Below are 57,671 nucleotides of genomic sequence, written 5' to 3'. Positions count from 1 at the left end.
TACCGTATTTTTTTTAGCTTTTCTCTTTCTCTGCCTGTGTAAAAACCAAAGTTCCTTACCAATTGAAGCTGTCCCTTGTTCAGCAAATGAACGGCAAATGCTCTGCTATTGATTATAAACTCATGAGTAAAATTTCCCTTCCATATTCCGACAATAAGTCTAGGAACATCGTGAACGATCGATGCCGTGATCACAGTCACGGCAATCTGCGCGTTCACTTTGCCCTGCCAAGAACTTGTGATAGCGACTACAGGAGCGAGAGACCAAAATATTCCGGCAACTGATGCCCCTTCTTGTTTGCTCATAATTATTCCCTTCAGATACTAGCACATATACTAACAGCCAGAAGAATAATTTTAAAGTGGCACTCTTTTGGGTAGAATTTTATTCTAAAAAACATATTTAACTTTAGCTTCCCACCTAGCAGGGTTTTAAATGTCTTCAAAAAACAGTCAAGGCTCATTCTGTTCGGAACTTTCCTTGGACATAAAAGAGCAAATGTTTGGCACTGTCCCCAGGGTAGATGTATGGTTTTTAATAGAATATAACCAAACCTGGGCTAAAAAGGCATTTTTAGCAAGTGCTATTCCAGAGATGGTGAAGAAGCGTATCTCCGAACATCTAAATTCTATACCCAATTCTCGTCTGCAACTGATCAAGCGTCAGAAAGGTAATGAACAAGGATTAAAATTTTATATCGGGGTGTCTGACGAGCTCGAACCTAGGCTATTTGAATTAAACCTCAAAAGCTATGAAGACATACTTGATTTAAGTATCCCGGAAATCATTTCAGGCAGTTCCTTTTCGAGGGGCCAGCCCATTTTCCTGGTTTGCACCCATGGCACGCATGACCAGTGTTGCGGAAGATTTGGTGTCCCCGTCTACATAGAAGCGACAAGACTGGAGAACGGTTACTTGACATGGCAATGCACACACTTAGGGGGTCATAGGTTTGCAGCAAACTTATTATGCCTTCCTCACGGCATATACTACGGTCGGGTCCGGGCAAGTAATGTGTCTACAATAATTAAGGACTATCAGAACCAGTGTATCTCTCTTGATATGTACAGAGGACGTTCCTGTTATAACTCCGATGTCCAGGCCGCAGAATATTTTTTGAGAATTAACACCGGCATTAGAATAATCCGCTATTTTCGGTTTATACGAATGCAAAATATAGACAGAGAAAACTCCATATTTGAATTTATATCCCTAGCCGATGAGAAAAAGCATATACTTACCATTCACAGAAGTCAGTTTGCCTTGGAAAACTATACTAGTTGCCAGGATGACGCTAAAAGTACCATAGCGCAGTATAAGCTAATCGAGCACAAAATGTTATAGGATCTCTACTTACCGCCACCAAACAGGTATCCCTCTTTCATCAAGCTCGCCGGTAAATAACGGATCGGTATTTTGAGCAATCTAAGAAGGGTAAAACCACAGCCGGTAAAGGCTCTAATAATCCTCTCTTGGCTATAGGGTTTGAACACAAAAGCAGTACCCAGAAGCTTACCCCATATGTTATCCTTCACCGGAGAATTAAAAAAATAACCGTTAGGTTTAAGATAACTAGCCAAATTCTTTATGGTGTCTTCAGGATAGACGTACTCCAAAACCCCACAGGTGACGACCAGGTCAAATTGGTTATTAGCAATTTCCGGAATAGGTTTACTGGCATTGGCAATGAACGTTTTTACTGAGTTAGTCAATCCTTTATTCTTTAGAGTAATTTTTAACTCTTCAATCATATTTTGATTTAAGTCGAAAGCCACAATTTCAGCTTTTGGAAATCGTCTCAATATGGCTAGTGTAAATTGGCCTGTCCCTGCTCCAGCGTCCAAGACTTTTATTTCCTTGTCCTCCGGAAAAGGCAGTTGTTTCACAAAAAAATCGTAAGCCCTCTTAGTGCCATTTAGGTAAAGACCCATGTCATAGATCTTTGCCAGTCTGGAGTACAACTCATTATGGTTCATGTTGTATGGAGAATCTGTTTAAATTTAGCTTAACCCGAAAAAAATTGCTTTATTATAACACAAACTTCTCATCTCGCTACCACTGTTTAATAATAGTTGTTAGTAAATACAGATTTACATACGATGAAGTCACTCGGCGTAAAAATTCATTTGAAAAAGCGACCCGCCATTTAGCAGTTCAGCAGAAATTTAGGTCCGTATATAGACATAAGCTATAGTACTAAAGTTATAAGATCTTCCCGTAATCAGTAGTTTTTTCACCCAAAAATCCTACCAAGGTCTAATTTATATAAATCCAGATTGAATTTATGGTATTGCTAAAAGAGAATCAATATGAAAGAAAGGATTATCCGTACGAACAACCGATGTCAAAAATGCGACGGATTCCTTATATTCGAGGTTAAAGAATCAGACCAGGATAAGAATGGGAATAAGATAATCTGGGGAACCTGGCTATGCACGGTTTGTGAGGGGAAGGAATCCGGGCTACTGGTCAGTTATGAGGAGATAACTAAGAAAAAAGAAGTAACGATCTTGTAAATAGGACTAATCTCGACCACCATCCTCCAAAGGGCAAGTTCATGAAAAATATTCAGGGCTTGCCCTTAATTTTTTATATCAAAATCTTTCAAGTTTTCAGTAGTAGCGATTTGCTTTCGGCGCCTCTAGGAGACACACATGGTTTCCATACAGTCCTTTCTTCCGCTCGTTTTGAATAGCTTTATCACCTGGTGACGGTAAATGGGCTCATCCAAGAATAAATCAAGGCTTTTTCACAACCCTGAATACAGAATCAGCGCTTGAAAAATATAGATTGCCGTCCGGGCATGTAATGACATCCAGTAATCCGCCCAACTCATCCTCCACCAGGAAGCTACTTATGCTTCCTACCTGGTCCAGGTTTTCTCCGGTTAGTTCAATCCTCTTTATTTTCCCTTCAGTTCCTCCATCAAAATAAACGAAGAAGAGATCGTTAAGGAACTCCGGATATTGGTCCCCCGTATAAAAAGTAATACCGGTGGGAACTATAGGAGGGGAAAAGCGTATGATCGGACCGATGAACTCAGTATCGGTATCTCCACAGGATAATTTGGGCGCCAACCGTAGTTTCCCCCGGCGATTATTCTATTTATCTCATCGTCGCAATTCGGCCCGTTCTCGGTAGCATAAATGACCCCCGTAGCCGGATGAAAGGTAAAATCAAAACTATTTCTCAGCCCAAGAGCAAAGATTGGAGAGTCAAGAAAGGGATTATCTGCAGGTATCGTACCATCCGGATTATACCTTAGGATTTTACCCGCCAGGGAGTCAAGGCTTTGGGAATTAGCAGGATTGGAGACATCCCCTATAGTCACGTAAAGCTTTCCATCTGGTCCAAACCCTACGTTCCCCCCAATATGTATATCAGCCGCAGGAAGGTCATCAATGATCACAGTCTCCTGAGTACCCAGGTTATTTAAGTCTGTAAAACGCAGTACCCGGTTTCGGCGAGGTTGGGGATGGGTATGGAAAACGTACACGAGACCATTCCTGTCAAACTGGGGGTGAAAGGCTAGCCCTATTAAACCATTCTCGCCGTTAATAGATACGGGAACAGCAGCAAATGGTGTGGGGAGTAAGACACCGTCTCGTATAATGCGTATATTTCCAGTTCGAAGCTCATTAAAAAAGATTCTCCCATCCGAAGCACAGGCCAAAGTAACCGGAAAATCTAAGCCACCCAAAACCAGTTCTACCTCAAGAGCTCCATTTGAGGGCGGTGTTCCTCCCCCACTCCGGCCACAGTTCAATATCAGAATAAGTGTGGTAATACTAGCGATAGAGGCTAGAATTTTGAACCTTTTCCCGTTTACCACTACCCAAAGATAGGAAAAAGACCCCTTGCACCACATTGGATAGCTCATGCCTTCAGCCTCATCATTAACTCAATTGTAACACAAGTATAACAATGAAAATCTAGATTATGACAACGTAATAAATTCTTGATAAGCCGCAAAATGTACCTTATAATCTCAAAAAATTATGAGAGAGGTGACTACTCGATGAAACTAAAAGATAAAGTGGCTCTTATTACCGGCGGAAGTCTAGGACTGGGAAAAGCAACCGCTATTCTTTTTGCCAAGGAAGGGGCAAAGGTAGTAATTACAGGACGAACCGAGAAAACCTTGAAGGACACCTTAGAAGAAGCGAGAAAAGAGGGTTTAACTATAGATTATATCGTCAGCGATGTCTCAAAAGAGGAGGACTGCAAAGCGGCTGTAGATTATACTATAAACAAATACGGCCGTATCGATATTCTTTTTAATAACGCTGGGATCCTCCATGTGGCCACGACGCATGAGACGCCGACGGAAATATGGGACAAGACATTCGCTATAAACGTGAGAGGAACATATTTAATGTCCAAATACACCATTCCTCACATGCTGAAACAGGGAAAGGGATGCATCGTGAATAATTCTTCAGTACTGGGTCTTAAAGCTGTGCCCGCTGTCGCCGCATATAATGCCACGAAAGGAGCTATAACCCAGCTTACCAGAAGCATGGCGCTGGAGTATTCGGACAAGGGAATCCGCGTAAATGCAATCTGTCCTGGAACAATTGTGACCCCGCTAGTCGAAGGTCTGTTTGACCAGACTGAAGATAGAAAGGCCACCGAGGAGCTTTTTAAATCCTTCCACCCAATCGGACGATTAGGAAGACCGGAAGAGATTGCTCATGCCGTGCTTTTCCTGTGTGATGATAACGTGGGATTCATGACCGGTTCTATGCTTTCTGTGGATGGAGGCTGGATTGCCAGGTAATTTTGATAACTAGATAAGCAATTTCTCAAATTCACTTCCAGTCGCCTTTGTGAATAAAATATGTTCTATAGACAAGAAATTCTTCTATTAGAATAAGGAGGTAAGAACAATGAGACTCGAAGGAAAAACCGCTTTAATTACCGGAGGAGGAGAAGGCATAGGCAAAGCCACTGCCCTTCTTTTCTGCAAAGAAGGAGCCAAGGTTGGAATCACCGGAAGGACAAAAGAGAAGCTCGATGAGGTAGTAAAGGAAGCCGAAGGAAAGGGTGAGATTATCGCTCTTCCCGGCGATGTTTCTAAAGAAGATGACGTAAAAAGGATAGTAGATGAATTCGTCAAAAGATTCAAGAAAATTGACATACTCTTCAATAATGCCGGAGTTCTTGAGGCCGGAAACGTGATTACAACTTCTGTAGAATCTTGGGATAAAATAATAAACATCAACGTAAAAGGAACTTTCTTGATGAGTAAGTGCGTGGTTCCTCACATGATAACAAATGGAGGCGGTGCTATCATAAATAACTCCTCAGTTGCCGGGTTCATCGGTTGCCCAAACGTTGTCGCCTACAATACATCGAAAGGGGCAATAATGCAGTTCACTAGGAGCCTGGCCATGGACCACGCAAAACAAGGGATTCGCGTAAACACAATCTGTCCCGGATTCATAAAAACCAAGATGAACGAGGATTTCATCGATGATCATTCACCCGATGCACAGAAGAAGCTCGATGAAATAGCCGCTCAAATCGTTCCCATGGGAGGTAGAGGAGAGCCGATTGACATAGCCTATGGAGTCCTTTATTTAGCGAGCGATGAAGCCAGATACGTCACCGGCACCCAGCTTGTAATAGACGGTGGCTGGACAACGTACTAAGTTATAATCACTAGGCAAGAATAGCTTCAGCTACAGGGTTCACAGAGAAATTTATTTTTAATTAGCTCTCTTCTCTGTGTCCTCTGTGGCCAAAAGGTCTCTTCCATCTCCTAGTCTACATCCCGGGGCTAAGCCTAACACAAATCTTTTTGGGTGCACCGACAGTATTTATGGAATCTAAATTAGAAGAGGATGCAGGAGTTTCTCTAATTGATACCATCTAAAATGGCCTGATGCTCTATGGCAATCTTATCTAATGCCTCTTTCGAAGACATGGAACCGGTGACGGCCAAATGAATGTACTTCTGATAGATATCAAGTAGTTGTGGATATTCGACCAGGTGCCAGTAATCTTTCACCCGGCTCATGGAAATCGGGAATATAGAATTATAAGGGGTGGCTTTAGCATATTCCGGAGAGTTCAGGATATCAACCCGTCCGGTCTGACCGCCGCCACGAACCCATTTCCATTGATTCTCATCACTCATAAACCATTCGAGGAATTTCCAGGCTTCATCCACATTTCTTGAATACTTAGAGATGCTGATCCCCTGTCCTCCTACCGAGTTGTATTGCCGGAATTTACCGTCAGAACCCTTTTCACCGGGCAAGGGTGCAAACCCTATCTTCTCCGCAAACTTGTTAATCTTCGGGTCACTGTAAGCGCTGAAGAAGTAATACCAGTTAATAGCCATAGCCACCATCCCTTTGCTAACGGCTTCATTAACTTCATCATAATACCACTCGGACGCACCCGGAGGGCTATAATTAAAGAGACCCTTATAATACTCCAAGGCGGCGACAGAAGCTGGCGAATTGATGACTCCCACCGCTCTCCTTGTTTCCGGATTCCACAACTCGCCGCCAAAGGACCATAAAACGTTGTTGAAAGCACTGGTAACCGCATCGTAGTCACTGCTACCGTACATAGCAATGCCATACAAGTTTTGGTTGGGTCGGGTGAAGAATACGGCAATGTCTTTCAACTGGTCATAAGTCTCCGGGACAGACAACTCGTAGCCATACCTGGCCTTGAAGGCAGCCATTTCCTTTGGATCTTCAAATAAATCTTTCCGGTAGGCCAAGCCCATGGCGTCTTGATTGATCGGAAGTGCATAGATGTTCGTAGACCCCTCCGGATATTCAGCATACATTTGCAAAGCGCGTGAACTGTAATCGGTAGCCTTTATCTTGGTGCTCTTCTCCAGGTACGGATTCAACAACACGACTTGCCCCTGGGAAGCAAACTCGCTCATAGACTGACTGTCAAACACAACCAGGTCATAGCTACCCTTCTCTTGAGCGAAATCGGATGCTATGGCGTCATGCCATTTCGCCCATGGGAGTAACTCGCCATGGATAACCACACCAGTTTGTTCAGTGTAATCCTGGCTCATTTGTATCAAATAATCACCCAAGACGCCGGTATGCCAGACTACTCGTAGTTCAACAGGTCCACCGGTATCTTTTTGTGCGGTAGCCACGACACTTAGAACCGTCGTAACCATTAGGAATACCATAGTTAGATATGTTGTGCGCATATTGAACTCCCCTTATATAGACGGAATTGGACTAAGACGGTAACTATTAATCTTAAAAACCAACATCAAATTGTCCTACGCCGTTCCCGTGGTCTATTCCTCTTCTCCCTATCTATCCGTGATTATCTCACAGAGAAATAGTTCGTGTCAACAAATAATTTATCAGGGTTTGTAGGTGTTAGGATATATACACAGATAAACCAAAATCGCACACATGTTGCATATTCACAAAAATAATGGTATTGGTTAATCGTAGGTTTAAATCCCCGGTCTAAGCCGTCTCTTCGAGAAAGCAGCATGAAAGTAAGGATTAAAGCACGAGGGATATCAGGGTTAGCGGTTTCCGGCTTAGCCATACTATTCGTGCTTTCTCTAAGCTTCCATAACCATGCCCTTAATATTGGCATGGTTGATAAAAAGATATCTCAATCCCAGCCCGCTAACCCGCATATATCCAACGAGTTCTGTTCGGGATGCCGTCTTAATGGAAAATTTAAACCTCAAGACCGGGTTGCCGGTCTTGCTCATAAGCTTTCAGAAATAGTAATAAGCTTCTCGGACCTTAATGTTTTACTCCCGTATTTATCTTTAGCATCAAAGAAATCCACCCGTTCACCCCCAGTTATCTAAACTCCCAACACAATACCAGAACTAAAAACCATCTATTTCAACCGGCTATTTCGCTAGCCAGAAATCACTTTTTTGGAGGTGAATTATGAGGATTAATAGGTTTATTGCCCTATTTTTCTTTGGCATGTTTCTTTTTCCCCTAATTATTCAAAAAGAGGCATGGGGTGAGGAAAGGGATGATATAAAAAAGCAAATGCAAGAACTCCGGCAGCAGATGGAGGCCATGCAGAAAAAATTGGAGGAGCTTGAAGAGAAAAACAGAATGCTGGAGGAAGAAGCGAAGAAACAAAAAGAGGAAAGAGAGGTCGAAAAAGCGATTACTGAGGCAGTACCCGCACCACCCCGAGAAGGGTATCTTCAACGGGTCATCCAGAGCCTTAACCCGGATATAAGCGTTATTGGGATATTCACCGCAGCTTATTTCTCTGAGAATGACCCTATTATCCATGCAGAAAATGACCCGGAGAATACCGGTATTAATCTCCAAGAAATCGAGATTGGTTTTCAGGGGGTTATAGACCCTTATTTTAGGTTTGACAGTTTCTTTTCCATAGGACGTGACAGTTTTGAAACTGAGGAAGCCTACGCCACTACCCTACTTTCCCTTCCTCTAAACTCTCAGGTTAGAATTGGTTTGATGCGGGCTAAATTTGGCCGGATTAACTTGCAGCACAGACACAGTCAGGACTTCGTGACACTTGCCCTTCCCGCTGCTGATTTCCTTGGAGAACATCTAAACCCGGTGGGGATAGAATTTAATTTTCTTGCTCCACTTCCTTGGTTTATGGAATTAACCGCTTCCGTAAACAGTGCAAATGGTTTGGAGACACCTACTTTTGCTCCTGATGAGGATGCAAACAACCTAGGCAGGCTCCTTTACATATTCCACCTGGCAAACTTCTTTGAAATCACAGAGGCTCTATCCCTGAGCCTGGGCGGTTCTTTCGCCACTGGTTCCAACGGTACAGAACCGGGCAACCGCTCGAATCTTTATGGTGTCGACTTGTTTGCCAAATACCGTCCCCTGAAAAACAATCCTTATCAAGAGGTGTGGCTGCAGTCTGAGTTCATGTATCTGCAAGCGGAATCAGAAGAGGGAGACTTAGATAATTGGGGAGCTTATGCACAGCTTGTTTATCGCTTTGCCAAGAGGTGGAATGCAGGGTTTAGGTTTGATTTTGTAGATACGGATACTCCGGTTACACCGATGGAAGAGGAAGAACTGGAAGGGTCGAGTTTGCTGCGTGTCATGAGGAGTGAAGAGGGAGAAGAAGAGGAGAGTATGCTCGGACTTTTAGGAAAGGAGCTTAGATACGCCGTCATGCTTACTTTTAACCCCACTGAGTTTTCAAGGATTAGGCTCCAGTACGAATTTGACGACCCCGATTTTGCCGATAGCTTCCACGCTGTTTTCCTTCAATTTCAATACTCGCTCGGTGCCCACGGAGCCCATCCGTTTTAAAAACTTTAGGAAAGGAGGTAGGCTTCATGAAAACACAAAAATTTCTTCAATCTCTTGCTTTACATTTTTGTTTAGCTTTGCTTGTAATAGCATTCTCATTATTCGCTTCCGCCATAGATGCATTAGCGAAAGTAAAAGTAGTTGCGTCTCTTCCCACCTTTGCAGCTATTACTAAGGAAATAGGAGGAGATAAAGTTGAGGTAGAAAGCCTTGCAAAAGGTTACCAGGATCCTCACTTTGTAGATGCAAAACCGAGCTATGTCCTGAAGCTTAACAGAGCTGACCTGCTTATATATAACGGTTTGGACTTGGAAATAGGCTGGCTTCCCCCGCTTATTACCGGGTCAAGGAATTCGAAAATCACTTCTACAAATTCACCCGGTAATCTTAACGCCTCAACCCTAATTTCAAACATCCTCGAAGTACCGACTATGCGGGTTGATAGAAGTATGGGAGATATACATCCTGGTGGAAACCCTCACTATATCCTTGACCCAAAAAATGGAATTGCTGTTGCAAACGGGATTGCTGAGAGATTAAAGGAGATAGATCCTAAAAACTCTTCCTACTATGACCAACGTCTTAAAGACTTTGTAAAACGCCTTAACGCAAAGGCCAAAGAATGGGAAGAAAAACTCGCTCCTTACAAGGGTACTAAAATTGTTCCCTATCATAAGAGCTGGAATTATTTCTCTGATTGGGCCGGATTTCAGGAAGTAGGCTATGTAGAGCCAAAGCCGGGGATTCCACCTTCACCTTCATATGTAGCCGATCTAATCAGAAAAATACAGGGAATGAATGTTAAGCTTGTTATAGCAGAATCTTACTATCCCCAAAAAGTGCCAGCCCTTATCGCGCAAAAGGCGGGGGCTTCTTTTCTTGTTCTGCCAGCACAAGTAGGTGGAGGTGATGGAATAAATACGTATTTCGACCTTCTTGATGCGATTGTAAACGATGTTACATCCAAATTAGAAAATATGAAGCAAGCAGTTAATTCTTCTAATCTTGCAGGAGGCTAAGAAAGTCAGGATTCTTGGTGGAAACTTGCTAAATCTCTAGGGAGCTCCCTTGATATCCTTTCCTTCCAAAAGAGGCAATCAATAGAACTCCCGAATCTCTTTGACTCATGGACTAAAGGAGACTTAAAAAATGAATTTACCTTATCTTGTAAAGTTAGAAGATGTGGCAATCGGCTATGATAAAACTGGATTTTTAGATTCCATAAATCTTTCAATTCAACACGGCCAGTTCTGGGGAATAATTGGTCCAAATGGTGGTGGGAAAACGACTTTACTGAAGACCATCGTGAGACTTATACCGCCTGTAGCAGGAAAAGTGCACTATAGGGAAGGCAAGCCTTTGATATTTGGATATGTTCCACAACGGGAGAAATTTGATCATATATTTCCAATCTCCGTTGCCGAGTTTGTGGCTATGGGAAGGTACATACGAATCCCCGTTGGCAGAAGTATTAAAAAAGAAGACCGAAAGATTGTGAGTTATTGCCTTGAGCAGGTTGAAATTCCTCATTTGAAGGATCGTCCATTTAGGTCGCTCTCAGGAGGTGAAAAACAGCGTTCACTTATTGCGCATGCCCTCGCCGGGGAACCCGATGTACTGATTCTTGATGAACCTACGGCTTCAATGGATATTAAAGGCGAAACTGCCATAATGGAATTGATAGAAAAAATAAAAGAGAAAGATAATCTCACTGTTCTTATGGTCAGTCATTTTTTAAACAAAGTTGCCGAATTTGCCGATCATGTTGTTGTGGTTGACAAAGATAGCGGCGTTTTTAGTGCAGGAACCACGGCGGAAGTTCTAAGAGATGAGACTTTAAGTAGGATTTTTGGACTGGATTTAACCATAGAGCAGGTTGCTGGCAAGATACGTATATACACAGCGGTTGGAGGCAGGGACAGATAAAGTCTAGATAGTCATAGGAGATAATATGGATACTTCATCGTTTGGGGAGTTCATAAAAAGTTACTTTCTCTGGCGCGACCCAATGATTGTTGGAGCTGTGTCAGGGGCAATATGCGGATTCTTGGGGGTTTATGTGGTTCTACGCCGGATTGTTTTTGTAGGTGCAATGCTCTCTCAGGTTTCAAGCTTTGGTGTGGTTCTTGCCTTTTATATAGGCGGATTCTCCGCTTTTAGTTCCCTCGGTTCTATGATTGATCCCTTTGCTTTATCTTTGATTATGACTGCGTTGGCCGCTCTCTTTTTTGCTCTAAAGAAGGATTTTCTTCGTATAAGCCAAGAAGGAGCAATAGGGTTTGGGTATCTACTCACTTCTGGAGCTGTAGTAATTATAGGCAACCTCATTACACATGAAGCCCATGACATCGCCGACATCCTTTTTGGAAGCGCTGTCGTTGTGGACCCAAAAGAGGTTTACATTGTGCCTGGTGTAGCCCTTTTTTGCATCCTCATTCACTTGCTATTCTTTAAGGATTTTATATTTGTCTCTTTCGATCCTGAAACAGCACAGCTATTTAAATACCCGGTAAGGGTTCTAAACACAGTTTTATTACTTACCGTTGGGATTGTAATAGCAATTACAACACGAGCACTTGGAGCACTGCCAGTCTTTGGGTTAACTGTTCTTCCTTCTCTTACCGCACTTTTTTTAACTGAGAGGCTGAAGTTGGTTTTTATATTCTCGGCTTTAATTGGAGTCGTATCAGCAGTGCTTGGTTATTATTTTTCTTTCGTTATATCCATTCCAACAGGCGCTTCAATAACTACCTGTGCGTCTTTATTTTTTATTCTCGGAATAGGTTGGCGAGAAGTAAGACATTTAATATAGACCCGCTTAGATTAGAGAGAACTATATGTTAATTCTGCGAATCTTGTTTAAAAATACTCTGCTGCCACCGGTTTTATTATTCGCCTCCGTTCTTTCAACGACATGCGGTAAGTACGAGGAAGTAAAAGAAAATCTCAAATTTGCCTTCCCCGATTACGTCAAATGCGGTGTAGTAAAAGTTGTTGATGGCGATACATTTCACTGTCAACTTTCTGATAGACGGATAGAAAAGATTAGATTGACTGGCATTGAAATACCGGAATCCATCGATAATGAGGCCACAAACTTTACTAAGTCTTATCTAAGAAGAGGAACACCTGTTAAGCTTGAGTTCGATTCGGAAACCAGAGATAACTATGGGCTCATTTTAGCGTATGTTTATTTACCCGGCGAAAAAATGCTAAACGCACTCCTTATTCAAGAAGGATATGCCAAAATTAACACCAATACACCCAACATAAAATTTAAGGACCCCTTTCTAACATTAGAGACCGAGGCAAGGACACCAGGTAAGGGATTATGGAAAAAAGAGTGAAAGCTTGTACTATGAATATAACTAACTTAAGTTTTATTTTTCCCACAAGATTAAAGTAATAAAAGAATAAAGTAGAAAATATGTATAATATGGTAAAAGATCAAACAATAGCTAATCGGAGTCCGAACCTAAAATGGATGGAAGCACGGAGGATACAAAGCCAATAAGCGGGCACGTAGGCTAAGGGCAGAGATTTCAAAAGGTCTTTAAACTCCCATTTGGATTGGTTATCCAAACCTATCTAACTAAAGTTTGATATCCATTAAAACTAAAGTAATACAATCTCAAAGAAATTGAGCCATAAGCCCCATTGACTTGAAGCTTCTAGGAATGAAAATTATCATGTTTAAAACTATGCGAAGTTTATATGGATTGACATAGTCTGGAAAGAAATATTAGAAAAATAGAGAGATAGGTGAGAAGATGAAACAATTATTGCAAAAGATATTCGGCAACAGCTCTGCTCCGGAAACCAGTAATCGGGTGATAACGGTCGTGTCCGGCCTGCCCCGTTCCGGCACTTCAATGATGATGAAGATGCTGGAAGCAGGGGGGTTACCCATTTTGACCGACAATATACGCGAGGCTGACTCTGACAATCCCAAAGGATATTATGAGTTTGAACGGGTGAAAAAGCTCAGCAAAGGCGACTTAGAATGGCTCGAAGAAGCCCAGGGAAAAGTGGTCAAGATAATTTCTGAGCTATTAAAATATCTGCCATCCAAATACGAATATAGGGTCATCTTTATTCACCGAAAGATGGAAGAGATCCTGGCCTCTCACAAGAAAATGCTCGAAAACCGAGGTATATCAGATGATGGAATATCTGATGAAGAAATGGCACGTTTATTTAATATGCACCTCCAGAAAGTGGAGGACTGGCTCCGTACACAGCCCAATATCTCCGTTCTAAACGTTGATTACAACCGCCTCCTGGTCAACCCCCAGCCGTATATAGAAGAGATCAATCGTTTTTTGGGCTATAATAAGCTCAATATCGACAGGATGGCCGAGGTAGTTGACCCAAACCTTTATCGCAATCGTAAGTAGGGAAATCGTAATCAGCCGGGTGAATATTAGGTTAAATATCAAATTAATATAGTTCTTTCTCACGTGGAATTTACCCGGATGAGGGTTAACAATGCCCCTCAGGACCTGGCATCAAGAAAGCTCTCCGGCTTAAGGTGCTTCGATAAAAAACCCATAAATCGTGTATGCATGTCACACAGGTCATTTGCCACTTAGAGCAGGTTTAGCGAATAAAGAGGCCTATATATCAAATAACTCTCCTCATCTAGCTAGCCAGGTCATTCTTGCCCCTACTCCCTCTCTTATCTCTTATCCGATGCCCACTTATCGAGAAAGCAGTAAAAGTCTTACTTACTTGACTAGGGGCAAACATTCATGATATAAATTGACTACCCTGATTAGATGGAAGGGATAGCGACGTCTTAATAATTAGCTTTAAATTTTGATGAAATCAATCAAAGTCGATTGATTTTAATGAAAAATAATAGTAAAGTGTAGAAAACATAAAACTTAAAGTAATTAATGAAATCAAGAATCGAATTGCCGATAATCCGTAAGGAATTAGTTTTAATTCACGATTTAAACCTCACCCACCAACTCTTCAATCTCGTCGAGGATAGTTATGGTGTTATTATACGGAAATTAATCAGGCTTAGCAGATTCTTAGAAGAATAAATGCGTGAACTTAGATATGACCCCATCAGAAACAGGTGGGTAATAATATCAACCGAACGCTCGAGAAGACCGAGTGACTACACCCTTGACCGGAATCAACCCAATAACACCGAGAGAACAGTCGTTTCATGCCCTTTCTGTGAAGGCTCAGAGGGTAAAACCCCACCGGAAATTTTTGCCATAAGACAAGGGAGTCCCAATTCGCCAGGGTGGAAAGTAAGGGTCGTACCCAATAAATTCCCCGCACTCCAGATTGAGGACAACGCTTTTAGATACGGAATGGGAATATTCGACGTCGTAAGCGGGGCTGGGGCTCACGAAGTGATCATCGAAACCCCCCATCATGACCAGGGACTTGCCGACCTGGACTTAAACTGGATAAAAGACGTATTAATTGCCTTCAGAGAAAGGATAACCGACCTATTTCGGGACCCTAGGCTTAGGTATGTATTAATATTCAAAAACCACCGGGCGGAAGCCGGTGCATCACTCTTTCACACCCACTCTCAACTTATAGCCACGCCAATGGTTCCCCCTGTGGTGAAACAAGAACTGATCGTCTGCCGGGAGAATTACAGGAGTAAAGAAAGATGCTTCATTTGTGACCTCATAAAACAGGAAATCGAATTTGAAAAAAGAATCGTTTATGACACCAACGGCTACGTAATCTGGACGCCGTTTGCCTCCAGTTTTCCCTTTGAGACCTGGATAATCCCCAAAAGCCATCTCCATGACTACTCTAAGCTGAGCGATAGGGAACTCCTGGACCTGGCGCTCGTGCTCAAGCTTAACCTCATCTCGCTCAAGAGGCTTTTAAATGACCCTCCTTATAACTTCGTAATCCACACCGCACCACCGAAATTCAGCCGTCCAGGCCATCCCGAACACTGGGATTCAATTGAGTTTGATTTTCATTGGCACATCGAGATAATACCTCGCCTCACCACCATAGCCGGGTTTGAATGGGGGGCTGGCTTTTTCATAAACCCTACCCCTCCGGAGGCGGCGTCCGATTATCTAAGAGAAGAAATAAGAAGGAATTTTGAACAGGGGGAGAGAATAAATTAAGATTGCTCTTGACATATAAAGCAAACAACTTTATTTTTTTAGCGAAAATTAATTAATTTACTTAAATGCTTATATCAGTCCTGAAAAAATATATATGGGTTGTTAACCTCATACTAATAGTTGGGATCTCTTATACACTAGCCCAAATAGTGAATGACAGAATAAAAGGAGGTCTATCGAACACAAAGCCCGGGACTACTACATCTTCAGAAAGCAAAGGCCAAAAACTCAAACAATTAAACTCACGAAGCTCCTACGAAATAATTTTAAAGAGGAATATATTCGGACTACAGAGCACCACATCGGGCAACTCTTTAATACAGGATGCACCTCAAACCACGCTCAACCTCGAATTGCTTGGCACCGCCATCGAGCCGGGGGAGAGGTCCATAGCCATTATAAAAAACTTGGATACGAATAAAGTTAGGGGCTACCTGGAGGGAGAGCTAATTGATATAATCCAATCGGAAAGGGTAAAACTGGCAAAGATCGAAAACTGCAGGGCGCTGGTAGAGCGCAGCGACGGCGCAGAAACCATAAGATGCAAAAAAGATTTGGACGAAAATGCATCTTCAGACAACAAATCTAGATTAGGCCAAGTATCCGCACTGGATAGGAGTTCGATCGTGAGCAGCCGCAGTGCAGTCTTACCCAAGAGCGAAGCTGAAGGCATAAAGGAGGTCAACGAGGGTGAATATGAAATCGACCGCAAAATGCTGGATGAACTCCTAAGCGACCCAAATCAGCTTCTAACCCAAGCCCGGGTTATTCCCCAGGAAGACGGCCTTCGGTTCTTCGCTATAAGGCCAAATAGCATTTTCTTCATGATCGGACTCAGAAATGGCGATATATTGCACAAGATAAATGATGTAGAGCTGAGCAACGTTGAAAATGCCCTTAGTCTCTTCGAGGAGCTTAGGGGAGAAAGCCAATTTAATATTAATCTAACCAGGCGGGGACAAAAGTTTACCTACGAATACTCGGTTAAATGAGCGCGAGAGTAAAGAGAGAGGAGCATCGAATCACTGGCACAAAAAGGGGTAATTTGGAAGTTGGCGGCCAGTACATGGGACAGAGGTTATTTTTTAACTATTCTTAGCTAGCCTCGGAGGAGACTGCTTCATGAGATGGTCTATTCAAGCTGTTTTGACATTGACTATTGTTTTTGGCTTAGGCGCTAGTATAAAATTCGTTTTTTCCAAGACGCACAAGGATACAGAACCAAAAGGGTATTTTTCCTGGGAATCCGGCCACGGAGGGCTAGTAACAGGCTATGTAAAAGACCGCAAAATAAATTCGGTGGCAAAAAATGAAGAGCTTCTTACCGCCAATGAAACCCCATCTACACAAAGGGGACTCCCGGAAAGCGATTCTGTCGAGACAACGATTTACTATAAGGTAGTAGAAGGAGACACCCTCTACAATATAGCTATGAAGAAGTTTGGGGTTTCGGTCAAAGAACTCAAAGAAATCAACAACCTAAAAGATGACCGGATAAAGGTAGGACAAATTTTGGAGATCCCATCTAATGCTAAACTCCCTAAAGGTGAAAAAATAAAACAAACGACAACGAAAGAAGTAGTAGCTAAGCAGGTGGAGCGGTCCAATGTGAGTAGCCGGCTTAAACCTACTCAAACATTTCCAAGAAGCACCGATAACGAAGAAGTAGATGACACCACAAAAGATGCAGCTATTAAAACCAAAAATGAGATTGAGCCAAGTACCGACACAACGAAAGAACTCCGGCAATTAAAAAGGGTAGAAGAAAAGAAAGTTAATGCTCCTGGTGAACCCGAAGGTGTGAAGAAATCCCACCCGTTGGACAACCTGACATTCGCGGCCGAGGCCAACGGGCCAAGACAGATTACAACGGTTCAACAGCCGGCCCAGGCGCAAGAGGAGGTTGAAGTAGAAGTAGAAGAGGAAGAAGAACCCCTACCCCCAGAGCAAATCGAGGCCGAATTCCAAGAGGAACCCCCTCAACCAGAACCGACTCCGAGGGGTGAAGAAATAGTAAATCTGCAGAGCGAAATGGACATAAGAGACTTAATCCAGACGATAAGTGAAATTACCGGAGAGACATTTCTACTGGATGAATCGGTAAAAGCAAAGAAAGTCACGGTTATATCACCCCGGGGAGGATTCAACAAGAAAAACGCCTTAAGACTATTCGAGGCGATTTTGGATTTAAATGGTTTCGCCATAGTGAAAAAGGACGGTATAAGCAAGATAGTACCGAAGAGAGACATTAAAACCGAGACTCTACCTACGGAATTCGGGACTAAATACGCCGAACCCTCGGATAGATTCGTCACCAGGCTGGTTCCCCTCAAAAACATAAACGCCAACGAAGTGGCAAACATTCTCAAACCGCTTATCTCTCGGGAAGGAGATATATTGGTATATCCTGCTTTGAATACCCTGATTATCATAGATACTGTATCCAACCTAAATAAAGTACTTAAGATCATAGAGAATATAGACCTGGAAACCGAGATCGAATTCATAAAACTAGAGCATACTGATGCTGTAGATGTTGCGGCTAAGGTAATTGAGATCTTCGGTGGAAGAGCGCCGGCAGCTCCGGCCCAAACCACCCAAACCCCCACTCGACGCACAACAACCACTAGAACCCCTCAAAGAACACCAACTACGTCCGGACAAGCAACAGGACAGGCCGAATTCAAGGTTATACCCGATGAGAGAACAAACTCGCTTATAGTGATTGCCTACCCCGAGGATATGAAAAAAATTAAAGCAGTAATAAAAGAGCTGGATGTAGAGGTTGACCAACCAGAGCAAGGCATCTACGTGATTCGCCTTCAAAACGCCGATGCCGAACAAATGGTTGGAGTTATCTCCGGATTAATCGGAGGGGGAGGAGCAGGAGTAACTACAACCACCCGCGGCATACGCGGCAGAACAACGGGGGGTGTCGGAGAAACTTTCGGTACCGGAACTTTCGGTACCGGAACCTTTGGCACTCAATACGGCAGTCAATATCGAAGAGGACAAACTGGCACCCTTGGCTTTGGACAAACAACTGGACGGATTGAGAGGGAAGATATCGGAGAGCTTGGGGGCGCAGCAGTAGTAGCGGAGGCAGAAGGGATAAGAATCACGGCAGACCCGGCTACGAATTCGGTCATAATCGTGAGTTCTCGCAAAGATTATGAAACGATAAAGAGGGTGATAGATGAGCTGGACGTTAGGAGAAAACAGGTATTTGTCGAGGCGGCTATTCTTGAAGTGGGTCTCGAACAACTGAGAGCCATAGGAACAAATTTGAGCTTTGGTTTCACCTTTGATGACGGCGACGACCTTGGATTTGGCGGAACTCAGCTTCCGGGAATTCCAAGCCTACTTGGGGTTGCTACTAGTACCGGTTCGGCAATCGCCGCACTCTCGAGCATATCAGGAGGTTTCTTAGGGGTAATAGGTGAATCAGTTGAGATTGGAGGTGTTGAAATCCCTTCTTTTACTCTACTCTTTGAAGCCTTAGCCTCGCTAACGGATGTGAACGTTCTTTCAACCCCTAGCATCGTCACCACCGATAACGAAGAGGCACAAATAGTAGTGGCCGATGTCATCCCGTTCCCCACCGGAAGCACCGTCTCCGAAACCGGGGTCACCGTGCAGACCATAGACCGTCAGCCAGTCGGAATTATACTTGGAATAACCCCACAAATTAGTGAGGGCGATTATTTAAACCTAATCATACATACCGAGGTTTCTGCTACAAGCCCCGCTCCCGCTGACCTTAATACAGAGGAGTTCGGAATCACTACAACTACCCGTTCCGCCGATTCTTCCATCATCGTAAAAGACGGCCAGACAATCGTTATTGGTGGGCTGGTTCAGGATAGGCAAACAGTCGTCGAGAACAAGGTTCCGCTTCTAGGCGATATTCCGCTTTTTGGATACCTATTCAAATTCAAGCAAAGACAAAGCAGAAAGATTAATCTTATGATTCTCCTAACCCCCAGAATTATAGAAACAGAGACCGACATGCAGAAAGTGCTCGAAGAAAGGCAGAAAAGAAACATGCTCCTTCAAGATAGGGGGTTTGAGAAACAGGGAGGTTATTGAAGCTATGAAGAGCCTTGAAGAGATTATAAGCCAGAGGAACCCGGAAGCCTGGGTTAAGATAGACGAGCTTCTAGCCAGGAATGGAGAGAGGTTTGAAGAGACGCTCCTGAAATCAAAGGTACTGAGCGACAAGGAGGTTCTTGAGGTTCTATCCGATTTCTATGAAATCCCATATATATATAGTATTTCCGAAAAGGATATCGACTCAGAACTAGTAAAACTCCTTCCCATAAGCTTTGCCAAAAAGTATAGGCTGATTCCACTAAAAAGGGGGGAGGAGAAAATTATAGTGGCACTGGCTCCTCCAATCGACTTATACGTGCTCGACGAAGTAAAATCGCTATTTGGGTGCGAAGTGGAGCCTATGCTGGCTTTAAGCCAAGTTGTCCTCGATTCCATAAACAAGGTGTATGAACGCGGCAAGGAGATGAGGGACGAGATCGAAGACGAGACCCTAGGGATCACTGAGTCGGAGTTTCAAGAGCCCAAAGACCTCTTGGAAGCAGAGGATGAGGCCCCTATAATTAGGTTCGTCAACTCGCTTCTCTTTCAAGCCGTTAAGGAGAAGGCCAGCGATATCCATATGGAGTGTTTCGAGAAGGACTTACTGGTCCGGTTTAGAAAAGACGGTCTTTTGCATAGGGTGACCTCGGTCCCCAAAAGGCTTCAGTCGTCGATAATCTCGAGAGTAAAGATCATGGCCGAACTCGATATCGCGGAGAAGAGAAAACCACAGGATGGTAGGATTCGTGTAAAAGTGGCCGGACGGGACGTAGATGTTCGTATCTCCACTGTTCCTACATCATGGGGAGAAAGCGTTGTGATGAGGCTTTTAGACCGCTCTTCGGTTCTCCTCAGCCTGGAGGACCTAGGGCTTGAAGGAAAAAAACTGCATACCATAAATTCGCTCATCCATCGGCCTCACGGTATTATCCTGGTAACCGGGCCCACCGGGAGCGGAAAAACAACCACCCTCTATGCGGCCCTAGAAAGAATCAACTCCCCCGACAAAAAAATCATTACCATTGAAGACCCGGTAGAGTATCAAATTCAAGGAATCAATCAGATCCAGGTAAATTCCAAGGTAAATCTCTCCTTTGCTAACGGACTACGGTCAATCCTCCGTCAGGACCCCGACGTTATACTGGTGGGAGAGATCCGGGATAGAGAGACAGCCGATATAGCCATTCACGCCTCCCTTACCGGTCACCTAGTTTTTTCGACGCTCCATACCAATGACTCCGCCAGCGCCATAACCAGGCTCATCGATATGGGAATCGAGCCTTTTCTGGTCGCTTCCTCCCTGATGGCCGTGGTCGCCCAGAGACTCATTCGATTCCTTTGCAAGTCCTGTAAAGAGCCTTACGTGCCCATAGACGATGAACTGGCCAGAATAGGGCTGGATAGAAAAGACCTTCAGCAGGGTGTCTTGCACCGGGCCAAAGGTTGTAATGAATGTCTTGGCACCGGCTACAGCGGTAGAAGCGGAATATTCGAGATATTGCTGATAGACGATGAAATTAGAGGCCTTACCCTGGCTACCACCGACTCCTCGACTATAAAGAGAAAAGCCCTGGAGAACGGAATGACTACACTCAGGATGGACGGAGCGGAGAAGGTTCTGAGGGGTTTAACTTCTATAGATGAGGTTATGAGAGTTACTGAGGACGAGACGTAAGTAACAATTTCGGATTTATTGCGGATCTCGAACTTGATTATTCCGCAATCCGAAATCGCCGATACAAAATAGTGGTAAGATGCCCGTTTATAAGTACAAAGCAATCAACGAAAAAGGTAAGACAGTAGAAGGGGTGTTAGACGCCGAATCGGCAAAATCGGCAACCGAGAAGCTCAAGCGCCAGGGTGTTTTTCTATCCTCGCTCAGCGAAGTCAAGAAAGAAAAGGCCAGAAGCTTTTCTTTATTCAAGGGAATAAGCACCTCGGAGCTGGCGCTTACCACAAGACAATTCTCCACCCTGATATCTGCTGGGCTTCCCCTCGAAGCGTCGTTGGTTGCACTTTCTGAACAGACCGAGGACGCAAAACTCAGCCAAGTGCTGACTGAGGTAAAGGATAAGATTAGCGAGGGCAGTTCCTTGAATAATGCGCTGAGAGAGCACCCTAATGTTTTTTCCGACCTCTACGTAAACATAGTGAGAGCCGGCGAGGCGAGCGGGACGCTCGACATAGTCCTTCTGAGGTTGGCCGATTTTCTGGAAAAACAGACTGCGCTCCGGTCCCGGGTGAGGAGTGCATTGGTATACCCCATATTCATGTTTTTCATAGGAAGCGGGGTTCTTTTTTTCATGATGTCCTACGTTATTCCCAAAATTGCTCGGATATTTGAAGAAAGCAGAAAGGCCCTTCCTTATATTACCCAGCTACTTATCGGGTTCAGCAGCTTTTTCAGCCAGAATCTATTTGTTATTTTAATCCTGTTAATAGGCCTGTCCTTTATCGCATACAAATTCAGCAAGAGGGAAAGGGGAAAGATGCTCCTCGATCGTTTAACATTGAGAATCCCCATATTTGGTAGAATCGCTAAAATGGTTATAATATCCAGGTTTACACGCACTCTGGGGACACTACTGGCGAGTGGAATCCCGTTACTCAACGCCATCGAGATAGCAGAGGCGATCGCCGGAAATACCGTTTATAGCAACGCCCTCAGAAGTGTACGAGATAATATAAAGGAAGGAACAAGTATCGCTGGCCCCCTCCGGGATAGCGGGGTATTCCCTCCGCTGGTGACCCGGATGATTGCCGTCGGAGAACAGACCGGAGAACTCGAAGAAATGCTCGTAAAGATTGCCGATACTTATGATTTGCAGATAGAAACTTCCGTTTCTGCTCTCACTTCCCTTCTCGAGCCCATCATGATAGTAATAATGGGGGTGGTAGTTGGTTTTATAGTTTTTGCCATTCTTTTACCCATATTTGATTTAACATCTACGATCGGAGGTTAATTATGAGAGCACAAGGCGGTTTTACCCTAATAGAGATAATGGTAGTTTTGGTGATCATTGCGGCGCTTGCTTATGTTGTCGGTACAAATGTAATCGGGAGGCTCGATAAAGCAAGGCTGGAGACAACAAAGATTCAGATAAAGCAACTGGAGACCGCTTTAAAGCAATTCAAACTGGACAATGCTTTTTATCCGGAGACCCAGCAGAGCCTACAAGCCCTGGTTACCCCTCCCACCGTGGGGAGAATTCCCAATCGTTACGCCTCAGAAGGATACCTGGAGGGGAGCACGGTTCCCAAAGACCAATGGGGTAACGAATTTATATACATAGGACCAGACCAAACTCAGGATGGCTCTTATGAAATAATATCACCGGGGCCGGATGGCTTATACCCGAGTGATGACGACATCACCAGCCGTAATATCCAATGAGCGATAAACGAGGTTTCACACTCATAGAGTTAGCCGTAGTAATATTCCTACTCGGTGCCTTTTTTTTAGTAGCTATACCTAAGTTTAAAGACATAGCGGATGTTAATATCAAGAGCGCTTCCAGAAGGCTAAGCAGTTTAATAAGGCTCCTATACAATGAAGCCGCATTCAAGAAACGACTATATAAATTAGAGTTTGACGTCGGCAACGGTGAATACTGGGTGGAAGTTCAGGATGGAAACGAGTTCGTGATTCCCAACGACCCCATTTTTGGGAGAAAGAAACTTCCGGAAGGGGTATATTTTAAAGATATTACTACCCAGAGAAACGCCGGAAAAACCCTGGAGATGGGTGATCTTTTTATACTGTTCATGCCAACTGGTTTTGTGGAACCGGCGGTCATACACCTTGAAGCGGAAAGCGGTGCTAATTATACGATAGCTACCAAACCCTACACCGGGGGGACAATCGTAATCGACGAGTATGTCGACCTTCTTCACAGTAGATAGACCAAACCGGAGATTAAAGGGCTTGTTACCAGGACCAAATAAGGCACACCAAAAATCTCAGAAGCTTGGGTTTACGCTGCTAGAGGTTCTGGTTGCCGTAGTGATACTGGGGACAGCCCTAGCCGTACTCTTATCCGCGGTGAATAGAAATCTAATTTTAGCCTCTAAATCAAAAAACCTGACTATAGCCGGGATATTAGCCCAAAAAAAGATAACGGAGGTTGAGCTTGAAGGATTCCCGGAAATAAGAGAGCAGCAGGGAGAATTTGAGGAAGCACCCGGGTTCAATTGGTTTCTCTCGGTAAGACCATTCGAGATTTCCCAGTTGGGCACGGAGATAAGGGTGATTCGTTTACTCATCACTTGGGACGAAGGAGAAGAAGATTTTGAGGTCACGCTGGCGGTCGCCGACCTGGAATGAAGGATTTACACTACTGGAGGTATTGTTAGCCATCGTCATAGGAGCAATTGTGCTAACGGTTCTCTACGGCTCTTTTTTTCAGATTATAAAAGCAAAGGACAGTGCAGAGAACGCTATGGAACTCTATCATGAGGCCAGCGTTATTTTTTCCAGAATGACTAAAGACTTACATGGAGCATACCTTAGAGGCAAAGTATACTCGGAATCGGGTAAGACTACATACCCGTCTTTTATCGGCAGAAAAGAGGACGGCCGAAGCCACATACATTTTGTCTCCCTCTCCCGAGAGGCGGGGATCAATACAAAGAGCTCAGATCAAGCTGAGATCGGTTACCATCTACAGCCTATACCGGAAAGTGACCTATATCTTCTTATGAGGAGAGAAAATCCCCAAATCGGGTCCGAGTCCGGCGGGACCCAATACCCCATCTCGGAACGCGTAGTGGCTTTTAACCTGGCCTATGTGTCGGACAATGCAGAAGGCCTGATCGAGGTATGGGACTCAAAGCAGACCGGTTCTCTTCCCAAGGCGCTGGAGGTGAGTTTGATTTTGAGAAGTGCAACGGGAGAAGATTTCATCTTCAGCTCTTTGATACCCATTCCTACTGCTAATTAGAAAGGACATCTAACGACCAAGCCGAAGTTAAGAAGACTGTTATGAATACAGACCAAGGAAAATCAGAGGCAGGAGTTGTGCTGGTTGTGGTACTAATAGCCATTGCTATACTCACAACTTTGGTGGTCGACCTTATATACTTTACTCAGGTTGACAATGAAATTTCCGCAAATACCAGGGACGAGATAATCGCACGCTACATAGCAAAATCGGGGGTTCAGGTGGTTGCCGGAACCATAAACAACCGGCCGCTCGAAGAAATAAAAGAAATCACCGGATTATTCGGGGACCAAACCGGCTACTCCGAAGGGTATTGGGCTGTCAATGTTCCTTCCTTTCCGGTAGGAAACGGAACGGTGTCTATTACGGTGATCGACGAACGCTCCAAAATAAACCTCAACGCACTGGTGAGTCAAACTACCAACCAGGTTGACCAGCAGGTGCTTACGGAGCTTAATGAACTTTTTCGACTCCTCGGAGTGGACAGCCGCAAGTCGGGTCGCTTTATAGCCAGCTTGATTAATTGGCTCGATCGTCCAATAGAGGGCTCAGAGAACCAAAACGACCAGGACCAGACCGGCGCCGACGCCGGATTCTACGAAAGCCTGGAAAACCCGTACGTCATAAAGAATGGCCCACTGGATAGTCTCGAGGAAGTGCGCCTGATTGATGGCATGGATGACGAGTTCTTCAACATGATAAAAGACTATGTTACCGTGTATCCTAAAGATAAGAGGGTAAACTTCAGCACCGCGCCAAAAGTCGTGATGATGGCAGCAATAAAAGGCGCAGGGGTATCGGCTGTTCGAAGGCAGGGAAGCGGCTCATCGAACGAAGTCTCGGATGACATAGCAGAAAGGATCGCAGAAGCAGTTATAGAAGAGAGGGTCGACGAGCCCATAATTAAACAAAGGAGTGTCCGGGAAATAGCCTCGGGCATCGACCCGGAATCTAGAATCAGCGCCGGCCTGACCGGCGTGGTTTTGAACTCCGGGGAGAGTGATGTATTCTCCGTGACATCCATAGGGATGCTCGGAGAGATTAATCCGACCATAAGTGTAATTAAAGCAGTCATAAGAAAAAGCCAGGACGAGGCATCATCCGGCACTAAAATCATCTCATGGAAAGAACGATAGAAAAAATAAAGAAAATCAAGGAAGAGTTGAAGGCCCAGTTCTTCGAGAGAGAAGAGGTCATAGACGGAATTTTTTGCGCGCTTGTTTCCGGGAATCACATACTTCTTATAGGCCCGCCCGGTACGGCTAAATCCCTGCTCGCTCATGAAACTTGCAATCGCATAGCAGGAGCGAGGTATTTTCAGTGGCTTCTTACCAAGTTTTCCACCCCGGAAGAGATTTTCGGGGCGGTCAGCCTCAAAGGCCTGGAGAACGATGAATATAGGAGGGTTACAACCGGCAAACTGCCCGAGGCCCACATCGCTTTTTTGGATGAGGTCTTTAAGGCCAGTTCCTCGATATTAAACAGCCTCCTCACAATCATGAACGAGAGAATATTTCACAACGGAAAGGATGCTATCCAGATCCCCCTAATTACATTATTTGGTGCAAGCAACGAGCTCCCCTCGGAAGAAGATGAACTGGAAGCACTATATGACCGGTTTTTACTGAGATACGTCCTGGATTACATAAAAGAGGATTTCCGATTCTTGAAGATGATTCAGGAAGACGCGGCGATGAGCCAAAAGACTACAATCGAATTAGAAGAGATCAAACAAGGCCAATCCCAGGCCAGAAACGTGCGCATTCCGTCGCATATAGTAAAAATAATCTCTCAAATTAGAGGGGAGCTGAAAAAAAAGGGGATAGTGTTGTCGGATAGACGATATAAGCAATCGGTTTTACTCCTCAAGACTAAGGCTTATCTCGACGGAAGAACCGACGTCGAGGAAAGTGACCTAAATATCCTTGAAAACATACTTTGGCGAGACCCAGGAGAAAGGGTAGAGGTACAGGCGGTGATTCACCAATCACTCCATGGCTACAGAGACCGGCTTAGAGAATTGCTTATCCAGGCAAAGGAGCTAGAATCTTATTCCAAACGCCAGTGGGAGGACGAGGATATGTTCATCAAGGCAAACATAGAAGCACAAACCAAGTTAAGACAAATTCTCTCCAAGGTTGATGCGGTATTTGAGGAATGCAAGGAAAGAGGAAAACCCACGGAAGAAATCATTCGCGTTAAATCTCAAATCGAGGATATCCAGAAGGAGATACTAAACCGGCTCATTTCCGAGAGAGGGGAACTAAGCTAGCCTCGCTGTCAGTTACTAAAGTACGCGGAGGATTCTTAATCCTATACCGCTTAAAACAGAGGAAATGTCCAAGAATAGATAATAGGTTAACATCTAGATATGGAGAAATTACCTCTTATGATGTACTTACCGTCGAACTTTAGTTATATTTTTTACCCAGGCCGAAGTGGCGGAATTTGGTAGACGCGCTGGATTCAGGATCCAGTGGGTGCAAGCCCGTGGGGGTTCAAATCCCCCCTTCGGCACCAAGAAGTGCTTCAAACCTCCGTTCTCATAATGTCCAGTACAATTAGCTTGATTTCTGAGAGGGACAGAATGTTAGCTAGCGGCGAGGGATAAATCCGGCTTGTCTGCGCGGATGGATAAAATTTTATCAACAGCCGATTTTATCTTTTGCAAATCTTCCCCCAGAAAATTAGGTAGATCAGAACCGTCATACTCCTTTCTCACTATCAAAATGACCTCGGTAAGCTCACCGGAAGAGCAAACAGGATAGGCAATCATCTTTCTGATCGAATTTTTGGTACTGTTCATGGTTAGACAGTTTAAATAGATAACATCCGTCTCGCCCTGGAAGTTATTGAGTATAATCGGGCTCCTGTGTATCACCGCTTTACCAGCCACGCTTTGGCTCATAACTGGAACAGTAAAACCCTTGAGCTCATCCGGGTAGGAAAATTCGAGTAAGTTATCATACTTCCTCGGTTTAAGTATAAAAACGCAACCCTCTCCAAGGTTTAATGATTTTGAAATCAGCTTGTCCAGTCCGTTATATCCCATTCTCAACACCTAAACAAATTAGATACCTATCTTTGGAAAGAAGACAATCAGACTTTAGAATGAAATTTTTCTGGAAAAGGGTTAATCATCTCCGATATGCATATTACTTATGTCTTAACTTCAGCCAGTCCCTATTTATTATGAAATAGTTATCCACTAGCTTTTGCCGTCGATAAATTAGTCCTGACATCAGACAAAATAGCCACTATCTGGTTTAGTTTTAAGATAATTTCATCGAAGGATTAAAACTGCCAGAAGAGTATGTGGAAAAGGCCCTGTTTAACCCCGGTTCTGAATACTCAAAGCCTTCAAGCCCCACATACCGGCCCGGGCATGAGAAAGTATTAATTCCACCAGATTAAACAACGTTGACCTTAAATTTGGATATGTTAACGTAAGAAAGAGAAAATAAGCAAGAATGTAAGGAAAGATCTGGGAAGTCTACAAAGGATTCAAATTGCCGAGTTTAGCCAGCAAAGCTACATGCATTGACATTTTTGAGAAAGAAGACAATGGTTGCTCAAGTGATGCCCAGCCAAATAAATAGACACAGGACCAGGTAGTCCGAGTAAATAGTGTTAGAATCCCTGCTTTGATACCAACATAATGGATGGTGATCTTGGGTGAAAGAGCTAAGACCTAAACTAATATTAGCAGACTCAAGAAGGGGTGATAATAGGAGTAATCTCAAGCTTTTCATGGTTTTCGTCCTAGGGTTTGCCCTTGGCATATATAGTGGGATGAAGTTAAAAGACGCTGACACGGACAAAATCAGACCGGCCGGTAAGGAAGAGGCACGGTATTTAGACGGATCCGCAGAAATTCAGAGTGATAAGGTTTATTCCGAGGAGAATTCCGAAGGAGAGTATGGCTCACCCAGCGAAAGACAAAAAACTGACCCCGGCCAGCATGACTTAACAATCAGTGCGGCATCGACAACCACCACCCCCATAGAAAGCAAGCCGAATAACCCGGAGACAGAGCACTTGGCCGAATCCGAGCCACAACAGGATAGAAATTTAGATAAGAATAAGCTAGAGGCAGGCAAAGGAGAATACACCCTCCAAATCGCCGCTTTCAAGACCATGGAAAGAGCGGAGATGGGTGCTAATGAGCTGAAAAGAAAGGGGTACGATGTCTACACAATCTCCACCATAAATTCAAAAGGAGAAAGCTGGAATCTCTTAAGAATGGGGAAATTTAAGACCGAAGAGGAGGCAAAGAATTTTGCCGCTACCCTTCAACAAAAAGAAGGTATAGAAGTCATTGTAAAGGAGATTGAGTAGAGTTTAATGAGCTTTATGCAGTGTTAAGTACCCTTCAGAATTATACAATCGATTTTCAACATGCTGTTAGCTAATGCGTAATAAGTCCATTATTCATGCTGATTTTACACCAAAACAGGGGGAAAGTTATTTTGCATATGCGAAGAAAACCACTTGACAAACATTTTCGATTATCATATATTAGATTATGCTTGGAGTATATATATAAGGAAGAGGTATATATATCCCCCTGAGCAAGAAAGATTTTAAAAGATAGTGCGTTAATATCGATGCATTATATTGCCGATTTAAAAATAGAAAATAACTTAGCGAGGTTAAAGAGATTCATTTTCGACGCCACCGTCGAGAATAATGAGCCTTTTTTCATATTTCATGATTATTATATCAACTCGTATAAGATTTGAACTTTATTCAACACCTTCTTTCAAATCCAATCTAAAAAAAGGGAAAAAGCATGGAGACAAAATACATAGAGTATGAAAATTCAAATTCAACGGTAAATGAACTCGAGGACTTTATACAAGGAGATGAAAGTGAGTTCAGCCATCTCGGCATTCAAGATAATTTGATGCTGGATTTGGAGGAACCCGATTTCGAGTTTGAATTAGCAAATTCGGAGCCAGCGGAAGAAAATAATCAGGAAGATGAATGGACTCCAGATGAACATTTCCGGTTGCTTTATGTCTATTTTAAAAACATGGCCGTCGAGCCCCTACTCACACCAAAAGAGGAAATAGAGGTTTCAGCAAAGATAAAGATATGCGAAGCTAAAATGAAAGAGATAACCGCTCTTTTGAATAAAGCCATGCATGAGAATGGGACCAAAAATCATAAAAACGGCCATCATCGAAACGGTTCGGCAAAAGAGTTGTCCAAGAGGATAGAAAAGTTAAATGCCGAGAAAAGGGCTTGCTCCGAAAGAGCGAAAGAGCTGAAGGAAAGGTTTGTCAAGGCAAACCTGAGGCTGGTAGTAAGCATAGCCAAGAGATACATGGGGAGGGGACTGCCGCTTTCCGACCTTATCCAAGAAGGGAACGTGGGACTGATGAGGGCAGTGGAAAGGTTCGATCATACAAAGGGCTACAAGTTCTCGACGTACGCCTCCTGGTGGATACATCAAGCCATATCCCGGTCCTTGTTGGACCAGACCAGGACGATCAGGGTCCCAGTTTATGTATTAGAGCAAGCAAGCAAGGTGTACAGAATTAGTGCAGCCTTACACAAAGAAATGGGGAGAAAACCCTTACCCGAGGAGGTTGCCGAAAAAGCGGGCATATCGGTCGAAGGCGTGAAAAGGATATTGGAATCGACCAATGATGCCGCTCGGCTCGATTCACCAATATTGGACGGCGAGAAGACTACCCTTCTGGACTTTGTAGCCGATGATGATTCTCCGGCGCCAGATTCGATAATGGCAAAGGGGGCGCTTACCATAAGAATCAGAGAGGCATTATCGCTTCTCACTCCAAGGGAAGAGGAAATTGTCAGGTTAAGATTTGGAATAGACCAAGAGGCCACGTACACGCTGGATGAAATTGGAAAGAAATTTGACCTAACTCGGGAGCGAATAAGACAGATTGAGAAAAGGGCTCTAGAAAAGATGGCAACGTCCGACCTGGGAGAAATCCTCAAGAGTTTCCTGGGGTAAACAATCGCTAGAACCCGTTAGAAAAATACCCTAATTAGCCGGGCAAGTAATAAAAGAATTAGTGCTAAGGAAACAGAATCGCCTTCGCATAACTTCCATTAAAGACCCCTCCATCGCCAGGATAATCTGATAAATCTAACGACCAGCAGTCCGGTTGGATTATTATCTAATATGTGGATTATGTCACGCCGAAGTGGCGTATTTTATGTCCAGGGGCTTGCCCACTTCCGGTTTTCTGACCTTCCAAATAAGCCCATCATATATGAAATGCAGGAAAGAGCTTCCCACTATGTAGATGAGGAAAGCATTTTCATTGAGTTTCATTCCAAAGAGGCAGATAGCCACTATCCCTGCTGAGAAAAGACCGCTATAGAGCCACTGCTTCTTCGTCACCTTTGCAAAAAGCGCATTTGAATCCTGTCTTTTCTTGTACTTAGAGTTAACAAATATATTCACGAAAGCTATGTACTCAAGGGCATGGGAAAAGGCGAAAACAATATAACCAACTATGAGAGAATAAAAGAAAATAGCATAAAGAGCCAGGGTGGAAATAACATACAGAATCTTGGCTGTGTTTAGATGATGACGATTCTTGAACTCCTGGTAGGCAAAAAGAATAGTGAAGGAGACCGCAACCGCAAGAAACAAATAGGAAGCTGAAGTCAGGTAGTTTAAATAATCCCCTATATAGTTAAGAACGACCCTTCCAGCTTGATAACTCTCCAGAGTCCCTTTTTCTCTATCCCCCAGAGCAAAAAATAGATAGACGAACCAGGAAAATATCACACCTTTTTCGATCCAGGCTTCTCCATAACCGCCCTTTCTGGAATAGATTCTGGTAATGCCATACTTCTGATAAACCGAATGATACATCGTCCAAAGAACCGAAATTGTAAGAAGTATTTTAAAAGCATCAACATATACGAATATAAACGTCACAAGAACTGCAGCAATAGGGAGCAAGATATATATATTCTTTCTCTTCTCGAACTCTTCCTTCTGTCCATACACCAGCGCAAAGGTATAGTGACGATGTATGTAATTAGCCATAAGCACGAAGAGTATTATCGCGCCCATGTGGTCCTTGAAAAAAGCCAGAGCGAGAAAAACAGGGATCCAGCCGAAACTGAAAAGGACTAGGTCAGATGCCGGGTCTTTAATCCAGTACTTAGCCGGTTGCGCTATTACACTCATCTTGCCTGAGATTCGTCCGGTTGCTAATACATCAAACCGACTAATTTATATCATAAGAGATGGGGAAGTGTCAACCTAAACCCTAGAATTTTATGTAAGATATCCTATTAAAGTCGCCGGTTTACTGTATGATATCATATTAAGCATAATGATAGGACGCTATCTCACCCATCTTTTACTACTTTTCTTTTTAATTCTTCCTTTTTCGGCCGAAAGCCATAAAAACGTAGAAAACCCCGGTATAACCGCTCAAGAAATCCTGTCCCATGTACGTTATCTGGCTTCAGATGAATTAAAGGGAAGAAAGGCCGGGACAGAGGGATGCGAAAAAGCCGCTGACTACATTGCCACCAACTTCAAGAGGATTGGACTAAAGCCCTTAGGAGAGAACGGGACTTATTTACAGGATTTTTCGTTTACATCGGGCATCAAACTAGGAAAGAGGAACTATTTCGCGATAGAATCAAGGAACAGGAGATCAGAACTGGAACCGGGCAGTGATTTTCTTCCCCTAGGATTCTCAGCAAGCGGCAATATACATGGAGAACTGGTCTTTGCCGGATATGGAATAAGCGCCCCCAAGCTCAACTACGATGACTATACGGAATTAGATGTAAGGGACAAAATCGTCATGGTACTACGTTATACCCCTGACCCTAAAAGTCCATTTTTTGAATTTGCCTCACTACGCTACAAGGCCATTAACGCAAGGGAGAAGGGTGCAAAGGGAATAATATTCGTTGCGCCTTTCTCTCAAGAAGAAGAGTACTTAGGGGGTTTGAGATATGATCTTTCTTTCACCGATTCAGGAATTCAAGCCGTAATGCTGAAAAAGGCCATCGCCGAGGAAATCTTCAGAGCCGTGGGAGAAAATGGAAAAGACCTGGAGTTGAAGCTATCGAAGAAAAAAACCCATTCCTTCTACATGCCCGGGGTAAAAGTCCATATTCAAACCGAACTCATAAAAGAAAACAGCGTTACTTCTAATGTAGTAGGCTTTTTGCCGGGATCAGACCCCTATTCAAAAAACGAAGTGATAATCGTGGGGGCCCACTACGACCACATAGGCTTGGGGGACAGGGCATCCAGGGGTATAGAGGATAGGACTAAAGGGAAGATTCACAACGGAGCGGATGACAACGCTTCGGGGGTCGCCGGACTCTTAGAACTCGCTGACTATTTCTCTCATAATAGAAGCTCACTCAAGAGAAGTATCCTTTTCATCGCCTTTTCGGCGGAAGAACTAGGCCTTCTTGGCTCATCTCACTATGTCAAAAATCCGGCAATTCCATTGGAAAGAACGGTGGCCATGATCAATATGGATATGATTGGCCGAATGGAGAAGGATACGCTCACTGTCCTAGGTGCAGGCTCATCCCCCCGATGGAAGCCCCTTCTTGATAAGGCCAATTCGAATTTCAATTTAGCCTTAAAGATATCCGATTCCGGTTTTGCCCCCAGCGACCAGACGGTATTTTATGCACGGGATATCCCGGTGCTCCAGTTTTTTACCGGAGTGCACCAGGATTACCACACGCCGGACGATGATTGGCAGAAAATCAATACCGAAGGAATAAAGAAAATCCTTGAACTCATTTCCGGTCTTATTTGGGAACTGGATGGAATGCCCACCAGGATCGCTTTTTCCGCAGTAAAAGAGGAACAAAAGACCCCCACCCGCTTCAGCGTTTATTTAGGTACCATACCGGATTACTCCGAAGAACCGGACGGCGTAAAACTCATGGGAGTGAAGAAGGGGAGTCCGGCGGAGAAAGCTGGTCTTAGAAGGAGCGATATAATAATCGGACTGGACCAAAAGACAATAAAGAACATATACGACTATGTTTATGCCCTAGGTCAAACAAAACCAGGAATCCCAACCGAGGTTGTAGTTCTAAGGGGCAATAGACGTATGACCCTGAGCATCGTTCCCGAGCCGAGACCTAATTTGAATTAACCCACCAGCCATCGCTTAGGGGTGACTATTGAACGGTGAACTTCTCTATCTCCCCGGATGCTTTTCTCCTTATGTCTTCCCATTTCTCATTCAAGACTATCAGCAACGAGTGAGCTTCCTCGACACGACCCTCACGCAAGAGAGAAAGCATCTGCCAGATGTCGTTCACGGATCGTTCGTTCTTCAAGGTATAGGGATGAATGTAAGAGCTTATCTCCCCGTAATTTAGGACCAAAAATCCGGATGGGTCGAACTGGCCGAGCCAGTTTTTAAGGTCAGCAATTCCGGCCCGGATCAGGCTAATCTCATGAGAGAAAGAGAATTTAGGCCCGGCTTGCTCGAACTTCTTCAAGACACCGCCAAGAATAGCGTCTGACTCCTTCAGCCTATCAAAACCGAGATTAATCCTTGTATCGTAGCTAATACCGGCGAACCCCCAAGGGGTGAAAAAATATTCCCTTTCTTCATCCATGAATAACAAGAACCAATGTATTGGTACATGATTTTCCGAGTTCAGTACGTAGGGTTTTGCAGACGAGCCGAAGGGACACACATAGTATTTGCCATTCTTGTCCTTCATAAAATAACAGTCCATAATCTCATCTTCCTCAATATCTAGGTAGTCGGAAAAAGCTCGCCTGAAATTCTCGTATTCCTGTCCAAACCAAACTCCATAGGGTGAAGTCGGCCCGCCCCAGTATTGTTCGTAAAAAGACACATAGCTATTCCAGTACTCGCTTTTATCGACAAAGGCATCGAGTGGCTCATAAACGATTAGCGAACTATGTGCCATAAGAAATTAATAAACTAAACGCAGGAGGAAATCAAACACATACATGATAAAAAATCCGAAGGTAGCCGATTAGACTGTCCTGTTAAAACATGCACCTCGTGGAATGTTTTTTTTCGCAAATTTAGGCTAGAATTAAGATGCTCCCATGAGAAACAGCAGCCCGTTAATAGGAATAACCACCGAAATAAAGGCGGATGAGTTAAAAGAAAACTGTTACCTCATAGAAACAACCTACGCCAGAGCTATTGCCGAAGCCGGTGGTATCCCTATCCTTCTTCCATCACTATGTGAAAAAAGCTCCGTCCTTAGGGATGCTGTAGCAAATATCGACGGGCTTCTTCTCCCGGGGGGGAGGGATATGGACCCCAAATACTACAACGAAGAGCCTCACCCGAAATTAAGACTCATGAGTAAAGAAAGAACAGAATCGGAGATGGTTATACTGGACGAGGCTTTAAAGCAAAACATTCCGGTTTTAGGCATATGCGGTGGAATGCAGCTAATAAACGTGTTCTTTGGAGGATCTCTTTATCAAGATATTCCTTCGATGATTTCTAGCGCAATCGTCCATGAAAAAGGGGCCCTACATGAAATCCTCGTCGAAGACGGCACCCTCCTTGGAGAAATCGTCAAAGAGAAAAACTTTTCTACAAAGAGTTATCACCACCAGTCGGTGAAAGCAGTGGGAAAGGGACTTAAAATCTCTGCCCGGTGCCCCGATGGAATCATCGAAGCTATAGAGAAGGAAGATCATTTCATTATCGGCATTCAGTGGCACCCGGAAAGGGAGGAAAGCGGGACCTCAAAGAGAATTTTCAGGGCTTTTATAGATAGATGCAGGGAGAAATAAGCCCTTCGTCCATTTTACTTTAATCTAACTTCTACCCAATTTTTTGCATGTGCCGGTGTAAGTAACGCCTATGCTTCGACGGAGTTTACACCGAGAGGCCGAAGTGCTCTGCACAGGTTTGCGCTCCCTACAAAATACCGTTACTAAATCAAGAGCTGTTAATTCATCAAGCTGGCAATACCAGGTAAAATAAAGCTACTTTGGAAACGATTAAGATTATCGGGGCGAGAGAGCATAATCTAAAGAATATAGACCTAAAGATCCCCAGGGATAGCTTCATCGTCGTAACCGGGGTAAGCGGCTCCGGCAAATCCTCCCTGGCATTCGATACCATCTTTGCCGAGGGACAGAGAAGATACATGGAGTCGCTCTCCGCGTACGCCCGGCAGTTTGTGGAAAAAATAGACAAACCGGACTTGGATTCGATCGAGGGTCTCTCCCCATCCATATCCGTAGACCAAAAGACCTTTCAAAGAAACCCACGCTCGACGGTGGGCACGATAACCGAGATTTATGACTTTCTCCGATTACTCTTTGCCCGACTGGGAAAACCGCACTGCTACCACTGCGGGACGGAAATATCCGCACAGAACCTGGATAAAATGGTAGAAAGGGTGCTCTCGCTAGGCACCGGCAAAAAGATAACCATCTTCTCCCCGATTGTTCAGGGTAGAAAAGGGGAATACAAAAAGGAGCTGGAAGAGCTTCGCCGGCAGGGATTCCTCAGGGTAAGAATCGATGGGAAACTCTTCGACCTTGAGGATGAAATCCACCTAGAAAAACAGAAAAAACACACCATCGAACTCCTGGTCGATATAATAATGCTGGGCCCGGCCAATTCCTCACTTCCTCGCAGCGAAAACCTAGCCAGCCGGGTCGAAGATTCCCTGAAGCTGGCCCTCAAGCGTGGAAAAGGGGTGGTCAGGGTGGAAAGCGGGGATGGAGAAGGTATTACCTTCAGCGAGAAGTTTGCCTGTCCTAACTGTGGTATAAGCTACCCGGAGGTCTCCCCACGGCTGTTTTCTTTCAACAGCCCTTACGGGGCCTGTCCTGAATGTCAGGGATTGGGAGTAAAATCCTTTTTTGATCCGGAACTGGTGATTGAAACCTGGGATAAGTCTATCCAGGAAGGCGCCATAATCCCCTGGAGAAACTCAAGCTACTTCAGCCGAATACTAGATTCGGTGGCCAGGCACTACAAATTTAGCCTGAAAACCCCTCTAAAGAAGCTTCCCGCTAAAATCAGAAACATTATCCTGTACGGCTCGGGCGAGGAAAAAATCAAATTCCACAGGGATAGAGGAAGATGGGTGGATGAATATTGGGATACATTTCCCGGGGTGATCGGGGTTATTTCAGAGTGGTACAGCGAAACGGAGTCAGAAGAGGTCAGAGAGGCCTTTTCTAAGTATATACGCACGGTTAGTTGTCCCTCCTGCCATGGGGCAAGGCTCAAAAAGGAGAGCCTATCCGTGCTGATCAATGAAAAATCTATACACGATATAACGAAAATGTCGGTGGATGAGTGCACCCGGTTTTTCGAGAACCTTGATTTTACCGGCCGAGCAGCAGAAATCGGCAATAGGATACTCAAAGAGATAAACTCTCGTCTCAGCTTCCTTAACAACGTGGGGCTTAGTTACCTAACCCTCGACCGAACCGCGCCCTCGCTCTCCGGCGGCGAGGCTCAACGAATTCGGCTGGCAACTCAGGTCGGTTCTAAGCTCACCGGAATCACCTACGTGCTCGATGAACCGACAATCGGTCTTCATCCACGGGACAACAAGAGACTCATCCACACCCTAAAATCTCTAAGAGATAGCGGAAACACCATCATCATAGTAGAGCACGATGAAGAGACCATAAGGAATGCCGATCATATCATCGACTTGGGGCCGGGAGCGGGCGAAAATGGAGGATGGGTCATTGCCCAGGGAGATATCCTGAATTTAATGAGAAACGAAAAGTCTCTAACCGGCAAGTATCTCTCCCGGGAACTCTCCATATCTATCCCCACAACCAGAAGAAAACCAGATGGATATATAACCATAAAAGGGGCATGCGAAAACAACCTGAAAAATGTAGACGTCTCGTTTCCACTCCGGGTATTCACCTGTGTCACCGGGGTCTCCGGCTCCGGAAAAAGCACGCTGGCTATCGACACTCTACACAATGCTCTTTGTGCAAAGCTATATGACGGCAAGGATAAAGTAGGTAAACACTCTGAAATCATCGGAGATGATGAAATCAACAAGGTAGTGAATGTCGACCAATCCCCCATAGGCCGTACGCCCAGGTCAAACCCTGCTACCTACACCGGGCTCTTCACCCCTATAAGAGACCTCTTCTCCATGCTGCCCGAGGCGAAGATGCGCGGGTTTAAACCGGGAAGGTTTAGCTTTAATGTCCAGGATGGTAGGTGCATTGAATGCAAGGGCGAGGGAACGGTAAAAATAGAGATGCATTTCCTTCCGGATGTATATGTGAAGTGTGAGCAGTGCCTGGGAAAAAGGTACAGCTCCGAGACATTAGAGGTTAAGTACAGGGGAAAAAGCATAGCCGATGTTCTGGATATGACCGTGAGCGAGGCGCTTGAATTCTTTGACAATGTCCCTTACATAAAATCCAAGCTAGCAGTTCTTCATGACGTTGGGCTCGATTATATCAGACTGGGACAGCCTGCTACCACCCTCTCCGGTGGCGAAGCTCAGAGGATAAAACTGGCCAAAGAGCTATCACGCCGGGCTACCGGCAGGACGCTCTACATCCTGGATGAGCCTACCATCGGCCTTCATTTTGACGATGTAAAAAAACTACTGGAGGTAATTCACAGACTCGTCGATGTGGGGAACACGGTAATAGTAATCGAGCATAATCTCGATGTCATAAAATGTGCGGATTACGTAATTGACCTGGGACCGGAGGGAGGAGAAGAAGGTGGCCGTATAGTAGCATACGGGACGCCGGAAGAGGTATCGCAGGTTGAAGGATCGTATACCGGTATATTCTTGAAAAGGGTTCTGGAAAGACCATCTTCTTAATTCAGGGAAAGCTCATTGGACCTACTACAGTCTATAGTTCTGGGGATTGTTCAGGGGATTACCGAATTTCTTCCCATAAGCAGCACGGCACATCTGGCTTTGGTGCCCTGGTTCTTTTCCTGGAAGGACCCCGGGCTAGCCTTTGACATGGCCCTACACATCGGTACACTCCTGGCCGTTGTCTACTACTTCTGGCGGGATTTTTTGATGATTGCCCAGGATTTTGTTCGAGCTTTATTCTCCAAAAGCTTCCGGAACCATCCAAATGGTAAGACAGGGTTATTTATCATCATTGCCACCATACCCGGGGCGTTAGCCGGGCTGATATTTGAAGAACAGGCTGCGGGAATACTCCGGCATCCGCTGGCCATCGCGTTCTCGGTCTTTTTCTTTGGAATAGTTCTTTACCTCACGGACAGGTTCTCGGTAAAGGAGAAAGAAGTTTCAGAAATGGGTATCTGCGACTGCCTGATAATAGGTGTTGCCCAGGCCCTGGCCATAATTCCGGGCGTGTCCCGTTCCGGGGCTAGCATTGCCGGAGCACTGGTAAGGAATTTCCGGAGAGACGAGGCGGCCAGGTTTTCCTTCCTGCTGAGTACGCCTCTTATATTCGGAGCCATATTACTGGAATCACGACATATAGAATATTCAACCGTATTAAGCACCCCGTTTCTGGCCGGAATCCTGGCATCGGCTACCTTTGGATTCCTGAGCATTAAGTATCTGATAAGATACGTCCAGACAAAGAGCTACAATGTCTTTGTCGTTTATCGCATTTTACTAGCCGCTTTTATCGTGCTGCTCTACCTGGGGAAATCGTTTGTAGAAGCCCCCATCTACATATTGAAGTAGCTATGTAATGTGATTTAAAACGAACAACCCACCGGAGCATTCTCAATTTGGTAGCGATCCTTGCTGCAACCTGGGATGAAATAAAACGTCTCAATGGCATAATCCCAAAAACCGAGGAGGGAAAATGGGAAGAACTGGAATATATAAGAGGTAATGTTCACGGGAAGCCCGTAGTTATAGTCCAAACCGGAGTCGGGATAAGGAGGGCAAGGAAGGGAGCGAGTTTTATAATACAGAAGTTTAAACCGGAGCTAATCATATCCGCCGGACACGGAGGGGCGCTCCATCCCGACCTTAGAGTCGGAGACTTAGTGATAGGAAATTGGGTTTTAAGCCTGAAAAAGAATGAGAAAAGAGAGCTGGCTACTTGCATACCCGACTCAGGAAGCGGTGTTAAAAAAGGCGGGATACTCACGGAAAACAGGTTCATCCACGACCCTATGGAGAAAAGAAGACTGTTTGACATAACCGGAGCCTTATGCGTGGATATGGAAACCTGGGGTGTAGCGGAAGCGGCGATGCAGAGCGGAACCCCTGTTCTCTCGGTGCGGTCGATCTCCGACGAATCAGCCGAAATCATTCCGGACATGGGCTCCATTTATAACCACTCCGGAAATATAGACAAGTGGAAAACGCTAAAATACTTCGCCTCCAGACCATACCTCATTTTGCCCTTTATTCGATTCAGGTATATCAACTCAAAGAAATCTGTGGATTCCCTTAATCGGTTTCTTATGGGATTAATCAAACATGTTTAATTCATGAGATATGACAGTAGAATACTCGTGGTTACTCAAGAATTAATCGGATAGGTATTGTAGAGACGACCCGCCGGGTCGTCTCTACGTTATTTGTCAAATGAAATTTGATTTACTCCTAATTCTGCCTGACTTTGACAAACTCTCTCTTGCCTATTTTCACCCTGAGTAGTTTTCTATGCGGAACTACGGCCTTTGGGTCGGTGATCTTTTCTCCGTCAACGGTCACCCCACCCTGCTCTATCAGCCTCTTCGCTTCCCCCCGGCTTTTGACCCTCTCCGACGAATTCACCACCAAATCCAGGATGGTTGAGCCGTTTTTTTTATCCAGTAAAATCTCCCGGGCATCCTCCGGAAACTCTCTTTCGGAGAACTTGATTTCAAAATCCTTTCGGGCATTGGCGGCGCTATCCTCTCCGTGAAACCAGGAGGTAATTTCATATGCCAGGGTTTTCTTGGCATCCATAGGATGCCACTCCGACTTCATCTTCTTGATTTCTTCCGGGGAACGGGAACTTAAAAGCTCAAAGTATCTCCACATGAGCTCATCGGATACGGACATAACCTTTCCAAATATATCCTCGGGCGTGTCCTCAACCGCTATATAATTCCCAAGCGATTTCGACATCTTCCTCACGCCGTCGATACCCTCCAGGATGGGGAGAAAAATCGCTACTTGGGGCTCCTGACCAAAATATCTCTGAACATCCCGGCCTAGAAGAATGTTAAATTTCTGGTCGGTGCCCCCTAACTCCACGTCCGCCCTGATGTTTGCGGAATCGTAGGCTTGGATAAGTGGGTACAGAAACTCTTTAATGGTAATAGGGATGCCAGATTTATAGCGCTTGTGAAAATCGTCCCGTTCGAGCATCCTGGCCACGTTCTCCAGAGAGGCCAGCCTGAGCAATTCTTCCGCGCTCATTTTCTTTAGCCAGGAGGAATTGAAGACAACCTCGGTTCTATCCTTTCTCAGGATTTTGAAGACCTGTCTTTCGTATGTCTTTGCGTTTTCCACCACCTCGTCCTCGGTTAAGGGAGGCCTGGTTTCAGTCCTTCCTGAAGGGTCGCCTATCATGGCGGTGAAATCCCCGATTAGAAAGACCACGGTGTGCCCCAGGTCCTGAAAATCACGTAGTTTCCTAAGCAGTAGGCAATGTCCCAGGTGTAGGTCGGGCGCAGTAGGGTCAAACCCGGCTTTAATCCTAAGCGGTTCTCCCATTTCCGCCGATTTTTTAAACTTGGCTAAAAGCTCCTCTTCGGAGATTATCTCTTCCGTTCCCCTTCTAATTATCTCGATTTGTTCTTCCGGACTGGGAAAGGTCATTTTTCCGCAAACCCATATGGTTTGCCCTAAAATATAGAATATCCAACACCTAAGTCAACGATGGAATAAAGGTGGATTTTTAGAGAGGAGAAATCCTTATGTCCGTGTTTAAGTTGGAATTGCCATTACCTAAGAATATGCCTGTCACCGGAGCGCATAAGCGGGGAATCGCCGATGAAGACACAGTAATGTGCCGGTCGGCAACGGCTAGCCCGCTGCTTGGGTCAAAGCCCCTCCAGCCTCCGCCGGGAACATAGACCTCGACCCAGGAATGTAAATAGTGCCTCTGATAATCCAGCACATCAAAATAATAACCGCTCACAAAACGCGCCGCCAACCCGAGCATTCGGCATGCGGTCATGAACAACACTGCTAAATCCCGGCACGCCCCTTTTTTCTCGGCAAATGTCTTTTCAGGAAGGTTAGGCCCACCCTGGTCGCGATATTCTTTCTGAAATTGCAGGCTAATTTCACCGGCTAAGTGAGTCAAAAAGGGAACGGTTTGGCGGTTCACCTTTTTAGCCAGCTCATCGACAAAAGCTAACAGTTCTGGGGAATTAGCAATCAGCATTTTATAGGGTTTAAGCAAAAGCTCAAGCTCTTTTGGGTACTCCAAAGGCAGTCTAAGCGCCTCCTTCGGATAAACTAAATAATCAAACGGATTCCTGTTATTGGTTTCGACCAACGCCGTAGTGTTTATGGTCAATTCTCTTGAGGCTCCGTTAAACCATGCCTGATAAACCGTGTTTCCATCCATGTCGATGTATTCTGAAATGCCGGCAGGCCGCGGATTTATCGATATATCAAAATCGAGAATTCTTTGAAAGGGGTCCTCTCTCGGCCGAAACCGGAGAGAATGCGGTTCGAATAGCACCGGTTGGTCATATCTATAATGGGTGTAGTGTTTAATCTCAAATTTCATCTGGCTAAAGGTAACATTCAAGGTTTTTATTCATTAATCAGAAATTCTCAGACATCGGGAGCCGCAGTTTGGAAAACACCAGTTCTACCCAGTCATCCGGTAATTCTTTGACCGAGCCTGCTATCCGTTCCTGCCACCAGAATGACACCCTTTGCAGGTCATCCTTCATAAAACGATGCTCGACTATATTAAAAGAATCCCGGTAATAGATCACGATATCGAGGGGATACTCGACGTCGTTAGAGCTCGTCCTGGTGGCATCAAACGCCAGGAACCCGGCTTTAAGGGCGAATTCCACGGCCGATTCATAACGCAGCACTCGGTCCAATAAGGGTTTTCCGTAACCGGAGTTTCCTATTATGCAATAGGGCGAGCCCTCCCCTACTTCAACCCAATTCCCTTGAGGATAAAGCAGATAGAGTTTGTGCTCCCTATCATGCTCCAACTGTCCACCAACCAGGGCGTACAGGTTGAACCTGAATCCGCCCTCGTCTAGTGATTCCTTATCCTCTTTGAGAACGCGGCGAACCTGCTCCCCGAATGCATTGACCGCCTTATAGAGCTTATCGAAATTCTCGTCGCTTTCCTCGATAACCTCCTGAAAATAGGTTAGCGCCTTATCCCTGGCCGACCTGAGCCCCGAGGTCATAAGGAACATCGAGTGCTGTCTATGTTGATGAGTAGTCACCTTTCTGGCGGTGATACACTCAGAGCCAGTGGTAACCCGTGTATCCGCAACTCCAACCAATCCATCCTTGACTTTCATTCCTAGGCAAAATGTCAATTCTTCACTCCTTGGTCTAGATTATTGTGCTCCTGCCGAAAATTTGTCCGGCGGACGCGAATTGAAAAAGGTCTCATAAATCGAATCGCCGACTTCGTTGAGTCTTGACTGCATATTGTCCAAGTATTCATGCAAACCGGAGGAGAATATCTCGTGTATATCGCTATAATCCAATTCCGACCGTAAAAGCCCCAATCTCTTCTCCGCCAGGTTCTGGTAAGTCCAGAGTTCCGTCCCGGAAACAGCATGCAGAGACTGCTCCGACTGTATAACACAATAGCGAATGGCTCGGGGAAATTCCCGGTCCAGGATGAGGAACTGGGCAATATGATAAGGGCTTATCCGGCCGTAGCTCTTCCGGTACATTTCGAAGGCGCTGGCCGATTTCAATACCGCCAGCCACTGCAGAAGGTCAAGAGGCGTACCGATGCTGACTGCGTGCGGTAACAAGAAGAAATACTTGACGTCGAGAATCCGCGTGGTCTTGTCCGCCCTCTCCAGAAAACGCCCTATACGCCCAAAGTGCCACCCCTCGGAATGGGATATGGTAGAGTCCATTATCCCGGCAAATAGGTAACTGCCCAGTTTTACTTCTTTCAAGAAATCCATGAGCCTTTCCATGCTCCACCCAGCGCTAGACACGGCATCATGGACCTTAAGATAAAACTCGTTTATCTGCTCCCACATCTCGGTTGATATAATCTCCCGGACTGTCCTGGCATTTTCCCTGGCCTTATACAGACAGGAAAGTATGGAGCTGGGGTTCCCCCTATCGAAGGTCAGAAATTGGACCACGTTTTCCCTGGTGGGTTCTCCGTAACGCTCCTCGAATAATTCATAATCTCCAGTGGTTATTACCAATGGTTTCCATTGTTCGGGCAAATCCGGGGGCAGATCCAGGGTAAGGTTGAAATTTACGTCGACGAATCGAGCGTAGTTCTCTGCCCTTTCGATGTAACGATTAAGCCAATATATAGAATCGGCCACCCGGCTTAGCATGCTCCTTTCCCTTAATTTTTGTATGCCACAAAGACACTAAGCCTGTACTGAGCATAGCCGAAGTGACACGAAGTTGGAATAGAGGAGTCAGAATGAAAAAGCTTTTCTTCTGAATTCGGTATTCTGGCCTCTGAATTCTTGTTTAAGCTCATTCTCTTCCTTTGTGTCTTGGTGCCTTAGTGGCCGAAAAATTCTAGACTAACGCAATACCCACGTGTCCTTACTTCCCCCTCCCTGCGAAGAGTTGACCACTAATGAACCTTTTCTCAAGGCAACCCTGGCCAGTCCTCCCGGCATCACATAGATGCTCTCGCCGTAAAGAATAAAGGGCCTTAGGTCAACGTGCCGCCCCTCAAAATGGCCATCCACTATCGTGGGGACCCTGGAAAAACTGATAGTAGGCTGCGCTATGTACGTCCTGGGATTAGCCTCGATTCTCTTTTTGAACTCCTCCTGCTCGGATTTTGTGGAGTGCGGCCCGATTAACATTCCATAACCCCCGGCCTCGTTGGCCTCCTTCACCACCAATTCGTCGATGTGCTCAAGCACGTATTGTCTCTCCTTTTTGTCCCAGCAAACATACGTGGGGATATTGGGCAAGATGATATCTTCATTCAAATAGTATTTGATAATAGCCGGCACGTAGGCATAAATAACCTTATCGTCGGCTACGCCGGTACCGAGGGCATTCACTAAAGAGACTCGGCCCTTCCTATATGCTTCAAAGATACCGGGCACCCCGATTAGAGAATCCGACCTAAACAGTAGCGGGTCCAAAAATTCTTCGTTGAGGCGGCGATATATGACGTCAACCCGTCGCGGTCCCTTGGTAGTCCTCATCTCCACATATCCGTCGTTTAACACCAAATCGGTGCCCTCTACCAGCTCGACCCCCATTTGTTGGGCCAGAAAGGAATGCTCGAAGTAGGCCGAGTTGTAAATGCCCGGCGTAAGCAAGGCAATCGTAGGATTGGGCACGTTGGAAACGTGCTGAAGCATTTCCAACAAGCGAATGGGATAATCATATACCGGCCTGATGCCCAGCTCTTCAAAAACCTCCGGGAAAGTCCGCTTCATTATCTCCCGATTTTCCAGCACGTAGGCAACCCCCGAAGGGCATCGGAGATTATCCTCCAGCACGTAAAACCTCCCGTCTTTGTTGCGGATCAAATCGGTGCCGGTAATGTGACACCAAATCCCTCTTGGAGGGCTGAACCCTATGAACGGTTTAAGGAAGCTCTTGCAGGATTCGATAAGCTCAGACGGGATTACACCATCCTTTACGATCTTCTGCCGGTGATAGACATCGTCTATAAAGAGATTCAGGGCGTATATTCTCTGTTGAAGCCCTCTTTCAATTTGGTTCCACTCCGAGGCGTCGATAATCCGCGGAATTATGTCAAAAGGGAAAATATGCTCGGTGCCTTCTTCTTTATAGACGTTAAAAGTAATGCCCATGGCCAAAAGCGTTCTTTCAGCGGTATGCTGCCTCCGGGTTAACTCCTCCGGCCCCAATTTTTCGACGCACCCCTTGAGCGATCGATACCATGGACGGAGCGCACCCATCTCTTCAAACATCTCGTCGTAAAATCCCTCAACTTGGTAATGGTCGAATCTCATTTTTACCCCGTTTTAAAATACCCTCAGTAAATCAACGATATTCATTCAGGAATAAAACCTAGCTAGGCAAACAACATACCACTCCCAAGGTGCCCACAACTACCCAAAGAAATTTGCCATTGAGGTTTATGGGGAATAAATTGGAAGAATCCCTGCTTAACGTTTAAGCATAGGTTCTTAAAAAATAGACATATAAAGGGGTTATCCCCCAGGTCTAGAAGGAGCAGTGCTGTGCAAAATAATTAGAAATCAACTGCTCATTCTAGAAAACAAAGCCTTTCGGTAGATAAAAACGTCCAAAGATCGGGTCCCTTTTATGCTCGCTATGCAAGTGCTGTCCTTACCCTATTCGTCGAAATAGCGTTTTAACCCTACTCACTTGACGTAGTTTATCCTGAGCCTTTCGGCTTAGTTTATGCTGAGCGAGGTCGAAGCCAAGATAAACTACGCCGAAGGACTCAGGGTGAAGGAATCTTGCAGAGAGTTTAATCACCTCTTCATGGTGAGCGGAGTCGAACCATGAACGCCCTTCGATCTCCTTCAACAAAACTCAAGACAGGCTGGGCTAAGGGCTAAGGGCTTTCCCTAAGTTCCTCTTTCCCTAAATTGTCGAAAAGGGAAATCCCTTCTATGCCCTCACTATAAGCGAATCGATCCCTATTTTGGACAAGTTTGTACCGAGAGCTCAATAAAAAGTGGGAAATTGTAATGGTTCTTACTGCAACTGGGTCTCTTCCGGTTCTGGATAGGTTACCGGTATAGGAGAGGCATGGTGAAGAACCATCAGCCAACCGGATTCGTGGCGTTCGAATATGTTTGTTGACTGGGATATGTTCATCATTATTGGGTTTCTCTTTATGTATATAAGCTCCTGTATGCACGTAACCCAGGCCACGTCTCCCCTTACCTCCACATTAACATTAGAAAGCCTTATGTTTAACTGGTCCCTGGGGTCGAATACATTTTCCCAGCTCTGTCTTATTGCCTCCCATCCCTGGAGCATAATCCAGCCCGGATGCACGCAGCCCGCCCTTGAATCCTTCACCCAGACCGTATCCATCAGCTCCAAATCCCTTCTGCCCAGGGCCTCATAAAACTTCTGGTTTACCTTCAATACCTCTTCGCGGTCGGAACCTCTGGACATCCGATACCTCGGTGTTCAAGCTGATTTTATTTTCTATTTTATCCATATAGTACCCAATTAACAAGCATGGAGCAGTATTTCCGGAACCCATAATCTTACTCTTATGATCGATACTCGTAAGACGATGCTTAACTGTGTTATATTAGAAGTGAAATCATACCAGGTGTTAAAACTGAAGAGAAAAGGAGGAGGAAAAATGTCCCGAACAAAAATCACCCCGCCAGAAGTAGATGAAGTAAGGGTCTCGGTAATCGTGGACAACAGCTTTGATATGCTGATGGTGAGCTCGGATATAGTTAAACGCTTTCCGTTGGGACCAAATCCTTTCGAGGACTCACTGCCCATAGCCGAGCATGGTTTCTCTGCTTTGATTAAAGTCAAGCGAGGCGATAAAGAAGGGACCGTCCTCTTCGATACCGGCGTAAGCCGCACCGGTATACTGCACAACATGGATGCGATGGAGATAAATATCTCCGATATTCAGGCCATAATCTTGAGCCACGGCCATGCCGACCATGCAAACGGCCTGGCCGGTATAGTCAACCGAAAAGGGGCTAAAAATGTCCCACTGGTCCTCCATCCCGACGTTTATCTGGAGAGGAAGGTCACCCTTGCCGGTGGGAACGAAATCCGTCTCCCCGCACCCAGGATCGCCGATTTAAGACAGGAGAACGTAGAAATCATCCAGGATACAAAGCCTTCCATGCTCGTCGATAATATGGTCTTGGTCTCCGGCGAGATTCCGCGTACCAGCGAGTTCGAGAAAGGCTTACCCACCCATTTTGCCAAACGCCATGATTCCTGGGAGCCCGACCCTTTCATCCTGGATGACCAATGTGCCATCGCCAACGTGCGGGATAAAGGCCTGGTAATTGTCACCGGGTGCGGCCATTCCGGGGTAATTAACGTTATTCGTAACGCCCAGGCATTAACCGGTATCACGAAAGTTTATGCGGTAATCGGGGGCTTTCATCTAACCGGCGGCCTTTTCGAGAAGATCATACCAAATACAATCGATGCGCTTAAAGAAATAAATCCCCGTTACATAATGCCCGGGCACTGCACCGGCTGGTCTGCCATACATCAAATCGCCCGCGCCTTGCCCGAAGCCTTTATACCAGGCAGTGTAGGCACGACGCTTATACTTTAGTTTACACATGACAATTTTGTGATGTCCGACAACAAAGGTTTTTCAATCGAATCCAGGATCAAAAGTTTCAAATACGCCTTCTACGGCATTGTGCTTTTAGTTCGTACCCAGCATAACGCCAGAATCCATGCCCTGGCCACATTGGTTGTATGTGCTGCCGGATTCTATTTCGGAATTACAAAAACGGAGTGGTGCTTCATAGTTTTCGCCATCTCCATAGTGTGGACGGCGGAGGCGCTAAATACCGCTCTGGAGTTTATGGGGGATGCTGTGTCTCCGGACCCCAACGAGCTTATCGGCAAAGCCAAGGATATCTCCGCTGCCGGTGTTTTAATTGCCAGTATAGCTGCGGCGGTAGTAGGGATTATTGTATTCGGACCCTATGTTTTAGAGTTTGTAAAACCCAAATGAGAAACCACCCCGAGACTCATAACGGATAAATGGTCTTTGGTTGTCATGCTGAGTGAAGCGAAGCATCTTAAGACGTTAAATATTCTTCGACGGCTGATGGCTTCAATACATCTTAGATACGGCCCGTTCTAAAAATACGATGCCCTACTCCGCAACCATCTTTGCCTTCATCACCATCTCACTTTGGAGCTTTCTGGCATATTTTGCCGCGAAATTAAATCATGTGCCCCCGTTTCTGTTAGTAGGCATTGCGCTTTGCACGAGCGGGGTGATAGGGGCGGTGAAGCTCCGCTCCTGGCGAATTCCTTTGAAAACATTAGCCGTAGGGATCGGAGGAATCTTCGGATACCATTTTCTATACTTCACCGCCTTTCGTTATGCCCCGGCCGTCGAAGCTAATCTGATAAACTACCTCTGGCCGTTGCTGATCGTTTTACTATCGCCGTTATATCTTCACGGTTACGCCCTTCGTCTCCATCATCTAAGCGGTGCCACAATCGGACTTATCGGAGCCGGACTTATCGTAACCGGAGGACATTTGAGCCTGGATTTGGCTAACCTCAAAGGTTACCTCCTTGCCGCAGGAGCAGCCCTGGCCTGGTCAAGTTATTCTTTACTTACAAAGAGGTTGCCGCCCTTTCCCACCGCCGCGGTCGGGGCATTCTGCTTATTCTCGGGCCTTCTATCGCTTCTGGTTTATTTACTAGAATCACTCAATAACCAATCAAACTTTTCTCTGAGCAGTCAGGACTGGATACTGCTACTACTCCTAGGCGCAGGGCCGATGGGAGCAGCCTTCTTTACCTGGGACGCCGCCCTTAAACGCGGCGACCCTCGCATCATCGGCTCCCTTGCCTATATAACGCCGCTTACTTCAACACTGGTGCTGGTCTTTATGGGCGGACGCCGGCTTACCTGGGTCTCCGGATTGGCCATGTTGCTTATCGTTGCCGGGGCAGTTATAGGCTCGCTCGACCTTTTTTCGCCAGAAGGAAAACGGATAACGGATAAATCGAATGGAGGGCTTTAATTAACCTGGTGAAGTCATCGTCTGAGGGTTAAAGTATGAATTCAAGGCATAAGGAGTTCATTCTTCGACCGCGCTCAGAATGAACGGGTGTTTTTTTATTTCTCATCTTTAGCGGATGAATGCATCCGCTCATGCTGAGCCTGTCGAAGCATGGTGTTTTGTTTAGTAAGAGCGGTGTTCGTCCTTATCAAGCTGGGTAGGCTCATGACAAACGGATTTTCCTCAGTTCTCCTTCCCGCAAAGTGGGAAAAGGGAAAATCCTTTTACGCCGTCATTGCCGTCTCCTTTTGGCGGCGTGGCAATCACCTATTTGGGACAAGTTCGTGATGAAGTATAATACGACCTGTATGCTTGACTAAGATAAATTCGGAGTAGCAAACTTATGAAGCAAAATAGATTCATATACACATTCTTGTTACTCGCTATACTGATCACTTCGACCGCATGGGCCGATGTACATGAGTTGGCAGAAATTTTAATAAAAGCGGAGGGCCAAAATCAACCCATACCGGTTCTTTCCGTCCGCTATCCTGAACTGGATATACAAACCGCGTACGAGGTACAGAAAGCCTATGTTCGGAAATGGCTGGTTAACGATAAAATTGCCGGGTTCAAAGCCGGGCTCACCTCTCCAGAGATTCAGAGGAAATTCGGGGTGGAATTTCCAGTCGCCGGCGTGCTCTTTGAATCCGGAAAGAAAGGCGATAAAGCGGTCATAAGTATCTCCGATTTCAAAACACTCATGATAGAGACAGAGATCGGTTTCATGGTGGGAAGGCCTATAACACGCCAAATTGAAGATGTTTCTGAGCTTCGTTGGCATATCAAAGCAATCATGCCCGTAATCGAGCTTCCCGACCTGGGCTATGAGGATTTAAAGAAGCTCAAGGCAGTGGACATTATAGCAAGCAATGTATCGGCTACTCAGTTTATCGTAGGTCAGGAAAAGGGATTGAATGGACTAAACCCCAACGATTTAACTGTTGCCCTCTCTTTAGACGGCCAGTTGGTCAACCAAGGCAAGGGGTCGGATGCTCTAGGGGATCAATGGGAGGCTGCTCTTTGGCTAGTGAATTTCTTGGTGAATCAAGGCTGGGAAATAAAACCCGGACAAATACTCATCACCGGTGTCCTGGGAAAGATGCTTCCGGGGAAACCGGGTAATTACGTCGCCAATTACGGGAATTTGGGCAAAATCCGGTTTGAGATTAGGTAGCACAATCTTTCCGTTTACTCTAATTTGAGATTCTCCTTGATAAATAAGTTAGATGAATCCTAAGTAATAGTGATGGACACAAAGTCTGCATGACCTTCCCCCCAGAAACTAGTCCATTGTAAATGAGAGTTCTCCCCGGTAAGAATAAAAAGATAGGAGGAGAACATGCGTAAGAGGCGATACACGGAAGAACAGATCATCAAGGTGCTGAGGGAGGAAGAATCAGGGTTGAAGGTTCCCGAGTTATGCCGGAAGTACGGGATAAGCGAGCAGACGTTTTACCGCTGGAGGAGCAAGTATGGCGGCATGAACGTACCAGAAGCCGAGCGGTTAAAATTCCTTGAGGAAGAGAACCAACGGTTGAAGCAAATCATTGGGGAGCAGGCCCTGGATATACGGGCACTAAAAGCAGCGCTTGAAAAAAAGTACTAAGCCGTACTCAGCAGAGGGAAGCGGTGACAGTAATGAAGTCAGAGGGGCTGAGCGAGCGGCGGTCATGCAAGTTGGCGGGCCTGGGTAGAGGGACGTATAGATACAAGCCCAGGACTAAGGATGACGAGGGTGTTCGTGAGCGTCTGAGGATATTAGCCGCACAGCGCCCCCGTTTCGGAGCGCCCAGGCTGACAGTGCTGTTGAGACAAGAGCTAGGTCAGGTGAACCATAAACGGGTTGAGAGGATGTATAGGGAAGAGGGTTTACAGCTTCCCCGCAAGAGGGGGAAAAAGCGAGGGGTAAATAACAGGGCGGTCGTACCGTTAATTCCCGGTGAACCAAATGAGCGTTGGAGTATGGATTTTATGAGCGATAGTCTTTGTGACGGCAGAAAGTTCAGGGTATTAACCGTCGTGGATGATTTCACCCGTGAGTGTGTTGCTATTGAAGTGGACAGGGGAATTACCGGTGAGCGTGTAATACGCACATTAAGGTGGCTAAAAGAAGAAAGAGGCCTTCCGGGAGTGCTGGTAATGGACAACGGCCCGGAATTCACGAGCAAGGCTATGCTCAAGTGGTCTAAACCGGCAGGGGTTAAGCTGCATTTTATTGATCCGGGCAGACCAGTGCAGAATGCCTATATAGAGAGCTTCAATGGAAAGCTGAGGGATGAGTGCTTAAACCAGCACTGGTTTGTGAGCCTTGAGGAAGCTAGAAGAATTATAAAATCATGGCGTGTGGACTACAACACTACCCGCCCCCACAGCTCCCTTGGGTACATGACGCCGGATGCATTCAGGTTGAGTTTTGAACAAAAGCTTGAGAATGATAAAATGAAACGGAAACTCTCACTTGCCGTGGTATGAAATACGGGGGGAAGGTCACATCTTGACGTTTAATGAAACAACGTTTAACTTATTCTGAAATTTAAGCGTCCAACAATTAAATTGGAATGACGGATCTGACTACGAAGAATAGTACCTCGAAAAAGTTGCTTTTATCTCTAACCATGTTTCTAGCCTTTTTCCTATCCTCGACAATTTGTGAAAACCCGTACTTATCTAACTATCCTCATAAAGATTGCCTTTCGTATAAGCATTGCCTTTTTTCTCAAGCTGGTAACTCTAAGCAAAATTCCTCTTCGGAAGTTCCAGTTCCAATCAGTCATTGTCACATAGGCAGTTCTTGTTTGCATAATTTCGTTAAATCCGAAAGCATTAAACCTTTAATTAAGGAAGATACTCCATCTTTAACAATATCTTTTAATTATTCTATACCAGAAAATAATCTAATAAAATCCATCTTTAACCCTCCAAGAACCCTTATATAAAGTGGGTTCGACTCCGGAGAATAGTTGTAGCGTTTATTTACTTAACCATTCTCACTACATTCTAGACTTACACTGTTTATAGGTTTAAAAACCTCTGCTACGGTTATTTCTCAGTCTTTGAAAGTTATATCGAACTCACCTTTTCCATTCTAAACGAAATCAATTTCAAAGGAGATTAGAAGTGCCATTTAAAACTATTGTTTTATTTCTCTGTCTTATATCTAGTAGTTTATCTCTGGCAAATTGTCAAATATCCGCTGCTGAAAATCGGATTCAGAGAGAATATACAATCAACGAGTTAATAAAATTAGCCACTGAGAAAAATCCGTCTGTACCTTCAGCGATCTCCAGCATTGATATTGCGAAAGGAGAGCTTAGAGCAGCAAAGGCTTACCCAAACCCGGAAGTAGAGTTTTCCTTAGATAAAGGTAAATCACGCGAGGACAATAGTTCCGAAGCAGAGTACGGTATAGCAGTCATACAGCCCATTGAATGGCCCTTAAAGCGTCTCTATAGAAGGAAGGCTGCCGAGGAAGAAGTAAAGGTCACCGAATTTGAAAAAGAGGCTGTAAGGGTAGAGCTTATTTTTACTACCAAGCAACTTTACTATGCGACTCTCCTTGCTAAGAAAGATGTAGAGATTGCGAGGCAAAATCTAGATACCAGTAAAACCCTTCTCTCCATTATTGAGCGTAGGGTTGAGCTTGGCGAATCAAGAGAACTGGATTTTATTAAATCTAGGGTCGAGACTTTAAAGTTCGAGAGAGAGCTAATTCGCGCCGAGACAAATTTAAGCGCAGTAAAGTCAATTTTAAACAGGTTTCTCGGTAATTCTTTAGAAAAGGATTTTGATATAGACGGTGAACTTACACCCCCTTCCACTATATCCGGATTAGAACAAATAGCCGAGAAAGTTGCCGATTTTAACCCTCAACTAAAAGCCCAAAAAGTTGAAGTCAAGCGCACTGGGTTTTCGCTACTAGAGCAAAAACATCTGATTGTTCCCGATATTTTCCTTCAGGGTTTTTACGATAGGGAGATTGACAAAACCGCTCTAGGAGGCGGAATCGGTATAAGCATCCCGCTCTGGTACCAAAACCAGGGAGGTATCCAGAGTGCAAGGGCTGAGGAACGCAAGGCCTCTTTTGACCTGAAACTCCTAGAAATTGAAATCGGGAACCGCCTCGAAGATCAATACAAGAACTATAAGGTGGCATTCGAACAGTCAAAGATATATTCGACCGAGCTATTAGGTCGGGCAAAGCGGTCACTGGAGATAGCACAGTTTAGCTACGAACAAGGCGAGATAGGTCTTTTAGATGTACTTGATGCCTTGAGAACCTATCGCGACACACTCAGGGAATATTATCAAGTTCTTTTTGAGTTTTATATGGCGGAAATCTCATTAGAGAAAATTGCCGGAGGTGAGATGTGATGACGACCAAAAAACTAATTTTAATTGCCTTGGCTTCAGTATCTTTGATCTCCTTCGCCTCATGTGGTGGAGAAGGGGAGGCTGATAATGAGAAAGAGGTGCACGACGAGGCACATTCAAATCAAATCAATCTCGACCCTAAATCAATACAATCGGCAAACCTAAAGATTGAAGAGGTCTCTTTAAAGTCTCTCAAGAGCATTCTGCAAGCGCCGGGGAAAATTCAGTTTAATGAAAACAAACTTGCCCATGTTGGCTCCCGTGTCCCTGGAAAGATCGATGAGGTTATAGCCAACCTAGGCGATAAGGTGAAAGAGGGCGACAGACTTGCTGTGATAGACAGCACGGAGTTAGGAACGGCACAATCGGAGTATCTCAAGGCAAAAGCAAATCTTCTTGCAGAGGCAAAATCCTATCAAAGAGCAAAGAAACTCCTAGAAGGAAAGGCCATATCCCTTGGAGAATATCAAAAGCGTGAGGCCGAATATCTGAATGTAAGAGCAGAGTTCAAAGCGGCCGAAGACAGGCTTCACCTTTTGGGATTGAGTGAAGAAGAGGTAAAGCGTATCGGGAGTGAGCACATAATCAGATCCAAGGTTGCAGTCAGAGCCCCATTTTCCGGAACGGTGGTAGAGAGGCACGCTACTCTTGGTGAAGTCATTGAACCAGCCACAAATCTATTTACTGTTGCAGACCTGTCAACGCTCTGGTCCATAGCCGACGTTCCTGAAAAGGATATTCCTCAGGTTAAGACCGGGCTTCCTGTAGAGGTAAGAGTCTCTCCATATCCCGACGATATGTTTAAAGGCATCGTTACATACATAGGAGACCAGATCGACCCTTCCACGCGCACTGTAAGGGTTCGTACAGAGGTCGATAACTCCTTGGGGAAACTTAAGCCTGAGATGTTCGCTACGGTTTTCATAACCACGGATGTTGTTACGAATGTCCTGGCGATTCCGGGAGAAGCGGTTCAAACAGATGGGAATAAAAAGATTGTGTTTATTGATAAAGGCAATGGTGGGTTTGAGAAAAGAGAGGTTTCACTGGGAAGACAGGTTGATAGCTTCTATCAAGTAGTAGAGGGCATTAAAGCGGGTGAAAAGATAGTTACTAAAGGGAGTTTTCTGCTTAAATCCGAAGCTCAAAAGGGTGAGATAGGGGAGGAACATTGAGATGATAGATAGGATCATAACGTTTGCCCTTGAGCAGAGATTCCTGGTTATGGTTTTTACAGTCCTAATTATAGGTCTAGGTATTTATTCAGCCAAAAAGCTTCCCATCGATGCTTTTCCTGATGTTACAAATATACAGGTTCAGATAATAACCCAGGCTGAAGGGATGGCACCTACCGAGGTTGAAAGGCTGGTCAGTTTCCCTATCGAAGTAACCATGACCGGCCTTCCAAGGGTAACAGAGGTGAGGTCGCTTTCAAAGATTGGACTTTCTGTGGTCACGGTAGTGTTTGAGGATGATGTAGATATCTACTTTGCAAGACAGCTCGTATTTGAGAGGCTTCAGGGCGCGAAAGAGAACCTGCCTCCAGGGGTTGACCCGGAGATGGGGCCGATTTCTACCGGTCTTGGGGAGATTTACCAATACGTCGTTGAAGGCGATGGTTACAGCCCGATTGAACTCCGCACGATACAGGACTGGATTATCAGACCGATTCTCCGCACCGTTCCAGGTGTAACCGATGTAAACAGCTTCGGCGGGTTTGTAAAGCAGTACCACGTTCTCATCAATCCTCAGAAGCTCATAAGCCATAACCTAACACTCCGGGAGGTTTTTGAGGCAGTAGAGAAAAATAACGCCAATGCCGGAGGAAACTTCATAGAGCATAACTCGGAGCAGTATATAGTCCGCGGATTAGGTTTGGTTAAGACAACCGAGGATTTAAGAAACATAATCATCACATCGCACGATGGGACTCCAATATACGTGAAAGATGTAGCCGATGTAACAGTCGGTCCGGAAATAAGACAGGGAGCGGTTACCAAGGACGGCGAGGGTGAGGTAGTAACCGGAATAACATTGATGCTTAAAGGGGCAAGCGGAAGAGAAGTGGTAACGAAGGTAAAAGAAAAAGTAGATGAGATTCAAAAGTCGCTTCCTCCGGGTGTAAGTATTAAGCCCTTTTACGACAGGACTGACCTGGTAAAGAGAGCGATTAAGACCGTTACAAAAGCGCTTGAAGAAGGAGCGATTTTCATTTTCCTTGTTCTCCTTCTGTTCCTGGGAAATTTCCGTTCCGCTCTGATTGTCGGAACCGTTTTACCTCTTTCCGCCCTTTTTACATTCATCATGATGGAATGGTTTCATCTCTCTGCAAATCTCATGTCTCTTGGCGGGCTTGCCATAGGGATCGGTATGCTCGTTGACGGCGCAGTGGTTATGGTTGAGAACGTTTATCGCCACCTGGAAGAAAACCCGGAAGCGAGAGAAAACATAGTACATACTGTGCTCGAAGCCGCTAAAGAGGTGGGTAGACCAATTGTCTTTGGAATCTCAATAATCATAGTGGTATTCCTTCCGCTTTTTACGCTTCAGGGCATCGAGGGAAAGATGTTCTCCCCCATGGCTTTCACTGTTAGTTTCGCCCTCTTGGGGTCGCTGATTTTTTCTCTAACCGTGATACCTATACTCTGTACTTTTCTGCTCGGAGAAGGACGCTCCAGTTTTACAAATATCGGTCTCTTTAATAGATTGGGCAGACTGTTTGAATCGCTATCAAACAGGATTATCAATTCTCTTAAGAACCTCTACATCCCGATCTTGAAGAAAGCCCTTGGTCGTAGAAAGCTCGTAGTAGGAGGAGCGGTGGCAGCGCTTGTACTGAACCTTTCCCTATTCCCTTTTATTGGGACGGAATTCTTGCCGCAACTGAATGAAGGCTCAGTCGCCATACAGGCATTTCGCCTTCCGAGTATTTCACTCACCGAGTCCCTTCAGGTTTCAGGTCAAATCGAAAGAGCACTTATAAAATTTCCAGAGGTCGAGACGGTGGTATCTAAAACCGGGCGCGCAGAGATAGCTTCGGACCCAATGGGGGTAGAAATAAGCGATATTCTCGTGAACCTCAAGCCTCAAAGTGATTGGAAAACGGCGGAGACCAGTGAAGAGTTGGCCGCAAAGATGAGAGAGGAACTGGCTCTGATTCCTGGTGTAGCCTATAGTTTCTCTCAGCCCATTGCCCTCAGGGTTGATGAGCTCATATCAGGCGTAAAAGCCCAGATTGCCATAAAACTCTTTGGCGAAGATATGGATGTCTTGAAAAACAAGGCCGATGAAATCAGAGGAGTAGTCTCGCAAATCAAAGGAGTTGAGGATTTAAACGTTGAACGTGTCCACGGTCTTCAATACCTTCAGATAGATATAGACAGGTCTCAAATAGCCAGATACGGAATAAACGTCTCAGACATTCAGGAGATAGTTGAAACGGCAATTGGAGGTAAAGTTGCAACAGAGGTATTCGAAGGACAAAGAAGGTTCGGAGTCTTGGTTAGATTTCCTGAGGATGTCAGAAAAGACGTAAACACTATCAAGAATATACTGGTAAGCGCTCCAAACGGCGCCCGCATTCCTCTTGAACAGTTGGCCGGGGTCTACCTCGAAGAAGGCCCGGCCCAGATAAGCAGGGAAAATGGACAGCGAAGAATTGTGATTGAGTGCAACGTTTCAGGTAGGGACATCGGAGGTTTTGTTGATGAGGCTCAAAAAAAGATAGCCGCCCAAGTACAGCTTCCGCCGGGGTATTTCATTGATTGGGGCGGACAGTTTGAGAACCAGCAGAGGGCTATGGCTAGGCTCTATATCGTGGTGCCTCTGGTGATCTTACTCATATTCATTCTTCTCTTCAGCACATTTAATTCTATTAAGAACGCCCTCCTTATTATAATGAACATTCCGTTTGCCATTATCGGCGGGGTACTGGCTCTTTTCATCTCCGGGCTTTATTTAAGCGTCTCCGCTTCAGTAGGATTCATAGCTCTCTTTGGAGTAGCG

The 57,671-nt window shown here is 45.2% G+C and carries 51 protein-coding genes and 1 tRNA gene (1 of these 52 running past the window's edge); 38 read left to right on the top strand and 14 right to left on the bottom strand.

Features of this window, described 5'->3' with window-relative positions; genetic code table 11:
- Positions 1-305, bottom strand: partial view of a flavin reductase family protein gene (locus VNN20_16035; protein ID HWP93701.1) — the 5' portion only. 277 nt of this gene lie to the left of the window's left edge; the window shows 305 of its 582 coding nt (coding positions 1-305); it begins with the start codon at positions 303-305; its stop codon lies beyond the left edge, outside the window.
- 130 nt (positions 306-435) lie between these two features.
- Here VNN20_16035 and VNN20_16030 point away from each other — a divergent pair, with 130 nt between their 5' ends.
- On the top strand, positions 436-1,344 hold the full coding sequence (locus VNN20_16030; GenBank protein HWP93700.1) for a sucrase ferredoxin: 909 nt from the start codon (positions 436-438) through the stop codon (positions 1,342-1,344).
- A 5-nt stretch (positions 1,345-1,349) separates the two neighbouring features.
- Here VNN20_16030 and VNN20_16025 read toward each other — a convergent pair whose 3' ends face one another.
- Positions 1,350-1,976, bottom strand: a complete 627-nt coding sequence (locus VNN20_16025; GenBank protein HWP93699.1) for a methyltransferase domain-containing protein — start codon at positions 1,974-1,976, stop codon at positions 1,350-1,352.
- 333 nt (positions 1,977-2,309) lie between these two features.
- Between VNN20_16025 and VNN20_16020 the strand changes: the two genes are divergently transcribed.
- Positions 2,310-2,516, top strand: coding sequence for a hypothetical protein (locus tag VNN20_16020; protein HWP93698.1), 207 nt, complete (start codon positions 2,310-2,312; stop codon positions 2,514-2,516).
- 222 nt (positions 2,517-2,738) lie between these two features.
- Here the strand turns inward: VNN20_16020 and VNN20_16015 are convergent, their stop codons facing one another.
- The gene (locus VNN20_16015; protein HWP93697.1) at positions 2,739-3,077 is read right to left on the bottom strand and encodes a PQQ-dependent sugar dehydrogenase; all 339 of its coding nucleotides are present in this window, start codon (positions 3,075-3,077) and stop codon (positions 2,739-2,741) included.
- On the bottom strand, positions 3,002-3,880 hold the full coding sequence (locus tag VNN20_16010; GenBank protein HWP93696.1) for a PQQ-dependent sugar dehydrogenase: 879 nt from the start codon (positions 3,878-3,880) through the stop codon (positions 3,002-3,004). Before VNN20_16010 ends, VNN20_16015 begins: the two co-directional genes overlap by 76 nt.
- A gap of 138 nt (positions 3,881-4,018) precedes the next feature.
- Between VNN20_16010 and VNN20_16005 the strand changes: the two genes are divergently transcribed.
- Both VNN20_16005 and VNN20_16000 read left to right on the top strand, forming a co-directional pair.
- Positions 4,019-4,780, top strand: coding sequence for an SDR family oxidoreductase (locus VNN20_16005; protein ID HWP93695.1), 762 nt, complete (start codon positions 4,019-4,021; stop codon positions 4,778-4,780).
- A 109-nt stretch (positions 4,781-4,889) separates the two neighbouring features.
- Positions 4,890-5,654 (top strand): SDR family oxidoreductase, encoded by a 765-nt coding sequence (locus VNN20_16000; GenBank protein HWP93694.1) that lies wholly within the window; start codon positions 4,890-4,892, stop codon positions 5,652-5,654.
- Positions 5,655-5,860: 206 nt separating this feature from the next.
- Here VNN20_16000 and VNN20_15995 read toward each other — a convergent pair whose 3' ends face one another.
- A complete protein-coding gene (locus tag VNN20_15995; protein HWP93693.1) occupies positions 5,861-7,195 on the bottom strand; it encodes a sugar ABC transporter substrate-binding protein in 1,335 nt (444 codons plus the stop codon).
- A gap of 297 nt (positions 7,196-7,492) precedes the next feature.
- On the opposite strand from VNN20_15995, the gene VNN20_15990 reads away from it, so the two are divergent.
- The 19 genes from VNN20_15990 (at position 7,493) to VNN20_15900 (ending at position 26,958) form a co-directional block, all read left to right on the top strand.
- Positions 7,493-7,825 (top strand): hypothetical protein, encoded by a 333-nt coding sequence (locus VNN20_15990; GenBank protein ID HWP93692.1) that lies wholly within the window; start codon positions 7,493-7,495, stop codon positions 7,823-7,825.
- Positions 7,826-7,910: 85 nt separating this feature from the next.
- The gene (locus VNN20_15985; protein HWP93691.1) at positions 7,911-9,287 is read left to right on the top strand and encodes a hypothetical protein; all 1,377 of its coding nucleotides are present in this window, start codon (positions 7,911-7,913) and stop codon (positions 9,285-9,287) included.
- Positions 9,288-9,313: 26 nt separating this feature from the next.
- A complete protein-coding gene (locus tag VNN20_15980) occupies positions 9,314-10,306 on the top strand; it encodes a metal ABC transporter substrate-binding protein (protein ID HWP93690.1) in 993 nt (330 codons plus the stop codon).
- 130 nt (positions 10,307-10,436) lie between these two features.
- On the top strand, positions 10,437-11,213 hold the full coding sequence (locus tag VNN20_15975) for a metal ABC transporter ATP-binding protein (GenBank protein ID HWP93689.1): 777 nt from the start codon (positions 10,437-10,439) through the stop codon (positions 11,211-11,213).
- Positions 11,214-11,238: 25 nt separating this feature from the next.
- Entirely contained in the window at positions 11,239-12,099 is an 861-nt protein-coding gene (locus VNN20_15970; GenBank protein HWP93688.1) for an iron chelate uptake ABC transporter family permease subunit, read from the top strand.
- Positions 12,100-12,124: 25 nt separating this feature from the next.
- Positions 12,125-12,634, top strand: a complete 510-nt coding sequence (locus VNN20_15965) for a thermonuclease family protein (GenBank protein HWP93687.1) — start codon at positions 12,125-12,127, stop codon at positions 12,632-12,634.
- 423 nt (positions 12,635-13,057) lie between these two features.
- Entirely contained in the window at positions 13,058-13,684 is a 627-nt protein-coding gene (locus tag VNN20_15960; protein HWP93686.1) for a sulfotransferase domain-containing protein, read from the top strand.
- Between the two features lie 654 nt (positions 13,685-14,338).
- A complete protein-coding gene (gene galT, locus VNN20_15955; GenBank protein ID HWP93685.1) occupies positions 14,339-15,406 on the top strand; it encodes a galactose-1-phosphate uridylyltransferase in 1,068 nt (355 codons plus the stop codon).
- 65 nt (positions 15,407-15,471) lie between these two features.
- Entirely contained in the window at positions 15,472-16,398 is a 927-nt protein-coding gene (gene gspC / locus VNN20_15950) for a type II secretion system protein GspC (protein ID HWP93684.1), read from the top strand.
- A gap of 130 nt (positions 16,399-16,528) precedes the next feature.
- Positions 16,529-19,495, top strand: a complete 2,967-nt coding sequence (gspD, locus tag VNN20_15945) for a type II secretion system secretin GspD (GenBank protein HWP93683.1) — start codon at positions 16,529-16,531, stop codon at positions 19,493-19,495.
- Between the two features lie 4 nt (positions 19,496-19,499).
- Positions 19,500-21,173, top strand: coding sequence for a type II secretion system ATPase GspE (gspE, locus tag VNN20_15940; protein ID HWP93682.1), 1,674 nt, complete (start codon positions 19,500-19,502; stop codon positions 21,171-21,173).
- A 79-nt stretch (positions 21,174-21,252) separates the two neighbouring features.
- Positions 21,253-22,461 carry a type II secretion system inner membrane protein GspF gene (gspF, locus tag VNN20_15935; protein HWP93681.1) on the top strand — a complete coding sequence of 403 codons (1,209 nt, stop codon included), beginning with the start codon at positions 21,253-21,255 and terminating at the stop codon, positions 22,459-22,461.
- Between the two features lie 2 nt (positions 22,462-22,463).
- Positions 22,464-22,892: a type II secretion system major pseudopilin GspG gene (gene gspG / locus VNN20_15930; protein ID HWP93680.1), complete on the top strand. Its 429-nt coding sequence runs from the start codon at positions 22,464-22,466 to the stop codon at positions 22,890-22,892.
- Complete coding sequence (locus tag VNN20_15925; protein HWP93679.1) at positions 22,889-23,401, top strand: prepilin-type N-terminal cleavage/methylation domain-containing protein; 513 nt, start codon at positions 22,889-22,891, stop codon at positions 23,399-23,401. The genes gspG and VNN20_15925 overlap by 4 nt, the downstream gene beginning before the upstream one ends.
- A gap of 22 nt (positions 23,402-23,423) precedes the next feature.
- Positions 23,424-23,822, top strand: coding sequence for a prepilin-type N-terminal cleavage/methylation domain-containing protein (locus VNN20_15920; GenBank protein HWP93678.1), 399 nt, complete (start codon positions 23,424-23,426; stop codon positions 23,820-23,822).
- Entirely contained in the window at positions 23,788-24,438 is a 651-nt protein-coding gene (locus VNN20_15915) for a prepilin-type N-terminal cleavage/methylation domain-containing protein (GenBank protein HWP93677.1), read from the top strand. Before VNN20_15920 ends, VNN20_15915 begins: the two co-directional genes overlap by 35 nt.
- 41 nt (positions 24,439-24,479) lie before the next feature.
- Entirely contained in the window at positions 24,480-25,574 is a 1,095-nt protein-coding gene (locus VNN20_15910; GenBank protein ID HWP93676.1) for a general secretion pathway protein GspK, read from the top strand.
- Positions 25,559-26,710 carry an AAA family ATPase gene (locus VNN20_15905; protein HWP93675.1) on the top strand — a complete coding sequence of 384 codons (1,152 nt, stop codon included), beginning with the start codon at positions 25,559-25,561 and terminating at the stop codon, positions 26,708-26,710. Before VNN20_15910 ends, VNN20_15905 begins: the two co-directional genes overlap by 16 nt.
- Positions 26,711-26,870: 160 nt before the next feature.
- Positions 26,871-26,958: transfer RNA gene (locus tag VNN20_15900), tRNA-Leu, on the top strand.
- Positions 26,959-27,028: 70 nt separating this feature from the next.
- Here the strand turns inward: VNN20_15900 and VNN20_15895 are convergent.
- Positions 27,029-27,490: a hypothetical protein gene (locus VNN20_15895; GenBank protein ID HWP93674.1), complete on the bottom strand. Its 462-nt coding sequence runs from the start codon at positions 27,488-27,490 to the stop codon at positions 27,029-27,031.
- A gap of 623 nt (positions 27,491-28,113) precedes the next feature.
- On the opposite strand from VNN20_15895, the gene VNN20_15890 reads away from it, so the two are divergent.
- Positions 28,114-28,776: an SPOR domain-containing protein gene (locus VNN20_15890; protein HWP93673.1), complete on the top strand. Its 663-nt coding sequence runs from the start codon at positions 28,114-28,116 to the stop codon at positions 28,774-28,776.
- Positions 28,777-29,230: 454 nt separating this feature from the next.
- On the top strand, positions 29,231-30,424 hold the full coding sequence (locus tag VNN20_15885; protein HWP93672.1) for a sigma-70 family RNA polymerase sigma factor: 1,194 nt from the start codon (positions 29,231-29,233) through the stop codon (positions 30,422-30,424).
- Between the two features lie 183 nt (positions 30,425-30,607).
- Here VNN20_15885 and VNN20_15880 read toward each other — a convergent pair whose 3' ends face one another.
- The gene (locus VNN20_15880) at positions 30,608-31,618 is read right to left on the bottom strand and encodes a hypothetical protein (GenBank protein HWP93671.1); all 1,011 of its coding nucleotides are present in this window, start codon (positions 31,616-31,618) and stop codon (positions 30,608-30,610) included.
- A 148-nt stretch (positions 31,619-31,766) separates the two neighbouring features.
- On the opposite strand from VNN20_15880, the gene VNN20_15875 reads away from it, so the two are divergent.
- Positions 31,767-33,575, top strand: a complete 1,809-nt coding sequence (locus VNN20_15875; GenBank protein HWP93670.1) for a M20/M25/M40 family metallo-hydrolase — start codon at positions 31,767-31,769, stop codon at positions 33,573-33,575.
- 25 nt (positions 33,576-33,600) lie between these two features.
- Here the strand turns inward: VNN20_15875 and VNN20_15870 are convergent, their stop codons facing one another.
- Entirely contained in the window at positions 33,601-34,368 is a 768-nt protein-coding gene (locus VNN20_15870) for a hypothetical protein (protein HWP93669.1), read from the bottom strand.
- A 145-nt stretch (positions 34,369-34,513) separates the two neighbouring features.
- Here VNN20_15870 and VNN20_15865 point away from each other — a divergent pair, with 145 nt between their 5' ends.
- The 4 genes from VNN20_15865 (at position 34,514) to VNN20_15850 (ending at position 39,869) form a co-directional block, all read left to right on the top strand.
- Entirely contained in the window at positions 34,514-35,218 is a 705-nt protein-coding gene (locus VNN20_15865; GenBank protein ID HWP93668.1) for a gamma-glutamyl-gamma-aminobutyrate hydrolase family protein, read from the top strand.
- A 200-nt stretch (positions 35,219-35,418) separates the two neighbouring features.
- Positions 35,419-38,259, top strand: coding sequence for an excinuclease ABC subunit UvrA (gene uvrA, locus VNN20_15860; GenBank protein HWP93667.1), 2,841 nt, complete (start codon positions 35,419-35,421; stop codon positions 38,257-38,259).
- A gap of 15 nt (positions 38,260-38,274) precedes the next feature.
- Complete coding sequence (locus tag VNN20_15855) at positions 38,275-39,111, top strand: undecaprenyl-diphosphate phosphatase (GenBank protein HWP93666.1); 837 nt, start codon at positions 38,275-38,277, stop codon at positions 39,109-39,111.
- Between the two features lie 47 nt (positions 39,112-39,158).
- Positions 39,159-39,869, top strand: a complete 711-nt coding sequence (locus tag VNN20_15850) for a hypothetical protein (GenBank protein ID HWP93665.1) — start codon at positions 39,159-39,161, stop codon at positions 39,867-39,869.
- 118 nt (positions 39,870-39,987) lie between these two features.
- On the opposite strand, the gene tyrS is transcribed toward VNN20_15850, so the two are convergent.
- From tyrS to VNN20_15820, 6 genes are all read right to left on the bottom strand, one after another.
- Positions 39,988-41,193, bottom strand: coding sequence for a tyrosine--tRNA ligase (tyrS, locus tag VNN20_15845; GenBank protein ID HWP93664.1), 1,206 nt, complete (start codon positions 41,191-41,193; stop codon positions 39,988-39,990).
- A 79-nt stretch (positions 41,194-41,272) separates the two neighbouring features.
- Positions 41,273-42,115: a transglutaminase family protein gene (locus VNN20_15840; GenBank protein HWP93663.1), complete on the bottom strand. Its 843-nt coding sequence runs from the start codon at positions 42,113-42,115 to the stop codon at positions 41,273-41,275.
- A 37-nt stretch (positions 42,116-42,152) separates the two neighbouring features.
- On the bottom strand, positions 42,153-42,899 hold the full coding sequence (locus VNN20_15835) for a peptidase (protein HWP93662.1): 747 nt from the start codon (positions 42,897-42,899) through the stop codon (positions 42,153-42,155).
- 21 nt (positions 42,900-42,920) lie between these two features.
- Positions 42,921-43,898, bottom strand: coding sequence for an alpha-E domain-containing protein (locus VNN20_15830; GenBank protein ID HWP93661.1), 978 nt, complete (start codon positions 43,896-43,898; stop codon positions 42,921-42,923).
- A 198-nt stretch (positions 43,899-44,096) separates the two neighbouring features.
- Positions 44,097-45,518 (bottom strand): circularly permuted type 2 ATP-grasp protein, encoded by a 1,422-nt coding sequence (locus VNN20_15825; GenBank protein ID HWP93660.1) that lies wholly within the window; start codon positions 45,516-45,518, stop codon positions 44,097-44,099.
- Between the two features lie 715 nt (positions 45,519-46,233).
- Positions 46,234-46,662, bottom strand: coding sequence for a nuclear transport factor 2 family protein (locus VNN20_15820; GenBank protein ID HWP93659.1), 429 nt, complete (start codon positions 46,660-46,662; stop codon positions 46,234-46,236).
- Positions 46,663-46,858: 196 nt separating this feature from the next.
- On the opposite strand from VNN20_15820, the gene VNN20_15815 reads away from it, so the two are divergent.
- The 8 genes from VNN20_15815 to VNN20_15780 form a co-directional block, all read left to right on the top strand.
- A complete protein-coding gene (locus VNN20_15815; protein HWP93658.1) occupies positions 46,859-47,812 on the top strand; it encodes an MBL fold metallo-hydrolase in 954 nt (317 codons plus the stop codon).
- A gap of 21 nt (positions 47,813-47,833) precedes the next feature.
- Positions 47,834-48,223, top strand: a complete 390-nt coding sequence (locus tag VNN20_15810; protein ID HWP93657.1) for a diacylglycerol kinase family protein — start codon at positions 47,834-47,836, stop codon at positions 48,221-48,223.
- Between the two features lie 139 nt (positions 48,224-48,362).
- Entirely contained in the window at positions 48,363-49,253 is an 891-nt protein-coding gene (locus VNN20_15805) for a DMT family transporter (GenBank protein ID HWP93656.1), read from the top strand.
- Positions 49,254-49,635: 382 nt separating this feature from the next.
- Positions 49,636-50,469: a fumarylacetoacetate hydrolase family protein gene (locus VNN20_15800; protein ID HWP93655.1), complete on the top strand. Its 834-nt coding sequence runs from the start codon at positions 49,636-49,638 to the stop codon at positions 50,467-50,469.
- Positions 50,470-50,634: 165 nt separating this feature from the next.
- A protein-coding gene (locus tag VNN20_15795) for an IS3 family transposase (protein HWP93654.1) occupies positions 50,635-51,767 on the top strand; the annotation gives its coding sequence in 2 pieces (ribosomal slippage) (positions 50,635-50,887 and positions 50,887-51,767; 1,134 coding nt in all).
- 645 nt (positions 51,768-52,412) lie between these two features.
- Entirely contained in the window at positions 52,413-53,666 is a 1,254-nt protein-coding gene (locus VNN20_15790) for a TolC family protein (protein HWP93653.1), read from the top strand.
- Positions 53,666-54,841: an efflux RND transporter periplasmic adaptor subunit gene (locus VNN20_15785; GenBank protein ID HWP93652.1), complete on the top strand. Its 1,176-nt coding sequence runs from the start codon at positions 53,666-53,668 to the stop codon at positions 54,839-54,841. The genes VNN20_15790 and VNN20_15785 overlap by 1 nt, the downstream gene beginning before the upstream one ends.
- Before the next feature lies 1 nt (position 54,842).
- Positions 54,843-57,671 (top strand): CusA/CzcA family heavy metal efflux RND transporter (locus VNN20_15780; GenBank protein ID HWP93651.1); only part of this gene is annotated, 2,829 nt, incomplete at its 3' end.

This window comes from Thermodesulfobacteriota bacterium (genome assembly GCA_035559815.1).
In the GTDB taxonomy this organism is placed as follows: Bacteria; Desulfobacterota_D; UBA1144; order Nemesobacterales; family CSP1-2; genus DATMAT01.
This window is presented reverse-complemented; position numbering and strand designations above follow the sequence as displayed.

Excerpts from the sequence above, each read along its gene's own strand:
- VNN20_16030 (HWP93700.1), top strand. The coding sequence starts at position 436 with ATGTCTTCAAAAAACAGTCAAGGCTCATTCTGTTCGGAACTTTCCTTG.
- VNN20_16025 (HWP93699.1), bottom strand. The coding sequence starts at position 1,976 with ATGAACCATAATGAGTTGTACTCCAGACTGGCAAAGATCTATGACATG.
- VNN20_16020 (HWP93698.1), top strand. The coding sequence starts at position 2,310 with ATGAAAGAAAGGATTATCCGTACGAACAACCGATGTCAAAAATGCGAC.
- VNN20_16010 (HWP93696.1), bottom strand. The coding sequence starts at position 3,880 with ATGAGCTATCCAATGTGGTGCAAGGGGTCTTTTTCCTATCTTTGGGTA.
- VNN20_16005 (HWP93695.1), top strand. The coding sequence starts at position 4,019 with ATGAAACTAAAAGATAAAGTGGCTCTTATTACCGGCGGAAGTCTAGGA.
- VNN20_16000 (HWP93694.1), top strand. The coding sequence starts at position 4,890 with ATGAGACTCGAAGGAAAAACCGCTTTAATTACCGGAGGAGGAGAAGGC.
- VNN20_15995 (HWP93693.1), bottom strand. The coding sequence starts at position 7,195 with ATGCGCACAACATATCTAACTATGGTATTCCTAATGGTTACGACGGTT.
- VNN20_15990 (HWP93692.1), top strand. The coding sequence starts at position 7,493 with ATGAAAGTAAGGATTAAAGCACGAGGGATATCAGGGTTAGCGGTTTCC.
- VNN20_15985 (HWP93691.1), top strand. The coding sequence starts at position 7,911 with ATGAGGATTAATAGGTTTATTGCCCTATTTTTCTTTGGCATGTTTCTT.
- VNN20_15980 (HWP93690.1), top strand. The coding sequence starts at position 9,314 with ATGAAAACACAAAAATTTCTTCAATCTCTTGCTTTACATTTTTGTTTA.
- VNN20_15975 (HWP93689.1), top strand. The coding sequence starts at position 10,437 with ATGAATTTACCTTATCTTGTAAAGTTAGAAGATGTGGCAATCGGCTAT.
- VNN20_15970 (HWP93688.1), top strand. The coding sequence starts at position 11,239 with ATGGATACTTCATCGTTTGGGGAGTTCATAAAAAGTTACTTTCTCTGG.
- VNN20_15965 (HWP93687.1), top strand. The coding sequence starts at position 12,125 with ATGTTAATTCTGCGAATCTTGTTTAAAAATACTCTGCTGCCACCGGTT.
- VNN20_15960 (HWP93686.1), top strand. The coding sequence starts at position 13,058 with ATGAAACAATTATTGCAAAAGATATTCGGCAACAGCTCTGCTCCGGAA.
- galT (HWP93685.1), top strand. The coding sequence starts at position 14,339 with ATGCGTGAACTTAGATATGACCCCATCAGAAACAGGTGGGTAATAATA.
- gspC (HWP93684.1), top strand. The coding sequence starts at position 15,472 with ATGCTTATATCAGTCCTGAAAAAATATATATGGGTTGTTAACCTCATA.
- gspD (HWP93683.1), top strand. The coding sequence starts at position 16,529 with ATGAGATGGTCTATTCAAGCTGTTTTGACATTGACTATTGTTTTTGGC.
- gspE (HWP93682.1), top strand. The coding sequence starts at position 19,500 with ATGAAGAGCCTTGAAGAGATTATAAGCCAGAGGAACCCGGAAGCCTGG.
- gspF (HWP93681.1), top strand. The coding sequence starts at position 21,253 with ATGCCCGTTTATAAGTACAAAGCAATCAACGAAAAAGGTAAGACAGTA.
- gspG (HWP93680.1), top strand. The coding sequence starts at position 22,464 with ATGAGAGCACAAGGCGGTTTTACCCTAATAGAGATAATGGTAGTTTTG.
- VNN20_15925 (HWP93679.1), top strand. The coding sequence starts at position 22,889 with ATGAGCGATAAACGAGGTTTCACACTCATAGAGTTAGCCGTAGTAATA.
- VNN20_15910 (HWP93676.1), top strand. The coding sequence starts at position 24,480 with ATGAATACAGACCAAGGAAAATCAGAGGCAGGAGTTGTGCTGGTTGTG.
- VNN20_15905 (HWP93675.1), top strand. The coding sequence starts at position 25,559 with ATGGAAAGAACGATAGAAAAAATAAAGAAAATCAAGGAAGAGTTGAAG.
- VNN20_15895 (HWP93674.1), bottom strand. The coding sequence starts at position 27,490 with ATGGGATATAACGGACTGGACAAGCTGATTTCAAAATCATTAAACCTT.
- VNN20_15885 (HWP93672.1), top strand. The coding sequence starts at position 29,231 with ATGGAGACAAAATACATAGAGTATGAAAATTCAAATTCAACGGTAAAT.
- VNN20_15880 (HWP93671.1), bottom strand. The coding sequence starts at position 31,618 with ATGAGTGTAATAGCGCAACCGGCTAAGTACTGGATTAAAGACCCGGCA.
- VNN20_15875 (HWP93670.1), top strand. The coding sequence starts at position 31,767 with ATGATAGGACGCTATCTCACCCATCTTTTACTACTTTTCTTTTTAATT.
- VNN20_15870 (HWP93669.1), bottom strand. The coding sequence starts at position 34,368 with ATGGCACATAGTTCGCTAATCGTTTATGAGCCACTCGATGCCTTTGTC.
- VNN20_15865 (HWP93668.1), top strand. The coding sequence starts at position 34,514 with ATGAGAAACAGCAGCCCGTTAATAGGAATAACCACCGAAATAAAGGCG.
- tyrS (HWP93664.1), bottom strand. The coding sequence starts at position 41,193 with ATGACCTTTCCCAGTCCGGAAGAACAAATCGAGATAATTAGAAGGGGA.
- VNN20_15840 (HWP93663.1), bottom strand. The coding sequence starts at position 42,115 with ATGAAATTTGAGATTAAACACTACACCCATTATAGATATGACCAACCG.
- VNN20_15830 (HWP93661.1), bottom strand. The coding sequence starts at position 43,898 with ATGCTAAGCCGGGTGGCCGATTCTATATATTGGCTTAATCGTTACATC.
- VNN20_15825 (HWP93660.1), bottom strand. The coding sequence starts at position 45,518 with ATGAGATTCGACCATTACCAAGTTGAGGGATTTTACGACGAGATGTTT.
- VNN20_15820 (HWP93659.1), bottom strand. The coding sequence starts at position 46,662 with ATGTCCAGAGGTTCCGACCGCGAAGAGGTATTGAAGGTAAACCAGAAG.
- VNN20_15815 (HWP93658.1), top strand. The coding sequence starts at position 46,859 with ATGTCCCGAACAAAAATCACCCCGCCAGAAGTAGATGAAGTAAGGGTC.
- VNN20_15810 (HWP93657.1), top strand. The coding sequence starts at position 47,834 with ATGTCCGACAACAAAGGTTTTTCAATCGAATCCAGGATCAAAAGTTTC.
- VNN20_15805 (HWP93656.1), top strand. The coding sequence starts at position 48,363 with ATGCCCTACTCCGCAACCATCTTTGCCTTCATCACCATCTCACTTTGG.
- VNN20_15800 (HWP93655.1), top strand. The coding sequence starts at position 49,636 with ATGAAGCAAAATAGATTCATATACACATTCTTGTTACTCGCTATACTG.
- VNN20_15785 (HWP93652.1), top strand. The coding sequence starts at position 53,666 with ATGACGACCAAAAAACTAATTTTAATTGCCTTGGCTTCAGTATCTTTG.